This window comes from Litchfieldella qijiaojingensis (assembly GCF_014651875.1).
Lineage (GTDB): Bacteria > Pseudomonadota > Gammaproteobacteria > Pseudomonadales > Halomonadaceae > Litchfieldella > Litchfieldella qijiaojingensis.
The window spans coordinates 57,672-114,674 of sequence record NZ_BMXS01000008.1 but is presented as its reverse complement, the minus strand read 5'-3'; the positions used below and the strand labels follow the sequence as shown (position 1 = coordinate 114,674).

Below are 57,003 nucleotides of genomic sequence, written 5' to 3'. Positions count from 1 at the left end.
ACTACCGGGCCCCCATTCGCTCAGTGGTTCCACCCACTGACTGGGGCGACGTTCGTAATGGAGTGCCGTGTCCAGATAGCTGTCGAAGTCGCGCTTGCGCTGGGTGAGTCCAAAGCCTGCGGGGCTTTCATCCCGCAGTCGGGTAATGCGCAGCTCGCGCGGGTTGGTCAGGGGCCGCCAGATCCATTCACCGGCACTGGTATGCATCAGCAGGCCGTCGGAGTCGTGCGCGCGCGGCCGGAAGTCGTCAGCGGGTCGAGGGCTGGGGCTACCATGGAAGAACATGCTGGTAAGTGGCGCGATGCCTAGTTTGTTGACATCCTCACGGGCGAACAGGCGCGCCTCGACCTCCATGCTCACGCGTTCGCCAGGCGTCACCGTGAAATGATAGGCGCCGCTGAGCGAAGGGCTATCCAGGAGCGCCACCACATGCATGGTGGTAGCATCGGGTTCGGGCTGGAACAGCCAGAATTCGCGAAAGGCAGGAAACTCCTCACCTCTGGGTGATGCGGTATCGATGGCCAGGCCACGCGCCGAGAGCCCATAACGCTGACCCCGGCCCACGATGCGGAAATAGGTAGCACCCAGGAAGACCAGGAATTCGTCGTGATGATCCGTGCGATTGAGTGGATAGTGCACGCGGAAACCGGCGAAGCCGGCACCGCTCAGGTCATGCTCGGCGAGTGAGGCAGCGTCACCATCGTAACTGAAGAAGCGTTTTTGAAAGGGCAGGTGACGGATTTCGCCATCCTCGACAAGATTGATCGTCACCGGTCGATCGTAAAGGAAGCCGGGGTGGAAGAGCTGGACCGAAAACAGGCTTTCGTCACGCCATAAAGCATTTTCCCCGCGAAATCGAATCGTGCGATAGACGTCGTAGTCGATCTCGCGTAAGGCTTCGGGAAGTGTGGGTGGGTTGTCCGCATAGTCCTTGGTGGCCAGGTCACGCGCCCGTTCAGTGACTTCCTCGAACACCGCCGGTATCGTCACGTCGGACTGTGCCCAGAGACTCGGCGCCAGTAATGCCAATGACAGGGCGATGGCCAGTTGCCGCGCCTGACCCATACGCTAGTCCTCCCTGATTTCCTTTCCCTGTCTTGCTGACAATGGAGGCCTGTTAGAAGTTGCAGGAAATATCGCGACAAGAGGTATACGTTTGTCACGTGATGTTCATGCTGGGACCTGTATCCATGTCGTTCCCTGCGCTTGTGCGATGGCCGCTAATCGGCGCGGTACTCAATGGCGTGCTGTTGATACCAGTATGGTTGCGTTTCGGTGAACTGGCACCGCGGTGGATCGCTCTCGAGGCCTGGTTGGCGGTGGCCGGCCTGGCGTTGCTGCCTGCTTCGTGGTGGAGCGTGGTACTGCGCTGGAGTCTGGTCATGATGGCCTTGGTGGCGTTGTTGGCCGGATTGGCCGATGCCGCCACGCATCATGTGCTGGGCCGTTCGCTGAACCTCTACCTCGACGTACCCCTGCTGGGTTCGCTCTATCAACTGCTGGAAAGGAATCTGGGCAGGTGGTTGGCGGCAGGCGTCTGCGTACTGGCATCGGCATTACTGGTGGGACTTGCAGTCTGGTTGGCAAGCCTGCTGCGGCATCTGCCGAGGGTGGAACTTGCCACGCCGGACGGCGCAATCATTGGGCTCGTGTTACTGGCGAGTACGGTGCTCACGGTCGGGGAAGCAACCGATCGGCGCTGGCTCACCATCGCCCGCGCGCCAGTGCTGGACACCCTGACGTTCCAGGCCCGTGTGATCCTCGACACCCACCACGCGCGTCGAGAGTTCTTCGCTAGCTTGCGGCAGTCACCCGGCCCGGTGAGGGCCTTGCCTGCCTTGAATGACACAGATGTGATCCTGGTTTTCATAGAGTCGTATGGGATCTCAGCCGTCGAGGATCCACGCTATGCCAGAATCCTGGTGCCGCGTTTGCTGGAACTGGAGGGTCGTCTGGAGAATGCTGGGCTGGCAATGGTTACCGGCACCCTGGCGTCGCCGATTCGCGGCGGCCAATCGTGGTTGGCCCATGCCACTGTCTTGAGTGGACGCTGGATCGATAATTCGCTCTGGTACCGGCTGATGCTCGACAGCGACCAACCAACCCTGATCGACGACTTTCGTGCTACTGGCCATGCCACGCTGGCGGTGATGCCGGCGATTACCATGGTGTGGCCGGAAGGGCGCGCCTACGGCTTCGACCGTATCCATGCCGCCGCCGATATCGATTATGCCGGACCGGCATTGAACTGGGTGACCATGCCCGACCAGTTCACTTTGCACCACTTCCAGCAGCGCATACGTCCGCAGCTTCCCGAACCGGTCTTCGCCCAGCTCGTCCTGATCAGCAGCCATGCACCCTGGACGCCGATTCTTCCCGTGTTGGAGCATTGGGAGGAGGTGGGTGATGGCAGTGTCTTCAACCGCTGGGAAGGCGCCGGCGAAGCACCGGAAGTCCTCTGGCAGGATCTGGAGCGCGTACGCGAGCACTTCGCGTTGTCGTTGGACTACGCTGTGAATGCGACGCTGAGCTGGGCCGTGGACTTCGTCGACGAGCGGACCCTGCTGATCGTGCTGGGCGACCATCAACCGGCGCCTCTGATTACCGGCGACGATGCCGGTGCCGGCGTGCCGGTGCACGTGATCAGCGGTGATGCTGCCTTGCTCGAACCGTTTCAGGCACGTGGCTTCGTGCAAGGGGCCGCCCCACCGCCGACGCTCGAACCGGCCGGCATGGATCGCTTGCGATACTGGCTGCACGAAGACTTCGGGGATGCTCCCTGAACGTGGAATCAGCTGGCTTTCATCGACCGCGATGCTACCTTGCGTCGCATGATTCTTGGCTGCGAGTAAGGAGGCCCATGCTCACCCCCGTCATCCTGGCTGGCGGCAACGGGACGCGGTTGTGGCCGTTGTCGCGTCAGCAACGTCCCAAGCAGTTCCTGGCTCTGGCCGGCGAGACCAGTCTATTTCAGCAGACCCTGGCCCGTCTGGAGGAGTTGGACACGGCTTCGCCGATCGTCGTCGGTCATCATGACCACCGCTTCCTGATCGCCGAGCAACTGCGCGAACAGGGTATCGAAGGTGCCACCCTGCTGCTCGAACCCGAAGGCCGCAATACCGCCCCGGCCATCGCCGTGGCGGCATTGGTCGCTTGTGCCAATGGCGATGACCCGTTGCTGCTGGTGTTGCCCGCCGATCATCTGATTCGTGATGGTGAGGCCTTGTGTGCCAGTATCGTCCGCGGCGAGGCGCTCGCCGAGCAGGGGCGGCTGGTGACTTTCGGGGTGGTGCCGACACATGCCGAAACCGGCTACGGCTATCTGCAGCGTGGCGAGCCATTGGGCAAGGATGGCTATCGTGTGCGCCGCTTCGTCGAGAAGCCCGATGCCGACATGGCCCGCACCTACTGCGACAGCGGCGAGTTCCTATGGAACAGCGGTATGTTCATGTTTCATGCCTCGCGCTACCTGGAGGAATTGGAGCGCCTTCAGCCCACCATGCTGTCCGCGTGTCGCGCGGCCGTCGCCGGTGTCCGGGCCGATCTCGACTTCCTGCGCCTTGACGCCGAGGCGCTTCTCGCCTGCCCGGCGAACTCCATCGACTACGCGGTGATGGAAGCGACCGACGATGCCGCCATGGTCACGCTCGAGGCAGGCTGGAGTGATGTCGGCTCGTGGTCGACGTTATGGGAGCACCAGACACGCGACGCCCAAGGCAATGCCTGCCATGGCGACGTGCTCGTCGAGGATACTCGCGATAGCCTGATCCACGCCGACTCACGGCTGGTGGCGGCGCTGGGGGTCGAGGAACTGATCATCGTCGAGACTCGGGATGCGCTGCTGGTGGCTGGACGCGAGCGGGTTCAGGAACTCAAGCGCGTGGTCGAACGCTTGCAGACGGCCGGACGGCGCGAGCACGTCGAGCACCCGTGTGTCTACCGCCCCTGGGGGTACTACCAGATCATCGCCTGTGGGCCGCGCTATCAGGTCAAGCGAATACACGTGTCTCCCGGCGCCCGGTTGTCGCGACAGCTTCATCATCATCGCGCCGAACACTGGGTGGTGGTCAGTGGTGCCGCCCGGGTCAGCATCAGTGACGATACCTTCCTGCTCGGCGAGAACCAGTCCACCTATATTCCCGTGGGGCAGGTACACGTGCTGGAGAATCCCGGTCGGATCGCCCTGGAACTAATCGAAGTGCAGTCCGGCACCTACCTGGGCGAAGACGATATCGTGCGGCTCGACGACCAATACGGCCGGGTGTGACTCGTCCAGCCAGGAGGCTGGACGTTCAATACAGCCGAAAGCGCTTGTGGTCGGGGTGTCCGGCGAGTGCCTCGGGGACCTTGCGGTAGCGCTTGTATTCCCATTGATACTGTGTCGGGTCCAGGGCGATGGCTGCCTCTACGCAGGCGTTGACGCCAGTGGCGGATTGGGTCTCATCGCTGTCGTAGACGCGCTCGTCGGCGGCCAGGAAGTGAATCGCGAAGCCACGGCCGCCTGCCAGCCGTCGGGCCACGCCGGTCACCACCCGTGCCTGGGTGCGTGCCACCAGCTTGGGCAACAAGGTGGCAGTGTAGGCGTCGCGGGAGTAGAAGGGTGCGAAAACGCCGCTGCCCCAGTCGGGTTCCTGATCGGGCAGGATACCCACCGCTTCGCTGCGCTTGAGCGCCTTGAGCAGTGCCGCCACGCCACGTGGATTGGTGGGCACCAAGCTGGCTCCCATGCGCTCGCGACCCTGACGAATCACCGGATCCAGGGCGGTGATCTTGGGGGGCTCGTACATGGCGGTGAAAGGAAAGTGGCTGGAGAGCCAGAAGTTCAATACTTCCCAGTTGCCGAAGTGTGGTGCCAATACGATGACACCGCGTCCCTCGGCGCGCGCCTCGTCCAGCAGTTCACGGCCGTGGACCTCCTCGATGGCTCCCTCCACCCGTGCGGGATCGGCCATCCAGGCGAAGCCCAGTTCGAGCATGGTGGCAGTGGAGTGAACCAGGCTTTCACGTGCAAGTCGACGCCGTTCGGTCGCCGAGCGTTCGGGATAGACTTCGGTCAGATTGATCTCGGTGACCTCGCGCTCGCGACGGCTGAAACTGTACACCAGCGGGCCACCCAAGCGGGCTAGCCGCCATAGGGTCGACAGGCGTTGGCCGGACAGCGCACGCCATAGCCTGGCGATGGCGCTGGCTTGCCACGAGGCGGGGGTGACGTTGTCGCTCATGAGCGGGTCTTCCTTGAGGAATACGGTTCGGGCCACATGATACCCACCTGGCCTGCCGATGCCATCAACGGGCCGGGCGACAGATCTCCAGCAGGTTGCCATCCGGGTCGCGCAGATACAGCGACTCGATCGGCCCCAAGGCGCCTTCGCGGGCAACCGGGCCGAGTTCCACGGGTACGGCCAGTGCCTCCAGGTGGCGCTGGATCTCCTCCAGGGGCAACACGCTGCGGAAACAGAGGTCGAGGCTTCCGGGCGTGGGAGTGGCCGCCTTGGGGCTGACGGGGGTATTGATCTGGTGCAAGCGCAACGCCAGGTCGCCGAGCATCAGGTCAACGCGTTCGGCATCGCGGTAGCGGGCTTCCAGGCCCAGCACCCGGGTATAGAAATCCACGGTACGGGGAATATCGGTAACGGTAACGACCAGATGGTCTAGGCCTGACAGCATGGCGTTCTCCCTTGCTGATGCGGTTTCCGCCCGTAATCGGTAGGCTTGGCGGATTATCGTTTTCTCCGAGAGCATACGCTGATGAGCCAGTCGCTGTCCTGCCCGCTGTGCGGTGCCCGCGAACCTGAGCATTATCACCGCGACACGCGTCGCGATTACTGGCAGTGCCGCACTTGCGCACTGGTGTTCGTGCCCCCGGACCAGCGCCTGAGCGCCGAGGATGAACGAGCGGTTTACGACCTGCACGAGAATTCTCCCGACGATTTCGGCTATCGGCGCTTCCTGGAACGGCTGTTCGCGCCTCTGAGCGAACGGCTCGCCCCGGGCGCGCATGGCCTGGATTTCGGCGCCGGGCCAGGGCCGACCCTGTCGCTGATGTTCGAGGAAGCGGGCTACCCCATGGCCATCTATGACCCCTTCTATGCGCCGGATACCGCGATGCTTGAGCGGGATTACGACTTCATCACCGCCACCGAAGTGGTCGAACACCTGTTCGACCCTGGGCACGAACTCGAGCGGTTGATCAGTCTGTTACGACCCGGCGGCTGGCTGGGGCTGATGACCCAGCGCGTGATCTCGCAACAGGCCTTCGTACGCTGGCGCTACACCCATGATCCTACCCATGTGTGCTTCTTCAGCGAGGCGACTTTCCACTGGTTGGGCGATCGTCTGAACATGCATGTCGAGTTCCCTGCACGTGACGTAGTGCTGTTGCAGAAACAATTTTGAACACTGTTCGATAACACCGGTTTATGCCGCAAAAAAATGTACGACAGACGCCGGAAACCCCTTGGCGAATAGCCCAATCAACCTTATATTCGCTGAGCGATTTTCTGGCCATCCGCTATCGGATGGTGTCGCTTCCTGGCGTTTCGCCACCCCCTTACCCACCTTCTCGTACAAGGCATTCGCGTATATGTCACGGCAGTTGCTGGCCATGGCGCTGGCGCCCTTGCTGGGGTTGTTCATCCTCGGCATCGGCAATGGCTTCCTGGCGACCCTGATCACCCTGCGTCTCGACGCGGCGGGCGAATCCGCCGTGGTCATCGGCTGGGTGTCGTCGGCCTATTTCATTGGCCTGGCGCTGGGTGCGATGCTCAACGACCGGATGCTACTGCGCATCGGCCATATCCGCGCCTACGGCTGCTTCGCCTCGCTGGTGGCGGTCACCGTATTGCTCCAGGGGCTATGGCTGAACCCCTGGTCGTGGTTCGTGCTGCGCCTGATCGGTGGTTGGGCCACGGTGGGTGTGTATCTGGTCATCGAGAGTTGGCTGCTGACCTCGTCGGATACCAAGGTGCGCGGGCGGCTGCTGGCGCTGTACATGATCGCGTTGTATGCCGCGGGGGTGATCGGTCAGTTGCTGCTGGGAGTGACCGATGCTGCCGGTGAGACGGCGCCGTTCATGGTGGCGGGCCTGCTGGCCTCGCTGTCGGTGTTGCCGATGGCAATGATTCCGCGGGTCTCGCCACTGATCGAGCATGCCGAGCCCTTGTCGCCGCTGCGCCTGATCACGATCACCCCGACCGGGGTGATGGGCTGTTTCGGTTCGGGGCTGGCGGTGGCCGCGGTGTACAGCCTGTTGCCGCTGTACCTGCAGCGCACCGGCCTGTCGGTCGCCGATGTCGGCCAGATGATGGCGGTGGTGGTGCTGGGCGGCATGCTGCTGCAGTACCCGATAGGGCGCTGGTCGGACAAGCACGACCGCCAGATGGTGCTGATCCTGATCGGCGCCTTCACTACCGCGATCTCCGTGGCCATGCTGTTTCTGCCCACCCAGGCGTGGATGTTGGCCACGGTGTTGTTCTTCCTCGGTGGTGGCGTGTTCGCCCTCTACCCCGTGGCGGTCAGTCATGCTGCCGACCGTGCTCCGGCCGGGGCACTGGTGCGCATGAGTCAGGGCCTGTTGTTGATCAATGCCATTGGCTCGACGGTCAGCCCGCCGCTGATCACCCCGGTGATGACTGCCGTGGGCGATGCCGGTCTGTTCTGGTCGATGGGCGCGCTGGGGCTGGTTCTGGTGGCGTTCTTCTTCTGGCGACGCAGTGTACGGCCGGCGCCGATTCCCGTGGCGCCCTTCGTGGCCAATCCGTCGCAGACCGTGGTGGGTGCCGAGTTGAACGTGACCGAAGAGCTGGTGCAGGGCGCTATCGAGCACGAGTATGTCGAGGACCTCTCCGACGTGGTGCCCGACGTGGAAGTGGCCGAGCCGGTGGTAGGTCCTCCGCGCGAGGACCAGGTGCATATCGACTACTACGACGGGAATGCCGAGGGCGAAGAGTCGCGTACCGAGGAGTGTCAAACGGATAGAAGCTGACCTCTCGGCCGCTGGTACTGGACGTCGACGCCCGGCAGGTGCACCTTATGTCCGACGCTTTTCGATACTCGCTGAAACGGGAGAGATGCGATGGACAAGAAGGCGATCGGCGTAGTGGGGGCCGGTACCATGGGACAGGGCATCGCCCAGGTGCTGGTTTCCAGTGGCCGTCAGGTCATGCTCTATGACGTTGCCGAGGCGCAACTCGAGCGCGCCGAAGACAAGATTGGCAAGGGGCTTGCGCGCCTGGTCGAGAAGGACAAACTCAGCGAGGACGAGTGTAGCGCGGCTCTGGCTCGGCTCGGCAAGACCACCTCGCTGGAGACATTGGGCGACTGCGAGGTGATCATCGAAGCGGTGCCCGAACAGCCGGAGCTCAAGGAGACGCTGTTCCGCGACCTTTCCGCACTGAACCAGGACACCATTCTGGCCTCGAACACCTCTTCGCTATCGTTGACTCGCCTGGCCGCGGTCAGCGAACGTCCAGAACGGGTGGTGGGCATGCACTTTTTCAACCCGGTGCCGATTCTCAAGTTGGTCGAAGTTATCCGCGCCGAGCAGACCTCGGATGCCACCGTGGCCAAGGTCGAAGCGCTGGCCGAGGAACTGGGCAAGACCGCCGTGGCCATCGCCGATTCTCCGGGCTTTGCCGTCAACCGCCTGTTGGTGCCGATGATCAATGAAGCGGCCTTCCTGCTCCAGGAAGGAGTCGCCAGTGCCGAGGATATCGATCAGGCGATGAAGCTCGGCGCCGCTCACCCCTTGGGCCCGCTGGCGCTGGCCGACCTGATTGGCCTGGACGTTTGCCTGTCGATCATGGAAGTACTGCAGGACGGCTTCGGCGATCCCAAGTATCGCCCCTGTCCTTTGCTCAAGCGCATGGTGGATGCCGGCTATCTGGGGAGGAAGAGTGGGCGCGGCTTCCATATTTACGAATAGGTTGCCGCGGCCTGGGAAATCTCTGGTGGGAACTCAGCTTCGCTGCGCGCTGGAGCCGGCGCCGCCTGGGGATACCGGCCTGACGGCCGGATCGCGCAGGAAACCTGCGCTCCCACGAGGTGTCATGGGCCCTGCAGGGGGTGGTGGGAGCGCAGCTTCGCTGCGCGATGAGGCTGGGCAACCAGCCAACATGACCAAAGAGAGGATTGCCGCCCAACCAAGCGATCGATAGGTTGTGTCAGGACTGTCCATTCCATCTCAGGAGGAGCCACCATGAGCGACAAACTGATCGAAACCCGGGGTAGCGCCGGTGTCATGCGCTTGACCCTGAATCGCCCCAAGGCACTCAATGCGTTGAATACCGGCCTGCTGGTCGAACTGGATGCGGTGTTGGCCGAACTGGAAGGGCGTAGCGACTTACGCGCGGTATTGATCACCGGTGCCGGCGAGAAGTCCTTCGTCGCCGGTGCTGACATCGCCGAGATGCGCGACAAGACGCCGGAACAGGCCCGTCAGTTCGCCAGCCAGGCCTTGGCCACCTTCAAGCGTCTGGAACGTTTACCGGTGCCGGTGGTGGCACTGGTCAATGGCTTCTGTCTGGGTGGTGGCTGTGAACTGGCCCTGGCCTGTGACTGGGCGGTTGCTAGTGACAATGCCGTCTTCGGTCAGCCTGAGGTCGGGCTCGGCGTGATCCCCGGCTTCGGTGGCACACAGCGTCTGCCGCGCCGTGTTGGACCCGCCATGGCACTCGACCTGATCACCACTGGCCGCAAGATCGACGCCAACGAGGCCCTGCGTATTGGCCTGGTCAACCGTGTGGTACCTCAAAACGAGCTCGAATCGGTGGCCGAAGAACTGACCCAGCAGCTCGCCGGCAATGGTCCCAACGCCGTGCGCGCTGCCAAGCAAGCCATCCACTACGGCCAGAATCAAGACCTCGACAGTGCCCTGGCGCTGGAAACCAGCTTGTTTGCGCTGGGCTTCGCTGGCGACGAGCAGTGCGAGGGAATGAGCGCTTTCCTCGAAAAGCGCAAGGCGAACTTCTAAGCCGCTGGCAAGGAGGCACCGGCAGTGATGGTAGCGTCACTGCCGGTGTCGCTTGCGGCAAGATGGCCGACGACCACCATTACGATCGCTATTGGCAAGCTGACCGAACAGGGACTGGTGGCGTTCAACCACCGTATTGTCGCGATAGGGCTGGGACCTTGTTCAGGCAGCGTCAGATGGCGCGCTTAGATTCCCGGGAGGGTTTTTGGAATTCCGGGCGCGATGAGCATCCCAATCTGGGTTACAAGCCACGCTACAAGGAGGGCTATTTCCCGGCTCCGCCCATGGACAGCCTCCAGAATCTGCGCACGAAGATGATGCGCGTGATGCGTGAAATCGGGGTTCCGGCCGAAGTACACCATCATGAAGTCGGTACTGGTGGCCAGGGTGAGATCGATATCCGCTACGACACACTTGTGCGGACGGCCGACAACATCATGAAATACAAATATGTTGTCAAGAACGTCGCACGCCAATACGACAAGGCTGCGACGTTCATGCCCAAGCCTATCTATATGGATAACGGATCGGGGATGCATGTCCACCAGAGCCTATGGAAGGGAGGAATGAATCTCTTCTATTCACGCGGCGAATACGCCGACCTCAGCGAGTTGGGTCGATACTATATCGGCGGATTGCTCGAGCATGCCGCCAGTCTCATGGCGCTATGCGCGCCGAGCTCGAACTCTTATCGGCGGCTGGTGCCCGGCTGCGCGGCGCCTGATGCAAGTCATCGCCTCCGGTCGTGTCGACCTCGGCCCGATGGTCACTCACCGTTACCACTTGGAAGACATCGGCAGCGCCTACGACCTGTTCTCGCACCAGCGCGACGGTGTGCTCAAGGTCGCCATCCAGGCAGGTTGATGGCTTGGGCCCTTGTGCCAACCAGTGTGGACGAAGGCAACTCCGTCCATACTGATCAAGCATGTTGATGGCTGTCGCCCAAGCAGGTGCTCAGACCGCTTTCTCGTATATGACGGGAAGGATTCGTCGAACGTATCACACTGGCGCGGGCAGGTTTGTTCATCCAGAGGCTTGACCATGCGCCAGTTTTGGATAGCGTTCTGCCTCGCGACAATCCTTGTCCTAAACCAGACGGTGGCGGCTGAGCAGGAGCAGCAGGCGGAAGCCGCGGAGAGCAAGGCGGAGGAGTTGGAGCAGAACGTCGTGGACGATGCGGCACCGACTCCCGCCGAGATCATCACAGGGCCTGAAGCGCAGGCGGTCGATCCGCAGGGTGAAGCGCCATTGGACAATGCGATCACCTGTTTGGCACGCACCATCTATTGGGAAGCCAGGGGGGAGGAGGTTGCCGATATGGAAGCCGTTGCCAATGTCGTCATGAACCGACTAGGTAACGAGATATTTCCAGATACGGTTTGTGGCGTTGTCATGCAGGGCTCCGAGGAGGGGACGTGCCAGTTCTCGTGGTGGTGCGATGGCCGTCCGGATATCGCAGAGGAAGAGGAGTCCTACGTGATTGCCAAGGAGATTGCACGGAAAGCGCTCAACGGGCAACTGACGGACCGCACCGATGGCGCATTGTATTTCCATCATCGCGACGTCACCCCCGACTGGGCGGCGGAATACCTCAAGACAGCCGAGGCAGGCGAGTTCCTCTTCTATAAACCTGACGAGAGCGTGGAAGAGCGCTGACGCCGCTATCCCACTGGCTGCTCCCGCATATTGTCGGAAATATTCTATCGCTGCACCACAGCGGAAACGCTCCCTTAAGGCTCTCTTAAGGTAGGCATGGCACTCATGGGACTCATTCACAAGCCGGCGGAAATCCTTCGGCCGGACTCAGGATCAGTGAGGTATGCCATGCCGACTACGGTACACAGACCCCTGTCGCTTGAATCCCAGCAGCAGAGTCTCCCCATCAGTACTCCCTCTGGGATTCCTGCACTTGACATGGACAGCCCTGCTCGGGCCCTGTTGACCGATTTCACGGTGGTCCGCGCACAGACCGTAACGGAGGAAACACCTACCTCCGTGGCACGGGCAATCATGCAATGTAACGGCGTGAGGTTATTGCTGGTCGTGGATGCAGCAGGGCTTTGCAGCGGTATTATCAATGCCCGGGAGCTACTCGGCGGGCGTCGTATCACGCAGGCCATGCAGCGCTTCGACATTCCTCGCCAGGAGGTCACTGTTGGCATGGTGCTGACGCCATACCGAGACCTGCGCACGTTGTCGCTCTCGTACTTGGATGTTCTGACTGTCGGTGATTTGGTCGAAGCCCTCATGGCGTTTGGTGATCAGCACCTATTGATAACGGATCACGATCAACATCAACAGAAGCATATTCGAGGGGTAGTCTCGGCTTCCGACGTAGGCCGCGCCTTGTCGATGGACCTGAGACAGCAGCTTCCCGAGGCACGCAACTTCATCGATATTTGCCGTGTGATACTGGGGCGCGAACTATAACGATGTTCTCTCTTGGTAAGCGGTTCATTCGCCGCTTACTTTCTTCTCCACTTGATCTGAAACTCTATCTCCTCTTCATCGTCGGACCGTTCGTGTTCGACGGTGAATTCAGCACGGACAGGGATATAGATACGTTCACCGGCAATCTGTATCTCGAAGCGCTTCCCTTCCTCGATAGCGTCCGCCAGGCGTCTGAGCTTTGCCACGAAGTCAGCTTTCGGGTATCCCTTCTCGATGTCTCGCTCTTGCTTGGTTGCCATGATGTTCTCTCCTTGATTCCAGGTGTTGAGATGAAACGCAGCCCGCTATGGTGGTTTCCAGTGTAGCGGAAGCAAATCCTATGTGAGGCCGGCAGGTTGTGGCGCGCCATGACTGTCCCATATTGGCGTCCGACAACCAGGTGGAGTAGCATTCCTGCCCAATTGCCTGTTCATTCGATGGGAGTTTTAGCATCCTTCAGGGTGCGTTCGTGATGCTTCTACTTCGTGTACTGCGCCGCCGCCAATCCCGCAAACAGATCTCACAGCGGCTGGATATCAACATGCGTGCGCGTCTACGCCGCGCCTTTTATTGGCTGCTGGTGCTCATCGTCCTGCATACCCTCGCGATGGTGACCCTCGAAGCCATGGGCTGGGGGGACGCACTTTGGCTTACGCTAACCACCATGACCACGGTTGGCTACGGCGATCATTCGGCGGTCACGCCGCTTGGCCGTGCCGCTACGGTGGCGTTGCTCTACGTTGTCGGTATTACCCTGCTGGCCCAGTTGGCCAGCGACTACATCGACTACCGCCTCAAACGCAAAGAATCCATGATCAAGGGCCGCTGGAGGTGGCAGATGAAAGGTCATGTACTGATCGTCAACAGTCCCAACAACAACCCTGCTGTCTACTTCGAACGGCTGGTGACGCAACTGCGTGCCACCGAGCAGCTCGAAGACACGCCGGTGCAAATCCTGACCGATGCGTTTCCGGAGGGGCTACCCGAGAATCTACGCGAAATGGGCGTGGTCCATTACCATGGCGAACCCTCCGACCCGCAAGCGCTCAAGGCTGTCATGCCGGAGCATGCCAGGGCGATCATCGTTCTGGCTCGGGACGAGTATAGCCGGATATCCGATAGCATCACGCTGGATGTGCTGACGCAACTGCGAGACTTGTGCCATGGGGCCATGCCTTACACCGTCGCCGAGTGCGTCCATGAGGACAGTCGCAACCGGTTCGAGCAGGCCGGTGCCAGCACCAGCCTGCGTCCTATCCGTGCCTATCCGGAAATGCTGGTTCGCTCCTTGGTGGCGCCGGGAGCGGAAAAGATTCTGGAAAATCTGTTCACCCACTGCGACGACCATGCCATGCGCTATCCCGTGAAATTGGAGGGTGCCATATGGTCCGATGTGACCTGCAGGCTCATGGCGGCTGGCATGGGCACTCTCATGGCTTATGTGGCAGATGAAGACGGGCAGGTAATCTGTCACCCGGCCCATGACCATCGGTTCAACGCCAGCGCGCTGATCCTGATGGTACGGGAAGAGTATGTGCCTACCACCCAGGACATCGAGCGCTGTGTTCATCAGGCCAATGCAGCGACATCCGTGTAGCGGTCATCGCTGCCAATAGTATCGCGAGTGCTTTGTCATGACCGGCTTTTTTCACAGAGTGTTGAAAGAAATAAGCCTGGATCGTTTTCCGGTTTGAAAGGCGGGGGCTCTTTTTTCACGTTTGTAGCGGGAGTGCATCTTTATGGAAACGCTGATTTATGTCGCGAGCGATGAGAGGTTGGCTGCCGCCGGAGCGCAAGATCCGGAGTTTACGCGGTGTTAAATGAGGATTCTGAGCACCGCCGGCAGTCAAGATATCGAGCGCAGCAATAAATCAGTGTTTCCTTATGTCAATATGATGTGACTCGTATAGGAAAAAAGAGGGGACAAGGGGGCTTGTCGATCGAATGGTGAAGATTGATTTTCCTCAGGCTTTATTGGGCCGATATGTGGTAAAGAAGAATAAAGATTGCTTAAATAAGTCATTGATGTGGTGTGTGGTTTTTCGATAAATAATATGTAAATCAGTCTGTTGTGATTTTTTTGTTATTCTGTGAATATCTTATTTGGTTCTATGTTGTCAGAACCTGTCTAACATACTGTTAGGCGGTTTACGTCGGCGTGTCTTAAAAAAAGAGGGCAGAACCATGAAACGTTGTAGTTTGACACAGGGTTTGACGAAAACCATTGTTCTGGCGGCATGCTTTGGAGCAACTGTCTCCGCAGCGGTTGCCGAGCCGGTCAAGGTTGAAGCCGTGGTAATGCCAAAAGAAGAGATACGCCATGATTTTGGCGATGGCAGCGGTCGGTTTGTCCAGATGGTCATGCGTGAGGGCGAAGCGACGGGAAGTGGCCCGCTCGCGGAAACGACTGTCACGGAATACGGCATGCATGACGTCGTACCCGGCATGGACGGTGATGCGAGCGGTTATCTGGTGTTTACCGCCTCAGGCGATGATATCGCCTATGTGAAGTGGCTTTTGCGTGCCGTATTCGCCCCAGGCCCGGATGGCAACCCAATGTTGATCAACAATGGGTTGTGGGAAGTGATTGGCGGCACCGGAAAATTCGAGGGACTCGAGGGGGCTGGCAAGCTTCATCTCGAATTCCCATCAAAGACCGATCGCAACTTCGTCCTGGAAGGGGAAATGGTGTCGGCTGCGGAATAAGCCAAATAGCCAGTGCCACATCGTGGGCACCTCACCTCCTGATCAGTTCATGGAAAGGCAAGTGCTTGAATGATGACACGATGATCCAGCGTTGGTTTTCAGGCTAGTGAGATTGCTCGCTGCCGGGCACATTGAATTTTCGTCGGTGTGCGCCGGGAGTGATGCCTACCTGGCGCTTGAAAAGTCGCCGGAAGAAGGCTGGATCTTCGTAGCCTACTTCCCAGGCGATCTCGTCGATGGGATGGGGGGTACGCTCGAGCAGGCGCTTCGCCTCGTTCAGGCGCAGGGCTTGCACGTATTGAATCGGGGTATAGCCAGTTGCCTTCGTGAACCGCCGCTTGAAACTACGCTCTGAGGTCTCACAGTACTCAGCCATCTTCTCCACTGGCGAGTGGCAGTCGAGGTGTTGTGCGATCCAGCGCTGGGCACGCGCTATCACTGCATCGCCGTGATCGAACGGTGGGGTGAAAACGGCATACGCCGCCATGCCGTCGGTATGCAGGTCGAAGGCGAAGAACTTGGCAACGGCCTGAGCCGCCGCCGTTCCCAGGTGCCGGGCGATTAGATAAAGCGCTAGGTCGTGCCACGACGAGGATGCACCGGACATCACCAGTTCATGCCGTTCGCCCTCGATGATCAGCGCTTTTTCCAAGCGAAGGGTGACCGCGGGGAAATTGCGTCGGAAAGTATCGGCATAGGCCCAGTGCATGGTGGCCGTGCGCCCGTCGAGCAGGCCGGTCTCTGCCATCAGCAGGGTTCCGGAACATGCCGAACACAGCTCCGCTCCCTCTTCGTGCATCGCAATGAGCCAGTCCACGAGTTCGGGATGTCGGCCGGTTTGCCAGTTGCCGTCCGCCACCATTATCGACGGCATGATGACCATGTCCGTATGTTCCACGTCATCGAGAGGCCGTACCCGTGGCAGCGTCAGACCACCGTTCAAGGACACGGGGCCGTTGCCCGAGGCCACGATATCGACCGTGAACGGCGGATGCCGACGGAGCGACTCGTCGAACCATCCCAAGACTCCGAAGCAGTCGAAGACATCATGCAGTCCCGCCAGCGTGCCGACGATGATGTCCGGTGTCGCCACCAGGCTGACATGCTTGGCAGAGGGTATGTCACTCATACCTGGCAAAGTGGCAGATACGGACCGGTTCTGCCACTTCCCCCTCTCACATTCCGACCTGTCCGGCGCGACCCTGACCTTGGAGGCAACCTCCCTCCGAAACAGTCGACAGAGGAGGACGCGATATGAGCCTGAATCAAGACAAGCACGAACAATTCGTCGACCATGCCCTGGGCGATCTCAAGGGCGGCATGCTGATGCTGATGACCTACCTGGGAGACCGGCTCGGATTGTTTCGTGCGCTCGCCGAGCGGTCGATGACCAGTCAGGAACTCGCCGATGCGACTCACTTGCAGGAGCGTTATGTGCGCGAGTGGTTGTCTGCGGTGACCTGTGGCGGCTATGTCGATTACGATCCTGCCAGTCAAACCTTTACCCTGCCCCCGGAACATGCGCCGGTGCTGGTGGACGGGCGCAGTTCGGTCTTCTTGGGCGGCCTGTATCAGGAGATGCTGGCGTTGTGGCAAGTCCTGCCTGGTTTGATGGAGAAGTTCCGCAATGGTGGCGGATTGGCGATCGATAGCTATGGCCGAGAGTGGTGGGATGGCATGGAGCGGTTCACCGCCACTTGGTTCGAGAACTTCCTGTTGCAGGAATGGGTACCCAAGGCAAACGGTCTGAAAGCACGGCTGGAGAATGGTGCACATGTCGCCGACATTGGCTGTGGCCGGGGTCAGGCCCTGGTCAAACTTGCCCAGGCCTTCCCCAACATGACCGCCGTTGGCTACGACCTTTCCGACACCAACCTGGAGGGTGCCAAACGCCTGGCCGAACGGGCTGGCGTCGCTGACCGCATTCACTTCCGCAAGCGCGACGTCCACGATGGCCTGTCGGAGCCTTATGACATCGCGTTCACCTTCGACGCCGTGCATGACTTCAAGGATCCACAACAGGCTTTTGAGGCGATTTACCGAAGCCTGCGTGATGACGGCGCCTGGCTGTTGCTGGAGTTCCGCGTGGGTGACCACCTGGAAGACAACATCGGTCCCATCGGCGCGATGTTCTACGCCTGGAGCGTGACCTATTGCATGACGACGTCGCTGGGCATGCGGGGCGTTGGGCTCGGCACCTGTGGCCTGCCGGAATCGCGGGTGCGCAAGATGGCCGACAAGGCCGGCTTCGCTCGAGTCGAGGTTGTCCCATTCGACAACCCCTTCAACAAGGTCTACGTGGCCGAGAAGACGGCAGCGTGACGGCGGTGGAGGCGGGGCCACCCGCCTCCTTCGTTCCCATTCCTGCCATGACGCTGCTATGCCTCGTCGCGGTGTTTGGTCTGGCGAAGCCGCTCAATCGCCAGTTCTATCAACGAACTTCAAGTCCAGGATACTAGTGGGGAACAGGACACTAGGGCGGCAGTACCATAGTTTGCTATGGTCGGGATTAGAGGTGGCGGCCAACATTAGGAGGCTTATCGTGACTCCTGATCCCCATTCGGAAAACGTACCCGACACCATGGCGGCCATGCTGCTGACCGGGCATGGTGGCATCGACAAGCTGGTCTACCGCCAAGATGTGCCCACCCCCAAGCCCGCCAGAGGCGAGGTACTGGTGAAGGTCACGGCGACGGCGAAGAACAATACCGACCGCAAGGCGCGTGAGGGCCTTTACCCCACGGAGGATAAAGGCGATGTGACGTCATTCCAGATCGGCGGCTCGCCAACCTTGACCTTCCCGCGCATCCAAGGTGCCGATGTGGCCGGGCGTGTGGTTGCCGTCGGTGAAGGTGTGGACGCCGAGCGTATCGGGCAGCGTGGATTGCTGGACTTCAATCTCTATGCTGATGAGCGCCGCGACATCAATCTGACCCCGGATTACTACGGGCACGGCGCCGACGGCGGCTTTGCCGAGTACATCGCCGTGCCGTCGGATCAGTTTCATGCAGTGGGAAACCCCGAATTTGCCGATGCACAGCTCGCCGCCATGGGCATGTGCTCCTACCAGACGGCCCTGCACATGCTGAATTCAGCCAGCGTGAAAGCCGGTGAACGCGTGCTGGTCACTGGCGCCAGCGGGGGAGTGGGCACGGCGCTGATTCAGTTATGCCGCATCATGGGGGCGATTCCCTATGCCCTCAGCCAGCAGGACAAGTCTGATGCGCTGCTCAAGCTTGGCGCGGAGGCCGTGCTGGACCGCTCGAACATGCAGAATTTCACTGACAAGGTACGTGCAGTGACTCAGGATCACCCCATCGATGCGGTGATGGACCTGGTCGGCGGCGAGATGACCAACTGCTTCATCGACACCATGATCTTCGATATGAAGCGCCGCACCAGCTACCCGCGTCTGAGCATTGCCGGGGCGAGTGGTGGCAATGTCAGCGAGATCATGTGGACCCGAATCTACTTGTACCAGGTACAGATCTTCGGTGTCTCACACGGCACTCGCGAAGAGGCCGAGCAACTGGTGGAGTGGATCCGTTCCAGTCAGCTGAAGCCGGTATTGCACGCAGCGTTCAAGCTATCCGACCTGCATGAAGCCGAGACCTACTTCGTCAATCGCAGCAGCAACTATCTGGGCAAGATCGTGATCGTCCCGGACTCGCAGTGGCAAGAGCATGGTGCGCCCTATGCGTTGGGGAAAACCTCATGAGTGTCGTGATATTGCTCGTACTCCATGACGGTGGTGCGATCTTGCCCAAAGGACACATCGATAAATGATCGGGGATTGCGATATGCCAATGAAGAGGTGTTTGGGAATTCTTCTTCCCGAGGATGGACCACCCGATTACGAGTGGTATGAGCTTGATGAGAGTTCAGCCTTTCGAAAGGGCAATCTTCCCCTGATCGAAGTTGGGAAAGTCATGAGCGATGGCCATCATGAGCCAGCTGCTCTATTGGCTCTAGGCGCAACGGATCGACTATCACGGGTTGCTGAACCGCTAGTGAGGGATGGTGCTCAAGCCCTGGTCTGGGCGTGTACCAGTGGGAGTTTCATTGGCGGGTTGGAATGGGCCAAAGCCCAAGCCAACGAGCTCGAAAAAGATCTTGGGGTACCGGTCACCAGCACAGCGCTTGCCTTCCATGATGCCTTATCGGCGCTCGGCTATCGGCACGTGGATATACTAAGTCCCTATCCGGAAGATGTGACCAAGCAACTGGTCGGTTTTTTGTATGAAAGTAATGTGCTGGTAGAGAATGTCAAGGCGCTTGATTGCACTTATGCCGCGGATTCTCATCAATTGGATATAGTAGAGGAGGTACGTGCTTTCTGTGCCGAACATGGAAGTTCGGGTAACCCTTTGCTTATTCCCGATACGGCGATCAATACCCTGGAATTGGTCGAGACGATGAATCGTCAGGCAGGCAGGGGCGTGCTCACGGCCAACCAGGTAAGCTTATGGGCAGGGTTGAAGCTTATGAAATGGCCAAGGCAGCCGGCAACATACCTGAACTGCCTTGCCGGTTCGTCACGATGATGCCAATGGGATAGCGTCATCTGCGAAAAAAAGTCGCTGAATGGCAAGCGCTTATTTGAGTGTGGCGTGCTCCCCTGTGCCTTCGGGGATTTTTATTGTTGTGAGTTTTTCGTTGTAAATTTTATAAGCCCAAGCTGGCATCGGAAAACATGCTACCAACGTGCCGTAGCATCGGCCTGGAGAAGCTCGGTTACAACCCTACTTTCGTAGAGTACTTGCTTGGCACAAGCATACACCGCTGCTCCTCGATGCCCATGCTGAGCAGCAGTGGATCCGCCTCTTGGCGGGCCTGAAAGGTTGCTTTGCTGTCCAGACCTCGCCAGCCCTGTTGGATAAGCACTTGAGCCGTAGCGCCGCCCAAGCTGGTGCCGGGACCGAGGATCACGATGCGGTCCGGCGCGAACTCGCGCACCGCGACGCGTAGCGCGGTGGTGAAATCAAAGGGAGCCACCAACTGTTCTCCCAAGGTGTAATCCCACAGTGCCTCGGGGTCGGTACTCCAAGGCGTCCAGATATGGCCGCGTCCGTCGATCAGTGGCACTTTCGGTGTGGCGAAGGGCGCGAGTGGTAGTCGCTGACGCGCGACGTCGCGCACCGCTCGTTGCATCGGGGTGTGGAAGGCGGCGTGTTGATGCAGCCGCATGGGAAAGCGCTCGCGTGGTGGTAACGCCGCCATGAGTCTTGCCAGGCCTGTCTCGTTGCCGCCGAACACCAACATGCCACCCAGATCGATGGAGAGATAGAGTTCGGCACCGTCTTCGCCGTGAATTCGCTCTATCAATGTCAACATTTCGCGGCGCTGGGCCCACTGTGGCCGCCACTGCTCGTCCACCCAGGGGTAAAGCACTTGCCCGCCGGCCAGGGTGTCCTGCATCAGTTTGCCCATGGCGGCGATCAACTCGAACGCGTCGTCGTGGCCAAGGGCGCCCCCAGCCGCCAATGCGATATACCAGCCCATCGAATTGCCAGTGATTGCGGCGATCTCGTAGCGTTCAGAGTCGATGGCCTGTAGATCGGCCAGCGCGCAAGCGTATATCAACGGTGAGGCGTGTTCTCCTCGTCCATGCAGATTGGCTCGAAAGGGAATGTCCGCATCCAGTTCGCTGAGTGTCGGCAGTCCCGCGTCGCGGCGTCTTGCATCGAAACGCGAAAGCCACGTCGCGTTGGCGGCGTTGCGGGTCAAGGTACCCCATTCCGCCTGGTTGTAGGTGCCGCGTCCGGGACAGACGATCAGCAGTTGCTCGCGGGCCGAGTCGCTGCTCTTGTCATTGTTGGTGGCGGTGGTGGCCTGACTCATGCCTTGTCGCTCCCTGCCATTGTCTTGTTACTTCTCGCCGCAGCCAGCTTGCCGATTCGTTTTCTGGACATACCCACTGAGCGGTGGGCGTATTCGACAATGGCCGCCACCGAGGGCAGCGTCACCGTTGCCGCCCGGCCCAGCGGAATGAAGCTGTCCTCGGCGGTAAGCCGCTGCAGCCGCTCGCCTGCCACGCCACGTTCGACCAAGGCGGTGATCAGTTCCTCGCTGACGGAGCCGCTACGGCGACATTCATCCACCACTAGGATCTGCGCGCAGTCGCACACCCGTCGGTACACGGCGTCGTGGTCGATGGAAGTTAGCCAGCGCAGGTCGATGATGCGCAGGTCGATTCCCTCGGCTTCCAGCTGGGCGGCGGCCTGGCGAGAGAGAAAGACCCCGTTGCCGTAAGTGAGGATGGCGAGTTCGCGCCCTTCGCCCCACTGGCCGAGTTCGCCCACCGGCAAGTGGTATTCCGGCCCCGGGTCGGCGAAGCACCACTGCTGGTCATCCGCCCCAAGCAGGTCGCGGTTGTGGTAGAGCGCGATGGGTTCGAGCAACACCACCACGCGCTGCTCCTCGTCGGCCAAGCGCACCGCCTCCTGCAGCAGGCCCACCGCGTCGGCGGCGTTAGACGGACAGGCCACCAGCAGGCCGGGGATATCGCGCAGCACGGCGATGGCATTGTCGTTGTGGAAGTGGCCGCCGAAGCCCTTCTGGTAACCGAGCCCGGCGATGCGCACGACCATGGGATTGGTGAGTTGGCCATTGGAGAAGAAGCTGAGCGTGGCGGCCTCGCCGCGCAATTGATCCTCGGCGTTGTGCAGGTAGGCGAGGAACTGGATTTCCAGGATCGGTATCAGGCCGTTCTGGGCCAGGCCGATGCCGAGCCCCAGAATGCTCTGCTCGTCGAGCAGGGTGTCGATCACCCGGTGCGGCCCGAACTTGGCCTGCAGCCGTTGGGTGACACCGTAGACACCTCCTTTGCGGCCGATGTCCTCACCGGCCATCACCAGATGCGGATAGCAGCTCATCAAGCGCTGCAGGGCTTGGTTGAGCAGTTTGGCCATGGGCGCGGGGGTGGTGTCCACCTCGCCTTGCCATGGGCGTCGACGACTTGGGCGGGGCGGTGGCACGATGCTGGCCATGACCTGTTCGGGGGTTGCCAGCTTGGGACGGCGAATTGCCTCTTCGGCCACCCGGGCCACGCGCTCGCCAATCGCATGGTAGAGCTTGGCGATGGCATCGTTGTCGAGTACGCCGTGGCGACGCAGCAGGCCGGCGCTGAAGAGCAGCGGGTCGTGTGCCTCGTCGGCCTTGATCTGCTGTGGCGTGAGGTAGGCCTGTTGGGCATCGGAGCCGGCATGGCCGAACAGCCGCACGCAGCGCATATGCAGGAACACGGGCTGCTTGCGGGAGCGCGCGATACGGGCGGCCTCGCGAGCAGCCCGCCATGTGTCGAGCAGGTCGAGGCCATCGCAGCTCAGGTAGTGGAAGCCTGGCCGTGAGCGCATGCTGGCCTCGATCCAGCCGCGTGGGGTGGGAGTGGAAATGCCGATGCCGTTGTCTTCGCATACCATCACCAGTGGCATTGGCGAGCCCTGGTAAGCCGCCCAGCCAGCGGCATTGAGCGCCCCCTGCGCGGTGGAGTGGTTGAAGGAGGCGTCGCCGAAGCTGCACAGCACCACGCTGTGGGCGGGCCACTCGCCGCCGCCCAGACGCAGACGCCGCCAGAGCCCCAGGCCATAGGCCGCGCCCATCGCCTTGGGCAGGTGCGAGGCGATGGTACTGGTCTGAGGCGGGATGTTGAGCGCTTTCGAACCCAGTACCTTGTGCCGGCCGCCGGAGATTGGATCTTCCGCTGAAGCGGCGAAGCTCAGCAGCAGGTCCCACAACGGTGTCTGGCCCGGTACGGCACGGCTGCGCTGGATCAGGAAAGCGGCGTCGCGATAGTGCAGGAAGGCCGGATCCGTCGGTCGCAGGGCGCGGGCGATGGCGGCGTTGCCCTCGTGGCCGGCACTGCCGATGGTATAGAAGGCCTCGCCCCGAGCCTGTAGACGTCGGGCGTGCAGGTCCAGATGACGGCTCATCAACTGGGACTCGAACAGTTCGACCAGGCCGGTCGCATCGAGCCCGACTGCGTCAAGCGTCCAGGCGTGTGCAGGCTCGGGCCAGTCATCTTCGCCTAGGGCGGCGAGGAAACGCGCTTCCTGGGGCAAGGGTTCTAGCGACATGGCGGCTCCGGGCAATGTTCTAGTGTTGCCTAGAGCGTAGCGTGTCTGTTTGCTAAAGGGAGAATAAAGGGCTGCCATTCATTTGGCGTCAACCCTGTGCCGCCATGGAGCGGCTGGCCGAGGCCATGAACGATAGCGGTGTTCGCTGCCAGGTTCGGGCGCGGCTGCGTACCATCGAATACACCTTGGGGCTGGTAGCCGCCGGTGTTGGGGCTTCCCTGGTTCCTGCCTGGCCGGACATCCTTGCCCGCACGGACGTTCAGTGCCGTTCGCTGGAGGGACTGGACATCCATCAGACCATCGGCATTGCCTATCCGGCGCGAGGCGCCACGCCAGCGCTGGAGCCGCTACTGGAGCTCGCAAGGGAGATCAACACCAGGGGAGAGAATGATTGGCATGGCGTCCAGAGCGTCTCCCGACAACACTGTGGGGTAGCACTGCGCTTTGAGCGTTGGAGATTCGGGAGACAGCTCCATGCGATTCATCCCTATTGCTGCGTCGCTGGTGGCTGGCTATGCCGTGGCCGCGATCGTCGTGTCCCTGCCCATGATGGCCCAGGCTGACTCGGGTGTCCCGCTTCATGAGGGCATGGGCGAGTACGGTCGCTCCGTCACCACCGAGTCGGCGCGGGCCCAAGCCCATTTCGACCAGGGCCTGCGCTTGGCCTATGGATTTGCCAGAGAGGAGGCCGCCCGTTCGTTTCAGGCGGCTCAGACGCATGATCCGGCCTGTGCCATGTGCTATTGGGGCGAGGCCTGGGTGCTGGGACCGTATCTGAACAATCCGCATGGCGTGGGGGATCCGAACGATGCCTATGCCGCGGCCAGCAAAGCGCTCGAGAGGGTAGATGCCGCAGCGCCTTGGGAACGCGCACTGATCGAGGCCATGAGCGTGCGTTATCCCGCGCCCGGAGGCGATACCGATCGGGACGAAGCCACCCGGCGCTACGCCGAGGTGATGGCCGAGGCGGCAGCGGAGCATCCCAACGATCCCGACGTGCGCACCTTGTATGCTGAAGCGCTGATGATGTTGCGCCCCTGGGATCTCTACCGCGCGGATGGCGAGCCGTATCCGCAGACCCACACCCTCATCGAGGAGCTTGAGGCGGTACTTGCCGAGGATCTCGGTCATCCTGGTGCCTGCCATCACTATATCCATGCCGTGGAGGCCTACCGGCCGGCACGTGCCGAGGCTTGTGCCGATGTGCTGGCGGATACGATCCCGGGAGTGAGTCATATCCAGCACATGCCTTCACACATTTACATGAACATCGGTCGTTACGGCGATGCCGTGCGTGTCAACCAGAATGCCCGTATGGTCGATCAGTCGGCACGCTTCGGCGAGGGTGTGAGTGTCTATGCTTCGCACAACACCCTGATGTTGCTGTTTGCCGCCTGGATGGACGGGCAGAGCGGTGTGGCGCTGTCGGCCGCGCGTGACATCGCCCGTGAAAGGCCCAGCGAGGCTTTCCAGGTCCCTTTGCAGCTCGTCCGTTTCGGCCGCTGGGACGAACTGCTCGAACGGAAGACGGTGTCCGAGGCGTCGTTCCAGACTGGGATGTGGCACTTCGCACAAGGCCTGGCGCAACTGCGCACCACGAATGCCTCGGTGGCCAGGGAGAACTTGGAGAGTCTACGAGGCATCCGTGAGTCTTCCTCCGAAGATACGGCCTACCGGCGCCATGTATTGTTGGGCATCGCGGAGCATATCCTGGCCGGTGAGATTGCCGCTGAGGAGGGGCGTTTCGATGCCGCCCGGGAGCAACTGCGCGAGGCCATTACCCTGGAAGATGGACTGCCTTATAGCGAGCCCGAACCCTGGCCGCTCCCCGCGCGCCATTTCCTGGGCGCGATCCTGCTCGATGCCGGCAAGGCACGGGAAGCGGAAACCGTCTACCGCGAAGCGCTGGAGATCCACCCGGACAACGGCTGGTCGCTCAAGGGGCTGGCTCAGAGCCTCGCCGCCCAAGGCCGGGAGGCGGATGCCGCCCGGATCGAGCGCGAGTTCGAGCAAGCCTGGCAGCGGGCCGACGTGTGGCTGCCGGCGTCCCGCTTCTGAGCGCCCCGCGGGCGGCGAGTCGAGGCTATGATTCCACACGCACCAGGTTGATGAGGCTGCCGTGGCGGATCATGTCGATCTGACGTGTCGACAGGCCGTGGTGCATGACGTAGCGCTGGTTCCTGGTCTTGTTGTGCAGGGTGATCTCGCTGCCACTGTCGAGCATGTCGACGATATCATTGAGGGCCAGTTCGTCGCCCTGCTCAATGGCATCAAGGTCATTCGGGTTGGCAAAGGTCAGCGGTACGACGCCGAAATTGGCGAGGTTCTGCCAGTGGATACGTCCGTAGGAAATGGCGCATACCGCACGCAGCCCCAGATAGCGTGGCGCGATGGCGGCGTGTTCGCGACTGGAGCCCTGACCGTAGTTCCTGCCGGCGACGATGAAGAATCCATCGCCGCCCAGTGCCTTGGCATGTTGACTAAAATCCTTGTCGATGGCGCGGAACACATGCTCGGCGATGGCCGGGATGTTGCTGCGCAGCGGCAGTACCTCGGCGCCGGCCGGCATGATTTCATCGGTGGAGACATCATCCGCCACCTTCAACAGCACCGGGCCGCTGAACCTGGCCGGAATAGGATCGAATTCTGGCAGGCTCTTGACGTTGGGACCCTTGATCAGCTCCACCAGGCCGCTGTCACCGGCCGGGGCATCGAGCATCTCACGGTTGATTGACATCGTTTCGGGCTCCTGGAAGCGCGGGTAGTCCATGTCCAGGTCGCGGGGGTCGGTGATCTTACCGGTGAGGGCGGATGCCGTGGCGGTTTCCGGGCTGCACAGGAACACCCGGTCTTCCGGGGTGCCGGAGCGACCGGGAAAGTTGCGCGGCACGGTACGCAGGCTGTTGCGGCCGGTGGCTGGGGCCTGGCCCATGCCGATGCAGCCGTTGCAGCCGGCCTGGTGCAGCCGGGCACCGGCGCGGATCAGTCGCGACAGGTAGCTCTCGTTGGAAAGGTTCTCGAGGATCTGCCGCGATGTGGGGTTGACGTCGAACGACACCCCTAGCTGCACGTGGCGGCCTTCGACCATCATCGCCGGCACGGCGAAATCACGGAATCCGGGGTTGGCCGAGGAACCGATGTAGGCCTGATAGATCTCCTCGCCGGCCACTTCGCGAACTGGCTTGACGTTGCCTGGGCTGCTGGGTAGGGCGATCAGCGGTTCGAGTGCGGAAAGATCGAGGCTGACGTATTCGTCGTAGTTAGCGCCATCGTCGGCGAGCAGTTCGCTCCAGTCGTCGCCGCGCTCCTGTCGTTCCAGAAAGCGCCGCACCTCGCCGTCGGAGGGAAACACCGTGGTGGTGGCACCCATCTCGGTGCCCATGTTGGCGATCACGTGGCGGTCCATGGCGCTCAGCGCGTCGAGACCGGGGCCATGGTATTCGAAGACCTTACCAACGCCACCCTTGACACCGAAACGACGTAGCATCTCCAGTATCACGTCCTTGGCGCTGACCCAATCGGGCAATTTGCCGGTCAACTCGACACCCACTATTCGAGGCATGTTCAGATATAGCGGCTTGCCGGCCATGGCCAGGGCAACTTCCAGGCCGCCAGCGCCGGTGGCGAACATGCCCAGTGCACCGGCAGCCGGCGTGTGGCTGTCCGAACCAACCAGGGTCTTGCCGGGGATACCGAAGCGTTCCTGATGGACCGGATGACTGACTCCATTGCCCGCCGGACTGAACCATATTCCGAACTTGCGGCAGGCACTGTGCAGGAACAGGTGGTCGTCGGGATTCTTGAAATCTTCCTGGAACAGGTTGTGATCCACGTATTGGGCCGAGAGCTCGGTTTGCACGCGACCGAGTTGCATGGCCTCGAACTCTTGCATGACCAGTGTGCCGGTGGCGTCCTGGGTCAGGGTCTGGTCGATCGACAGCCCGATTTCCTCGCCTGGCGTCATGTGCCCGGACACCAGGTGGGATTCGATCAATTTCTGGGTCACATTGAGGCGGGTCATGAAGTACTCCTGTCTCGATGTATGCTTCAGTCTAGCAGTCGATTATCGGCCACCGGTTAAGTGGAAATTGCTCGATGGACGCTCCCTGCCCGGAATATCGACTAATCTTTCAGGGAGGCCTGGCTCAGTCGAACCACTCGTTGCGGCGATGACGGTACACTGGAGGGAACCATGGCGACTCGCCCCCTGATCATCCTGCATGGCTGGAACGATAGCGGTGAATCCTTCGACCGACTGGCGGAGCACCTGAGCAGGAAACTACCCTCCGCCGAAGTCCAGTTGGTTTCCATTGGCGACTATCTATCCAAGAGCGATGACCTCCGCTTCGATGACCTGCAGGCCGCGCTGGAGCGTGCCTGGACAAAACGCGGACTGCCACGCGATGCCGGTAGTGCGGACGTTATCGTACACTCCACCGGTGGCCTGGTGATCCGTGACTGGCTGCAGCGGCATTTCAAGGCCGATATGTCGCCGATCAAGCATCTGGTGATGCTGGCGCCAGCCAATTTCGGCTCGCCGCTGGCCCATGTGGGCCGCTCGATACTGGGCCGTGTCGCCAACGGTTTTTTCAGCCGCCAGGAAGGTCAGGCGGTTTTCGATACTGGGGCGATGCTGCTGCAGGGGCTCGAACTGGCCAGCCCCTTTTCCTGGGAACTGGCCATGCGTGATCGCTTCTCCGACGATACCGGCATGTTCGCGGTCGGTCGTACCCTGTGCACCGTGCTGGTCGGCAATACGGGCTACAACGGCATTCGTTCGGTGGCCAACGAGGTGGGGGGCGATGGCACCGTGAGGATCTCCACCGCGAACCTGAACTGTGCCTACGTTCATATCGATTTCTCCGAGCAGGAGCGCGAGGGGCAAAGGAGAACGGTACCGACCCTGGCGGCTCGGCATCATTCATCCGGGCGTACGGCATTTCGAGTGATGAATCGGATCGATCATTCGGCCATCAAGCTGAATGTGTCCGCCGGCAATTTCAGTCAGGCGCAGAAGGAGGTGCTGGAACTCATCGTTCGCGCCTTGACGGTCGAGGATGCGGAGTTCGAGGCGTTTTGCCACGAATGTGAACAAGCCAACGCTGCGTTGACCAAGGGGCTCGGTAACAGCAGGGGAAAACCCGGATATCAGAATACGCTGGTCCGGGTGCGGGACCAGTTCGCCATGCCCGTCACCGATTACATGATCGAGTTCTACGATCCGCGCGGCGGCCGGCGTGATGGTGGGCGGCTGGCGCGAGCGATCCACGAGGAGGCGATTCAAGGCGTCCATTGCTACCAGGCCGATTCCTCGTTTCGCAGCTTGTATATCGATACCTGGAAGTTGCTGACCGAGGTTGCCAGGGCCGATACCCAACTGGGATTCTCGATTACTGCCAGCCCCATGCTGGGGGAAGACGAGAGCATGGTGGTCGGTTTCAACACTTTCGCCGACGAGGATATCGAAGACTTGTGTCTGGACGAGGAACAACTGGCCGAGTTCTTTCAGCCGCACCGCACCTTGCTGGTGGACATCGAATTGCAGCGTACCCAGGTACCCATCGTGTTTGAGTTGCGCGATCCCAAATAACAGAACGTAAAAAGAGTAGCGGAACGATAAGCGACGGCGACGAACGTCGCGAGGAGAGTGGGTCCATGAGCGTAACACTGACCCAGGCCCTGCGCCGCGAGTACGAGGAGTTGTTCGAAAGCTGCCTGATTCGCTCGGAACATCAAGCCAGCGTCGAACGGGTCGTCGACCATTTGTGCGAGCAACGCTCCCGCTACCAGAGTGTCGGCGAGCAGCAGGGGATTCCTTGGGGATTCGTGGCGGTCGTGCACAACATGGAGTCGAGCGGTGACTTCTCGCGCCATCTGCACAATGGCGATACGTTGGAACGACGCACCGTGCATGTACCGAAAGGGCGGCCGAAACAGGGGAGCCCGCCCTTCACCTGGGAAGAGAGCGCCGGCGACGCGCTGTCGCTCAAGCGCCTGGGAGCGGAAATCGACTGGAGCCTGGCCGGCACGCTCTATCAGCTCGAGCGCTACAATGGTTGGGGCTATCGGCTCTTCCATCCGCATGTGCTCTCGCCCTACCTGTGGAGCTTTTCCAACCATTACCAGCGTGGCAAATACGTTGCTGACGGTACCTGGTCCGATACGGCGGTGTCGAAACAATGTGGAGGCGCGGTGCTGTTACGACGCCTGGCGGAGAAGGGCGAGATCGATTTCCAGGATCGCCCATCGCCACGAACCAAGCGCAAGCCGCTGATCTGCAGTTATTCGATGAGCAGGTCTCGCAGCGCGGCGGTCGTCGCGAGCGTGGAAGCCTTGCAGCGCTGGCTGAATACCTTCCCGGGGCTTTTCGTCAAGGTGGATGGTATTCCCGGCGAGCGGACTTCGGAAGCTTACCGCAAGGTGACCGGTAACTATCTTCCGGGTGACCCCCGTACCTAGGGCCGTTGACAATTATTAATGGAGGGCAATCTGATTTAGCATGGTCGGATTTGGATGAATGATGACCCGGCTAATTTCAGCACCGTGCCGACTCTACGCTGATGACACCGTCGGCATCAGTCACGCGCTTCCTCTGGCCGCGACGGGGGATGGCTGCTATACCATCAAATAATGGGGTGCGAGCATCAGGATATTCAGCAATTTGCCCGCCCGGCCATTGATTCAATGTTTCCCTTAAAAGCGTCGCTGGGCGACGAACGGGATTATGACATCTCAGCTGACCGCCACACCTGGCCACATCGTGGCGATCGGCGGTGCCGAGGATAAGACATCCGATCTCGAAATCCTGAAACAGGTTTTCGCTCTCGCCCCCGTGGGCAGTCACGAGGTCGCCGTCATCGCCACGGCCAGCAGCATTCCCGATCAGGTGCTTCCCGACTACGAAGCCGCCTTTACACGCCTGGGCGCCAGCCGTGTCCATGCGCTTAACATCCAGGATCGCAAGCAAGCCGCCGACGCCAGAAATGTCAGTCTGATCGAGCAAAGCGGCGTGATTTTCTTCACCGGCGGTGACCAGCTGCGCCTGACCAATGTGCTGGGCGGTTCGGCGACGCTGAATGCTATTCGCGAACGCCTGCTGGCCAGCGCCGTCGTGGCCGGCACCAGTGCCGGCGCGGCGGCTTTGCCGGGGACCATGATCTACAATGGCAACGCTGCGGATGCCCTGCGCAAGGGTGCCGTCAACATGACCTCCGGCCTTGGCTTCGTCGATGGGCTCATCATCGACAGTCACTTTCTCGAACGCGGGCGTTTCACTCGCCTGATGGAGGTCGGGGCGAGCAACCCGGAGCACCTGGGCGTGGGGCTTGGCGAGGATGCCGCCGTGATCATTCACCCGAACCGGATTCTCGAAGCCATCGGGCCGGGGCATGTCATCCTCATCGACAGCCGCGACCTGGCGAGCTCGAATATCACCGAGCTGTCGATGGGGGGGGCGGTGGCCATCGAGAACATGATCCTCCATGCGATGGTCAGCGGCCATGGGTTCGATGTCGATGCACGACGCTATCTCGTCACCGACGAACTCAGTGCCTTGCTGGAGGATAGCCGATGAACATTCTCGAACACCGGGCCCTGCGAGGCCCGAACTACTATAGCCGCTACCCGACCTTCTTCATGCGCCTGGACATCGGCGAGCTCGAGGAGCGGCCAAGCGATACCGTCAACGGCATCGTCGAGCGTATCACCGGGCTCATCCCGACCCTGCAGGAGCATCGCTGCTCGGTCGGCCGCCCCGGCGGCTTTCTGGAGCGGCTGGCGCGTGGCACCTGGGCCGGCCACGTCGTGGAACATGTCGCGATCGAGTTGCAGAACCTGATCGGCTTCTCGGTCGGCTACGGCAAGACCATCGACACCTACGAGACCGGTGTCTACAACGTGGTCTACCGCTATCGAGACGAGGCCTGTGGCCTGGCGGCCGGCGTTGAAGCCGTCGATTTCGTCACCCGGCTGTTCAACGGGGATGAGATCGACATGCCGGCGATCATCGCCCGCCTCAAGGAGGTGCGCGACGCCCACATGCTGGGCCCCTCCACCGCGTCGATCGTCGACGCGGCCAAGCGCCGCGGCATCCCCTTCGCCCGCCTGAGTGAGGAGAGCAGCTACGTGCAACTGGGGCACGGCCACCTCCAGCAGCGTATCCAGGCGACGGTGACGTGGCGCACCAGCCTGCTTGGCCACGGCATCGCCGACGACAAGGACTGGACCAAGCAGATTCTCGGCGATGCCGGCATCCCGATACCGATCGGACAGATTTGTGGATCGCTCGATGAGGCGCTCGAGGCCGCGCGCAGCATCGGTTATCCGGTGGTGGCGAAGCCGCTGAGCGGCAACCATGGCCGCGGTGTGAGCACCAACCTCCATGATGAGCAGGCTCTGCGCGACGCCTACGAGACCGCCTCCCGGCAGCATTCGTCGGTCATCGTCGAGCAGCACATCCAGGGCGAGGACCATCGCCTGCTGGTGATCGACGGCAAGCTCGTGGCCGCGGCCCGGCGGCGCCCGGCCCATGTGGTCGGTGACGGAGAATCCACGTTGCAGGAACTGGTGGACCAGGCAAACCAGGACCCCCGTCGCGGCGTCGGCCACGAGAACCTGCTCACCCGGATTCACCTGGATGAGCAGTCGCAGCGGCTGATCGACCAGCAGAACCTGACCCTGCAGAGCGTGATCGCCAAGGACGAGATCGTGTACCTGAAGTCCACGGCGAACCTGAGCTCCGGGGGCACGGCCACGGATGTGACCGACGACGTCCACCCGGAGGTGCATTATGCAGCGGAACGGATCGCGCGGCTGATCGGGCTCGACATCATCGGCATCGACCTCCTCGCCGAGACCCTGACCCGACCGCTGGAAGAACAGGCTGCGGCGGTGGTCGAGGTCAATGCCGGGCCGGGGTTTCGCATGCATCTGTCCCCGACCCACGGGCAGGGGCGTGATGTCGGCCACCACGTCATCGACATGCTGTTCCCCGAGGGTAGCGATGGCCGCATTCCCATCACCGCGGTTACCGGCACCAACGGCAAGACGACGACGGTGCGACTGCTCTCGCACCTGCTGCGCCACGCCGGGCGGAAGGTCGGCATGGCCTGTACCGGCACCATCGAGATCGACAACCACGTGATCATGCGCGGCGACTACAGCGGCCCGCAGGCGGCCGCCATCGTGCTTCGCGAGCCCACCGTCGAGCATGCCGTGCTCGAGGTGGCCCGGGGGGGCATCATGCGTCGTGGCCTGGGCTTCGACGAGTGCGACGTGGGCGTGCTGCTCAATATCGCCAGCGATCACCTGGGCGAATACGACCTCTATACGCTCGACGATCTGGCGCGCTGCAAGACGGTGGTCATCGACGCCGTGCGCGAAGGGGGGACCGCCGTGCTCAATGCCGACGACCCCCACGTGCTGGAGGGCCAGGAATGGGCGCGCGGCAACATCATCTTCTTCACCCTGGACCCCGACTCGCGCGCCATCCGTCAACATGTTCGTGAACACGGCGTGGCCTTCACCATCCACAAGGAGCGCATCGTGATGCGCCAGGGCCGCGTCGAGGCCGAGATCATTCCCGTCGTCGATGTGCCCATCACCTTCGAGGGGCATGCCCGCTTCAACGTCGCCAATGCCCTGGCCGCCAGCGCCGCCGGCTACGCGCTGGGGCTCAGCATCGCCGATATCCAGACGGGGCTGCAGACCTTTCATCCCACGCCTGGCCAGAATCCCGGGCGCACCAATCTCGTGGCGGCCGACGGTGTCCAGGTGCTCATTGACTACGGCCACAATGTGCCGGCGCTCGAGGCGCTCGACGAGCTCGTCAGCAGCCTCCCGGCGCGTCGCCGCATCAGCGTGGCGAGTGCCCCCGGCAATCGTCGCGACGAGGACCTCATGGCCCTGGGCGCGCAACTCGCCAGGATGCACGATGTCATGTTCATCTGTGAAACCCATCTGCGCGGACGTGCCGCCGGCGAGGCCGCCGGGTTACTGCGCGGTGGCGCGGCGGCGGCGGAAGATGCCTGCGAACTCGAGATCGTCCTCGACGAGCACATGGCTATCGAAAGGGCCTTCGATGAAGCCCAGGAGGGCGACTTGCTGGTATTGCTGATCGATGACATCGACAGCGCCATCGAACGCCTCAGGGGGCGCCGCTTCCCGTCCGCCACGCCGGTTGACGGGAGCTGAGCGCCACTCGGATCCACGCCTCTGGCTCAACTGGTGACCGTCCATGATGGCCTGCAATGATCAAGATGCCCGGCTGGTGACCCTGTTGCGGGTCGGCCGTCTTTACGCGCCGGAGCCGCGCGAGGAAGTCGACATGCTGATCGCGGACGGACGCATCGCGGCGCTGGGACGCGACCTCGCCGTGCCGGAAGGTTGGCCCGTGCGTCTGGTGGAGGCTCGCGATCTCACCGCTGTACCCGCCTTCATCGATCAGCATGTCCACGTCACCGGCGGTGGCGGCGAGGGGGGCTGCGTCACGCGCTGCCCGGAGATCACCGCCGCCGAGATCGCCGCCATGGGCATCGGCACCGTGGTGGGTGTGCTCGGCACCGACAGCATCAGCCGCTCGCCGGCGGACCTGCTGGCCAAGGTGCGCGGCCTGCGTGCCGAAGGCATTGCGGCCTACATGTACACCGGCGCCTACCGCGTGCCGCCGCCGACCCTCACCGGCGACGTCCAGCGCGACCTGGCTTGGATTCCCGAGGTCATCGGCCTGGGCGAGCTGGCGATCTCGGATCACCGCTCCAGCCAGCCGCGTCAGGACGAGATCGAGCGGTTGGTCAGCGAGGTGCGCGCCGGCGCCATGCTGGCCGGCAAGCGCGGCATCTGTCACTTCCATGTCGGCGACGGCGACCGCGGCCTGGAACCGCTGCGCCGGCTGCTGTCCGAGACTGAGATTCCCGCCGACCAGGTGATCCCCACCCACGTCAATCGCCATCGCGAGTTACTCGACGAGGCGGCGGACTACGCGCGCACCTTCGGCGCCAGCATCGACCTGACTGCCTTCGAGGATCCCGGCGAGGAGGGGCTCTCCGCCTTCGACGCGGTGGCCGTGTTGCTCGAGCGCGGCGTACCGCGGGAGCGCATCACCATCAGCTCCGACTGCAACGGCAGCCTGCCCGAGTTCGACGCCCAGGGCGGCTACGTGGGCATGCGCGTGGCACGCAACACCACCCTGATCGCCGACTGGCAGCGCCTGGTGCGCGAGGAAATTCTGCCACTCGAGCATGCCCTGGACCTGATCGCCGGCAACGTCGCCCGAGTGCTCGGGCTGCAGGCCCACAAGGGGCGGCTGGCCGTGGGCTTTGATGCCGACGTGACCCTGCTCGACAGCGAACTTCAGCCCCGGAGGACATTCGTGGCGGGCCGCTGCGTCTACAGCGAGGGGTAGAACGGGTGCCAATCGGAGAGATATCCAGCCAAGACCGGGCCTAGCGCATATAGACAGTGTGCCAGCGATCGAAGGTGTCGGGCAGATCACAGGCGCTGTCGAAGCGTGTCAGGCCTTGGCTTGCTGGCGAATCGGAACCCGGCTCAGGTTGTTGTTTTCGTCGGCGATCTTGGCGAGCAGCCGGCTTAGCACCTGGCGCTCGCTTTCTTCCAGCGGTGCGAGGATGTCTTCTTGGGTGTCGGCGACCGCCGACTCGGCGGCATTGCGCAGTCGTTTGCCTTCCTCGGTGAGGGTCACCAGCATTGAGCGCCGGTCTTCGGGGTTGCGGTGACGAGTGACCAGGCCACGCTCCTCGAGCTTCTTGACTACCACCGCCACGGTGTTGCGGTCCAGTGCGGTGAAGCCGCCCAGGGTGATCTGGTCGAGCGCGCCTTTCTCCTCCAGCGCCGACAGGATCACGTATTGGAGTTGGGTCAGATTGTAGGCTTCGCACTTCTTGAGAAAGATCGCCACGCTGATCTGATGGCAGCGTCGCAGCAGATTGCCGGGTAGCGAGTTGGCCTGGGTCAGGGGCGAGCCGGTCATGGTGTCGTATATCCTGGGTCGTATTGGTTAACGAGCCGCCGCCAAGCCTTGGCGACGGCTTCCCTGACCGATGTTGGCAGTATCGACGGCCTGTCAGTTCGCATGGGGGTGATGCTCGGGCAGCGCATCGACGATGGCCGGCAGTTCGAGGCAGTGGTCATGGATCGCCTGTAGAGTGGGATAGGGCGACATGTCCACGTCGAAGCGCCGGTTATTGGCTACTTGGGCGAACAGGCAGATATCGGCCAGGCCGGGTGTGTCACCATAGCAGAACCGGCCACGCCGGGCATCCGAGGCCAGCTGTTTCTCCAGCGATGCGAAGCCTTCGTCGACCCAGTGGCGGAACCACTCGGCGACGCCCTCTTCGCTGACGCCGAGCTGTTGGTCGAGGTACTGCAGTACGCGCAGGTTGTTGAGCGGGTGGATGTCGCAGGACACGGCGTGGGCCAGGCCACGCACCCAGGCGCGGTCTAGGGCCGATTCGGGCAGCAGCGCCGGTTCGGGGTGCTGCCCGTCGAGGTAGTCGATGATCGCCAGCGACTGGTTGAGTATGGTGCCGTCCTCGAGCTGCAGGGCCGGTACCAGGCCCTGCGGGTTGAGTTCGAGGAAGGCCTCGGCGCGATGTTCCTTCTTCCGCAGCACGTAGGAGACGTGCTCGTAGGCTAGCCCCTTGAGGTTCAGGGCCGCACGGACCCTGACCGAGGCGGAGCTGCGAAAGAAGTTGTGCAGGACCAGGTTCATAGGCCCTCCCGCGGCGCCACGATACGGATTGAATGGCTGCCGACGCCGTCGATGCCGCCAGTGACCTGGTCGCCGATCTGCAGTGGGCCGACGCCGGCCGGGGTGCCGGTGTAGATCAGGTCGCCCGGACGAATGCGCATGGTATGCGAGAGGATCGAGACGATCTCCTGCACGTCCCAGATCAGGTCGGCGATGTCCTGGTCCTGCTTGATCTCGTCGTTGACGGCGAGCCAGATGCGCCCCTTGCTCGGATGGCCGATCTCGCTGGCCTTGCGCAGCGGAGAGATCACCGCGGACTCATCGAACGCTTTGCCCCAGTCCCAAGGACGCCCCTTCTCGCGGGCCTCTAGTTGCAGGTCGCGGCGAGTCAGGTCGTTACCGGCAGCGTAGCCGTAGATGTAATCGTTGGCTTGCTCGACCGGGATCTGGAAGCCTGCCTTGCCGATGGCGACGACCAGTTCCATTTCATAATGGAAATTCTGGGTTTCCGGGGGATAGGGCACATCGCTGCCATCGGGTACGATGGCGTCGGCCGGCTTGGTGAAGAAGAACGGGAATTCGCGGCTCGGGTCGCGGCCCATCTCGCGGGCGTGGGCTTCGTAGTTACGGCCCACGCAGAAGATGCGGCGAACCGGGAAGCGTTTGTCGTCGCCCTCGATGGCGACGCTGGTGATGGGTTGCGGATCGAAAACGTAGTCGGTCATGGTGATAACTCCTGATTATCAGTCACTTTCTCGGGAGCAGGCCTTCGCGAAGGCGCTGTGAACCCTTCCTTGGGCGCTACATTCGCTTCGACCTGCCCCCGGGTGATGCTCTAGTAGTGTTAAAGGCGTTCTTAATGATCGCCGCGGGCTTCGCGCCAGATGCCCAGCTTCTGCTGCGCGACGCGGTCGGAATAGCTGAACAGCACGGCGTCCTCGCCGGGCTCGTGGACCACCGGGTACCAGCTGGGTACCACGAAGATGTCCTTGGGTTTCCAGTGAAAGGTGGTGTTGCCGATGGTGGTGGTGCCGCTGCCTTCGATGACGCTGAACACGGTGGCGTCGGTGGAGCGATAGGGCGCGGTCTTGAAACCCTTGGGCAAGAGCTGCACGAAGGGCGAGATGGTTGGCATCGCCCAGCCACCGTCCACGGGGTTGACGTAGCGCATCTTGAGCCCGTGGCACGGGTCCCACTCGTCGCGGCGGCGCATGGTCTCGAGTGCCTCGCGGGTGCGGGCATAGGGGTAGTTGAAGATCGGCGAGGCCAGCCCCTTCCGCTCGAAGTCCACCGGCAGCATGTTGGCGCCGTAGCGGGCCAGGGAGTCGCCGGTGGGCTTGGTGATCTCCTGCATGTCCTCGCCGAGGCCCTCGGCGAAGGAGGCGTCGAAGAACGACAGCATGGGGATGTCGAGGCCGTCCATCCAGATCATCGGCGTGTCGGAGTCATTGCCGTGATCGTGCCAGGCCTGGGGTGGGGTGATCACGAAGTCGCCGACTTCCATGAGGGTGCGCTCGCCGTTGACCGCGGTACAGGCGCCGCCGCCGTCCATCACGAAGCGCAGTGCCGACTGGCTGTGGCGGTGGGCCGGGGCCACCTCACCGGGCAGCACCAGTTGCAGGCCGGCGTACAGTGAGGTGGTGATACGGCTCTGGCCGCGCAGGCCCGGGTTCTGGAGGATCAGCACCCGGCGCTCGGCCTCCTTGGCGGTGATCAGGCCGCCGGCCTCCATCAGCAGCTCGCGAGCCGGGGCGAACTCCCACAGATGGGGAATGCAGTCGCTCTTCGGGGTCGGGGTGACGATGCCGCTGAGCACGTTCCACAGCGCGCTGTAGTTTTGCTTGTCGATCTTCTGGTAATAGGCCTCGCGCTCGGGCGAGCTCTGGGGCTTTTCGATCAGTGACATGGATTGTCCTCTTGTGCACCTGCTGGGTGTGGCACTGTTCAAGGTCTCGCGAGCTAGGCCAGACAACACCCGCCTGACCGACGCGCCGCAGACCTTGAGGCTCTTATTGGGTGACGTTGCTCAGGCCGCTGCCGCCATACAGCCACTCAATACGGTCGTAGAAGTCGTCGGGTGTCATGGCCCGCATGGTGGCGTTGCGCATGGCTGCCTTGCCGCCATCGGGGTGGTAGATGTACTCGCCCATCAGGCGTGAATAGGTCTGGACCCGTGCGGTGCGCGCGAAGCGGTCGTTGCGATAGGCCTCGAAGGCATCAAAGAGATCTTGCTTGTTGCCCAGGTGATAGGAGAGACAGACCGCATCTTCCATGGCCATGCAGGCGCCCTGAGCCATGTATTGCAGCATCGGATGGGCCGCATCACCGAGCAGCACAACGCGGCCGTCGATCCAGTGGTCATCGGGATCGCGGTCGCACAGCACCCACATCTTCCAGTTCTTGCCATGCTCGATGATCTGGCGCGGCCGTTCGGCGATATGCGCGAAGCCCCGGTTCACCTCTTCCTTGGTCACCGGCTTGCCGGCCACCGGTTCAGGGGCGTCGTTGTGGTAGGTCACCACCAGGTTGTAGACCTCGCCGCCCTTGAGCGGGTAGTGGACGATGTGGCACTTGGGGCCGGCCCACAGGGTGGCGGCGTTCCAACGCAACTCCTCAGGCATCTGCTCGGTGGGAATCACCGAGCGGTAGGTGGTGTGGCCGGAAACACGCGGTGCGCCGTCGCCGACCACCTTCTGGCGGATGTTCGACCACAGCCCTTCGGCGCAGATCAGACAGCGCCCGCCGATGGCTTCGTCACCCTTGAGCGTGACCGTTACGCCGTCATCGTCCTGCGAGTAGTCGACGACTTCCGCGCTGGTGCGCAATTCAACCAGATCGTTGGCCTCACAGGCATCGAGCAGCACCCGGTGCAGGTCGGCACGATGCACCACCGCGTAGGGGTTGTTGAAACGCTCGCGGAATTTCTCGTCCAGGGGGATGGCAGCGATCTGCCGGTCTTCCATGGCGTCCATGAGCAGCAGATTGTCGATGTAGACCGCCTTGGCACGGGCTTCGTCGCCGACACCGAGGTAGTCGAAGGCATGGAAGGCGTTGGGGCCGATCTGGATGCCAGCACCGATCTCGCCGAGTTCGGGTGCCTTCTCAAGCACCAGGGAAGGCAGGCCCTGGCGCGCCAGGCCGAGGGCGGCGGCCAGGCCGCCGATGCCGCCGCCGGCGATGATGATGGTGTCTTGGTTCATGTTGCACCTCTTCGTATTCGTTGGCAGTGATGCGTGGCGGGACGCCTAGCGGAAGACGGCGACCAGCGAGGGATTGAAGATGATCAGCAGGATCACCAGGCAGGCCGCCAGGATGAACGGCGCGATCCACAGCGTGATGCGTGGCAGGCTGACGTTGCTGATCGCCGAGGCGACATAGAGCCCGGCGCCTACCGGGGGCGTGAGCAGGCCCAGGGTCAGCGTCATGCAGGTGACGATACCGAAGTGGATGGGATCGATGCCGTAGCTGCCCTGGGCGACCGGCAGCAGGATCGGCACCAGAATGATCAGCGCGGCGATGCCGTCGAGCACCATNATGCCGTCGAGCACCATGCCCACCACCATCAGCATGGCGAATACCAGCAGCATGAAGATCAGCGGGCTCTCGGTGGCGCCCTGCATCAGCGCCGCAACCTGTTGCGGAATCTGGTTGTAGACCAGCACCCAGCCGAAGGCCTTGGCCGCGGCGATCAGGAACAGCACGATGGCGGTGTTGCGCGCCGTGCGCTGCAGCACGCCGGGCAGTCGCGTCCAGTTGAGTTCCCGGAACACCAGGCCGCCGATGATCAGCGCCATCAGCGTGGCCGCGGCCGCGGACTCAGTGGGGGTGACGATGCCGAAGGCGATACCGCCGACGATCACTAGGGGAATGCTCAGCGTTAGCAGGGCGCTTTTGGTGGCCTGCCAGCGGGCAATCCTGGCCTCGCCATTGCCCTGGCCGGTTCTGGCCTTCCTGGCGATCAGCGCGATCAGGCCGCTGATCAGCACGAACAGGGCCAAGCCCGGCAGAATCCCGCCCAGGAACATGGCGCCGATCGATACCTGGGCGATCACGCCGTAGATGATGAAGATCATCGAGGGCGGAATGATCGGTCCCAGCAGGCCGGCGCCCGCCGTCAGGGCGGCAGCGAACCCCTTGTCGTAACCGTCGCGCTCCAGCTCCGGCGTCATCACGCGGCTCATGATGGCGATCTGGGCGGTGGCCGAGCCCATGATCGAGGCCAGCATCAGGTTCGAGGTCAGCGAGACGTAGGCGATGCTGTGCGGAATCCACGAGAACCAGGCGCGCGCGGCCTGGATGATGCGCTTGGTGATACCGCCCTCGTTCATGATCTCGCCAAGCAGGATGAACAGCGGGATCGCCAGCAGATCGAAGACTTCCAGGGAGCCGAACAGTACCTGGGGCAGGGTCTCGAGCACCCGATAGTTGCCGCTGCTGACCACGAAGGCGAACGTCGAGGCGAGCAGCACGAAGGCGATCGGCATGCCGAGCAGCATCATCAGGATGAAGATGGAGAGGGTCATGGCTCACTCCTCCTCGTCGTCGCTGGCCAGGGCGAAGACGGTGCGCGAACGGTCCGGCAGCCTGGCCAGGATGTGGAAGATCGAGGTGGCACAGAAGATCGGCACGATCAGATAGAAGTGCCACTTGGGCCAGTCCAGGGTGATGGCGATGTCGAAGGCCACCGAGGGCGAGCGAATCCAGCCGATGGAGTGCCACAGCAATACCGCCAGGATGGCCAGGCACAGCAGCTCGGTGAGCCAGTAGCAAAGGCGTTGCACGCCGGTGTGCAGGATCCCGACCAGCATGGTTAGGCGCACGTGCTGGTCATGGTGGATCGCCAGCGAGATTGCCAGGAAGGCCATCCAGATCAGGATGTAGACGGCCAGTTCCTCGGCGAAGAAAAGCGGACTATTGAAGGCATAGCGGGTGATCACGTTGATCATCAGCAGCAGGCTGAAGGCCACGATCAGCCCGCTGCATAGGCCCTGTTCGAGAGCCGCCAGCAGGCGGCTTGCCCGGTTCAAGCGCCCTGCCGGGCGCGCCAGATATCCAGTCGTCATGGTTTGCATGCCCGTCACCTCGTCAGCGGGGGGATGGCGTCCTCGGGGAGGCTCACTGGCCTGCCTGACGCTCGGTCACTTCCTGCTGGAAAGCATTGATCACCGGATGGCCGCCGAAGCGTTCGGCGAAAGCCTGGTTGGCCTCTTCGAACACGGCTTGCGCATCTTCGAGGGAGAAGACATCGATGGTGTCCTCGAGGTACGCGAGGTTGTCCGCTTCGGCTTCGATCTGCGCCTGAGTGCCCCAGGCCAGGGCTTCCTGCATGGCCTCATCGAGGAGTTCGCGCTCCTCGTCGGAGAGTGACGACCAGGTGGCCTGGCTGATCACCGACACTGCCGGGAAGGCCATGTGATTGGTGAAGGTGAGGTACTCGGCGACTTCGTAGAAGCCGGAGCCAACCAGGGCGTCGAGGTCGATGTCGATGCCGTCGAGCATGCGGTTCTGCAGTCCCTGATAGACATCGGGCAGATGAACCGGGGTCGGCGTGGCACCGACGGCACGCCACCAGGTCTGCATGGTGGTGATGGGGATGATGCGGATCTTCTGGTTGGCCACGTCCTCGAGGCTTTCGACCCGAGTGTCGCGCATCAGGATGTGGCGCATGCCGGCGAAGGTGTAGCCGAAGGCATGCAGGCCCTTGCCCTCGAGGTCGGCGAGCATCTGCTGGGCCGCCGGGGTTTCTGTGGCCTCAGCAGCGTCGGCGACGCTATCGAACAGGAAGGGGGTGAACCAGCCGTTGAGTGAGGGTTCACGCTGACTGGTAATCGCTGCGGTCATGATGCCCATGTCGAGCAGGCCGGTTCCCAGCTGCGAGAACATCGCCGGCTCGTCGCCGAGCTGCCCGGCGGGAAAGATCGAGACGCTCAGCTCGCCGTCGCTGCGCTCGGCTACGGTTTCGGCGAACTGCTCAGCAGTTTGCGTCCAGATGTGCTGTGGAGGCGTGATCAAGCCCATCCGCAGTTCCTTGGCCAGGGTCGGAGTGCTGATGGCAAGCAAGGAGGCACCGAGAATGGCGGCGGAAATCGTCGTGCGAGTGAACTGACGTGCGGCGGTTGTCATTGTCGTCACCTCTGAAGGCGGGTCAGGGTTTTTGTGGATCAAGCCTGTTGGTGTGACTGCGGCTTGTTTGATCAGTATTGTGATCATCACTATTGTGATCAATTCGACGAAAGTGTAATTCAAGCACGACGCATAAAAGCCAAGGGGAGTTTATCTGGCCGGGTCGATCAATCCGCCCAACGAGGCATTACGACGGAACCAGCCAGCGATGCTGGCGCGCGGCAGGCGGGTGGGCAGCACTTCGTGAGGCACCGTCTCGGAGAGAAAACAGGCGAAGGTGCCTGCGCGGGGCAGGATGCGTGCCACTTCGCGCTCAGGGTCGCTGATGTCGAACAGGGCCATTTCGCCGCCGCCATTGGCAGGCCAGTCGGGGTTGAGGTAGAGCACCGTGGAAACCACACGGTTGGCGCGTCCCTGGAAGCTGTCGACGTGTTTCTTGTAGAAGGCGCCGGACGGGTAGTGGGCGAAGTGCGCCTCGAATTCGAACAGCCCGAGATACAGCGCTTGGTTGAGTTCGTGCTGTAGTGTGCCCATGGTGGCGAGGTACTGGCGCTGGGGGAGGGTTTCTCGGTCTAGCCAGTGGATGGCGTCGCCACGGATATCGCGCCGCAGACTGTGCTGCTTGCCGCGGCCGATGCCGGCAGCGTCCAGCGCATCGTGCGCGGCAAGTGTCATCAGCTCATCGTACAGTGCTTGGCACAGTTCGGCATCGATGAAGCTCTCGCCAACGAACCAGCCGCATTCCACCAGGGCATCGACCAGCGGGGCCAGCTTGTCATTGTCTAGGGGGGCAGCCAGTGCACTGTTGACGGGCGTCATGATGTCAGGTGGGCTCATGAGGGGACGGAGAGGGCTCCAGTGCCTCGGTCATCGTCCTGCGGGGAGGGAAATAGCATAGTCGGCTACCGGCGGGGGCACTGTCGAGACTGATCTGACAGCCAAAGCCCTCGGCCATCAGCTCCACCAGCATCATCGCCGACAGCCCCCAGATCACGTGCTCGCCGGCGCGGTAGCTGGGTACGTAGCAGGGGCGATCGTCGACCGTGATGACATCGGTATGGCTGCGGCAGTCGTCGAGGAAGACTTGCAGCGGTACCTCGAAGATGGCGTCGAGTTCGCTCGGGTCGGGGCGCAGCGGCAGGTTGGGCGGAATCAGGCCGACATAGGGCGTGACCGCGATGCCGTGCAGCGAAATCAGGTCGCCGAGCCGGCCGAGCAGCTCGACTCGCTCGGGGGGCAGAGCGATCTCCTCCTCCGCCTCGCGCAGGGCGGTGGCCAGTAGGTCGCGGTCGCCGGGCTCGCGCTTGCCGCCGGGGAAGGCGACCTGGCCGCTGTGCTGCTTGAGGTGATCGGCACGGCGGGTGAACAGCAGCGTGGGCTCGGCGCGCGCGACGATTGGCAGCAAAACCGCGGCCTGGGGCAGTTGGGTGACAAGTCGGCGGGGCGTGTGCGCTTGCAGGCGCTCGCGAAGATTCTCTAACATGGAACTTCCACTGGGTTTCATCTCTTGTACCCAGCCCGCCGAGGAGCGTCAAGCGCCGATGCTCCCGGCTGCCGGTCAGGCCCGTGTAAGGAGTCCCATGAATTTTTGCAGCCACTGTGGACACAGCGTCCACTTCGCGATTCCCGATGGCGACGACCGTCCGCGCTACATTTGCGAGGCCTGCGGCACCATCCATTACCAGAACCCGCGCATCGTCGCCGGTACCCTACCGGTCAAGGGTACCAAGATCCTGCTGTGCAAGCGCGCCATCGCGCCGCGCAAGGGCTACTGGACCCTGCCGGCCGGCTTCATGGAGAACGCCGAGACCACTCTGGAGGCCGCAGCCCGCGAGACGCTAGAAGAGGCCTGTGCCGAGGTGTCGCTCCATGGGCTCTATACCTTGATCAACCTCCCACATATCAACCAAGTCTACATGATCTTCCTTGCCGATTTGTGGGGTAGTTTCGACGCTGGCCCCGAAAGCCTCGAAGTGGCGCTGTTCGAGGAGCATGAGATCCCCTGGGACGAACTGGCCTTTCCCACCATCGAGCGCACCCTGCACCACTTCTATGCCGATCGTGAGCAGGGCGCCTTCCCACTACATATCAGCGATATCACGCCGGAAGATCGGGAGCGTTATTTCGGCAGCGCTTAATCCCTATCAATGTTGAACGCAGACCACGCCTGGCGTGTCGGCATGACTTCCAGGCGGTTGATGTTGATATGGTCGGGCAGGGTGGCGACGTAGTAGATCTGCTCGGCGATATCTTCCGCCTGCAGCGGGGTGGTACCGCGATACAGCTTGTCGGAGGCGGCCTGATCGCCCTTGGTGCGGACCAGGGTGAATTCGGTTTCCGCCATGCCGGGAGCGATGTCGGTCACCCGCACGCCGGTGCCCAGCAGGTCGCAGCGCAGGTTGTAGGTGAACTGCTCGACGAAGGCCTTGGTCGCACCGTACACATGGCCGCCGGGATAGGGCCAATGTCCGGCCACCGAGCCCAGGTTGATGATGCTGGCGCCTGCGCCGGTTTCGATAAGCAGCGGCAGGGCGGCATGGGTAACATTGACCAGGCCGGTGATGTTGGTGTCGATCATGGTGTGCCAATCCTTGAGATCGACCTTCTGCGCCGGCTCCGGGGCCAGTGCCAGACCGGCATTGTTGACCAAGCAGGTGAGCGGGCGAAAGTTGCTTGGCAGGCTGGCGACGGCATCTGCCACCGCCTCGGCATCGCGTACGTCCAGAGTAATGGTCAGCACGTCTACCTGTTTGCCGAGCTCCTGCTTCAGGGCATCTAGCCGCTCCGTGCGGCGCCCGGTCAAGATCAACGACCAGCCGGCGGCGGCGAAGCGGCGGGCGCTGGCGCGTCCAAAGCCTGACGTGGCTCCCGTGATCATGGCAATGGGCATCGTGTCTCTCCTTTGTGGTCGTTTCCGTTGTGACCTTGGGAAACACTGCATAAATGTCTGCGCTACTCAATCGCTGCGTTGCGCGGTGCGCGGAATCCTCACATATACCCCATATGCTCCGGTTCCTGTGCTCCGGGCGCCTTGCGCTTGAGCATGCTCGCCGATTTATTCAGCGCTTCCCTTGCATGACGTACCGGTAAGTGTACAGGTACGGCGTCGCTGCGCGATGGACTTACCCACGCTCAGATCTCTTCCAGCGTCCATACGTCGTAGGCCGGTTCCTCGTAGGGGTGGGCTGCCTTCAGGGCCGCGACGGCGTCGCGGATCAACGAGTCCTTGCATACCAACTCCACCTTGAGTTCCTCGACCTGCTCCAGGTCGCCGACCTGGCCGATATGCGGGTTGGCGCCGTCGAGGGGGCGAAACTGCCCGGTACCCAGGGTCTGGAAACAACAGGCTTCGTAGTCGCCGATGCGTCCGGCGCCTGTGGCGAAGATGGCTTCCTTGACGCTTTCAGCATCTTTTATGGGAACGAAGAAGGCCAGTTTGTACATATTAAGCGCTCCTGTGCGATAACCCCTGGCTTTGTCAGAAGGCTGCCGTTCGCGGCGACGTTTCGGATACAGCCCGGGGATGTTTGCCATAGTGATAGGGATCTATCGTGTCAGTATGGTTTCTTTGCGTGCAACAAGAAGCGGAGAGGAGGCCGAGATGGAGCGTCATCTGCGGAAGTTGCTGTCGGCATTGGGGCTGACGCCGTTGGGAAAGCTGCGGCCCTTGGCCGGTGGCGATATTGCCGCCGTCTACCGTCTCGACACTGACCTGGGGATGGTGGTGATCAAGCATGACGACCCCGAGCGCTTGGCTGGCGAGGCCGATGGCTTGCGGGCGTTGCGCAATGCCCGCACTCGCTTGGTGGTGCCGGAAGTGTTGGGTGAGGCGGATGGTTGGCTAGTGATGGAAGCGCTGGCCAGCGCGCTGTCGTCTACCCCGAATGAGGTGGTGTTGGGCGAGGGACTTCGCGAACTGCATTCGGTGACGGCGGACACCCATGGCTGGTATCGCGACAACGCCTGTGGGCGCACGCCGCAACCCAATGCGCCACTCGCCGACGGCCGCGCCTTCCAGCGCGAGCGGCGTCTGCTGCCCATGGCCGCCGCCTGTCATGAACGAGGGCTGATGAATACCCGGCTGCGCGAACGCCTTGAGGTGGTGGCGACCTCGCTCGAGGAGTGGTTGCCGGATGCCCCGGCGAGTCTGGTGCATGGCGACCTGTGGTTGGGCAACGTGCTGCATACCGCGCGTGGTCCGGCGGTCATCGATCCGGCGGTGTACCGACATTATCCTGAGGTCGACCTGGCCATGCTCACCCTGTTCGGCTCCCCCTCCCAGGCGTTTTTCGACGCCTACTGGAATGGCCCCCGCCCTGATGACTGGCCGCGGCGCCAGGCGCTGTTCCAGTTGTATCCGCTGCTCAATCACTTGCTGCTGTTCGGCGGTGTCTATCGCAGCGCTGTCGAGCGCACCTTGGATCGTCTCGAAGCTTATCGAGGCGCCTGACTATCCTACCGCATCATCCTGGCAAGCCATATTTCTTGACCTCAACCAAAGCTGAGGAATTAACTTTCTGCCTCGGTCCTCAACGTCAAGGTTACTTGGCCGCAAGCAGGTATTTGTTGTGTAAAGAAAAAGAAAGGTAACTATGCAAAGGTAGTATACATACATGAATGTAGCTATAATCGCTGCGTTCTCGCGATCTAGAAAGGAATTCCGATGTCGCACAAGCACGAAAAGGCTTTTGCCGGTTGGTGGCCTGCTTCACTGAAGCGCCGCGCCGCGCTGTCACTCTTGACCGTCATGGTGCTGGGCGGTCAGGCGCATGCGGCAGATTTGCTGACTATCACTCGCGATGCATTGGAAAACGATGCCGATCTTGCAGCAGCTCGAGCGCGTCTATCCAGTACGGAAGCTGGTCGGGATGTCGTCGGAGGTGGTCTGTTGCCGCAGATCAACGCTTCGGCCGAGGCGGCTTATAACCGGACCTATGACACCCAGGACTCCACTTTGCAGTCCATAACCCGTGGCACGCAGGACGACGCTTTTAGCAGTGCCGGTGCCAGCCTGGAGGCCAGCCAGGCGCTATACGATGCTGCCACTAGTCGTGAGGTGACACAGGCTGAACGTCAAATCGAGCAGGAAGCTTTCAACTTGGCAGCCAGCGAGCAGCAATTGCTGCTTGATGTGGCCAACGCCTATTTCGAGATTCTGCGTGCCAATGATGTTCTGGCCGCGCGTGAGGCGCAGGAGCGAGCCATCGAGCGCCAGTTGGAACAGGTCCGTGAGCAGTTCGAGGTTGGCTTGGTTGCCATCACCGATGTCGAGGACGCCATGGCCAGCTTCGATGAGGCCCGGGCCGAGCGTATCGTGGCACAGAGCGATTTGCAGGTCAGCTTCGAGGCACTCGAAAGGCTCACCGGCAAGCGCTACGAGAGTATCGATAGTCTGAGCGGGGACATGCCGATCGACATTCCTACACCTACCGGGCGTGATGAGTGGGTGGAGCTGGCGCTGGCCAATAGCCCCGTGCTCAAGAGTGCTCAGGCAGGTGTCGAGGTATCGCGCAGCGGGCTCGACGTGGCACGTGCGGCCAGGCTGCCGATCGTCGAAGCCTTTGCCAACTATGATTACTCAGATAGCGACAACGAGCTGGTCAGTGGCCATGACTCGTCCAGCCAGGTCGGGCTGAGAGCCAGCATGCCGCTCTATACCGGCGGTACCACCAGTGCCCAGATTCGCCAGAACACCTTCGAACTCGAAGCCAGCCAGTACGATGCCGAGGCCCAGCGCCGTAATACCATTCAGCAGGTGCGATCGCTTTTCACGCGCGTACAGAACGATGTAGCGACCGTCGAGGCGCGCCGACAGGCGGTCGTGTCCAACCGCAGTGCCCTGGAAGCGACGCGTTCCGGATACGAGGTCGGAACGCGCAATATCGTCGATGTGCTGAATGCCGAGCAAAACCTCTACGATGCCGTCGCAGCGTTCGCCGAGGCGCGTTACGACTTCGTGCTGGACCGCTTGGAGTTGTTCCAGCAGGCGGGAACGCTGGATGCCGAGGATATCGAGGAACTGAATGCGCAGTTGAAAGCCGGCGAGCCCGTTTCTCTGGAATTCGAGCGTGGCAGCGTCGCCTACCGCGATGCATTGGACATTGGCGCACCGCCGCGTCGTTGATCGAACGGGATGTTTCCGTCTTGTCTGCCAAGATCCTGATTGACCAGGCAGCGAAGCAAAAGACAGGCATGGAGCGCAGTGCCGTTCCATGCGGCCAATAGGGACTGAAATAGATGTTGACCATGAAAAGTGAGCGTATATGGATGACGCCGTTGCTGTTGAGCTTTGGCCTGTTATTGGCCGGTTGTGGAGGCGAGCAGGAAGCGTCGCCGTCCGAGCAGCAGCAGGCGCCACCACCCGTGCCGGCCCAGGTGATGGAGATGGCGCCACGGGACATCTCGCTCGACAAATCCTATCCCGCCATGCTGCGCAGCGATAATGAAGTCACGGTGGTGGCTCGCGTTAACGGTACTCTCGAGGAGCGTCTCTTCGAGCCTGGCGACCTGGTCGAGAAAGGAGAAAGCCTCTATACCATTGAACCTCTGGTGTACCAGGCGGAAGTACGCCGGCGCGAAGCCGATCTACAGAGTGCCGAGGCCGAGCTGAGTCGGGCCCAGCGAGATGCCAACCGTTACGAGCGGCTACTGGGGCAGAACTCCGTCAGCCGACAGCAATACGATCAGGCCCAGTCCGAATTGCTGGTCGCGCGCGCCAATGTGGCACAGGCCCAGGCAGCGCTCGACAGCGCCCGAATCGACCTCGACTACACCAGCGTCGAGGCACCGGTGGCGGGCATGATCGGTCTCAGTGAGGTCAATGTCGGCAATCTGGTCGATGCCGGTACGGAGCTGGTTACCATCACTCCGCTGGATCCGCTCGAAGTACGTTTTCAGTTGCCTCAAGCGGATGCGTTGAAGCTCCGCCGTCAACGTCAGCAAAATAGCGGCAACATTACCGCCGAACTGGTGTTCCCAGCTTCCAACAGCAGCCAGCCCCAGAGGCTGCAGGGGCAACTCGAGTTCTTGGGAGTGCGAGTCAGTGAGCGCACCAGTACCGTGGAAGCCAGCGCTACCTTCGACAATCCGGATGGCCTCTTCTTGCCTGGCCAGTTCGTGCGCGTGAAGCTTACGGGACTTCAGCGGTTCGATGTGCTGGCGGTGCCGGAAATTGCAGTGACCGAAGGGTTGATGGGCCCCCAGGTTTTCGTACTCGATGAAGAAAACAAGGTCCGTGCCCGTACTGTGGAGCCGTTGGAGACCGCCGGCTCTTGGCTGATCATCGCTTCCGGGATCGAGACCGGTGATCGTGTGGTGGCCGGTGATCCTGCCGGTCTACAGCCAGGCAGGGTTATCGAGCCGCAGCCTTTCGATGGCGAGGCACATAAGGTGGCCGAAACCGAGACACCTCAGGAGACCGGTGCCGGCTCCGAAGGAGATCTGCAAACGGACGAGGCAGACGGGGCCTGATCGATGGTTATTTCCAATTTCTTTATCAAGCGGCCAATATTCGCCACCGTCATTTCGATCATCGTGGTACTGGTCGGCTTGATGGCGATGCGCATCCTGCCTATCGAGCAATATCCCGAGGTGGTGCCGCCGACAGTCACGGTGGAGGCCACCTTCCCGGGGGCCGACGCCGAGACGATATCGCAGACGGTGGCAGCTCCTTTGGCCGAGGCGATCAACGGGGTCGAGAACATGCTCTACATGACTTCGACCAGTTCGGACAGCGGCACGATGAATATGGGGATCGCCTTCAGTATCGATTCCGATGGCGATACCAATACCATCAACGTCAACAACCGGGTGCAGCAGACCTTGTCGTCATTGCCGGAAGCCGTGCAAGCCCAGGGTGTGACCGTCGAATTGAGTTCCAGCAGCATTCTGATGTTTGCCGCGTTGATCTCGCCCACTGGCGAGTACGACAACATCTATATGCAGAACTATGCCACGCTCAATATTCTCGATGAGCTGCGTCAAGTTCCTGGCGTGGGCAATGCGCAGGTGTTGGGCGGTGGCGAATTCGCCATGCGCATCTGGCTCAATCCGGACAAGCTGGCGCAATACGACCTGACGCCCGCCGAAGTGGCCAATACGATACGTTCGCAGAACACCGAGATACCGGCAGGCGGTCTGGCTCAGGTGCCTAACGGTAACCCACGAGCTTACAGCTATACCGTTACGGCACCCGGGCGTCTGACGAGTGCGGAAGAGTTCCGCAACATCATTCTGCGCACCAATCCCGATGGCTCGGCGTTGCGTTTGGATGATGTCTCGCGTGTCGAATTGGGAGCGTCGAGTTACGGGGTAGAGGCACGTCTCAATGGCAGTGCCATGGCACCGATTCTCATCAACCAGCAACCGGGAGCCAATGCCCTGTCAACCGCCGAGGCGGTCAGGGACACCATGGGGCAGCTGTCGGAGCGTTTCCCGGCGGGGCTGGACTATGTGGTGCCCTATGACACCACGCTGTTCATCGGGGCGTCGGTGGATACCGTCGCCGAAATCTTCATCGAAGCGTTCCTGATCGTTGCGGTGATCGTCTTCGTGTTCCTGCAGAATTGGCGCACGACACTGATCGCCATGTCGGTAGTGCCGGTCTCGGTGGTGGGGACCTTTGCCGGTCTCTATCTATTTGGCTTCTCGATTAACCTGCTGACGCTGTTTGCCATGATACTGGCCATCGGTATCGTGGTGGATGATGCGATCCTGGTGGTCGAGAACGTCGAGCGTCTTCTCGAGGAAGACGATGAGATTTCGATACCCAAGGCCGCGATGCAGGCCATGAAGGAGGTCGGTGGACCAGTCATTGCCACCTCCTTCATTATGGCGGCGGTGTTCGTGCCCGTGGCCTTCCTGGGCGGTTTCACCGGACAGGTCTACCAGCAGTTCGCCCTGACCATCGCGGTATCGGTGGCGATTTCGGCAGTGGTAGCTCTGACTTTCACGCCGGCGATGTGTGCGCTTTTCGTCAAGCACAAGAAACAGGTCTACGACTCGAAGTTGCTGCGTGCTGTGCAGACGCCTTTGCGGCTGTTCGATCGTGGCTTCGCTGGGGTGACTAGTCTCTATCTCTGGGTCGTGCGTGTGATGGTCAGATATTGGGGGCTGACTCTGATCCTGACAGTAGCCACCCTTGGTGCTTCCTACTGGATGTATCAGAATACGCCTTCGACCCTGGTGCCCGAAACCGATCAAGGGATCGTGATTGCCAGCATCTCATTACCGGATGCGGCTTCACTGGCACGCACCGAAGCCTACATGGAAAAGCTCAGTCACGAGATCGAGCAGACCCCGGGCGTGGCCTATTCCACCGCCGTAGCTGGCTACGACATGCTGACCAGCTCGGTCAATACCGCGCGTGGTGTGATATTCATCAGCATGGTTCCGTGGGAGGAGCGCGAACTCACGGTCGAGGAATTGATCGGTAAGGTCATGCAGGCCGGCGCCATGATCGAGGGCGGATCGGCGATGGCCTTCAATATGCCGCCGATCATCGGGCTGTCGACGACCGGCGGTTTTACCGGTTATTTGCAATCCTATACCGGGGCGAGCCCTCAGGAACTCCAGCAGTCCGCCTTTCAGGTCATGCAGGCGGCCAACCAGCGTCCCGAACTGAGTCAGGTCTTCACCACCTTTAGTGCCAACGTGCCGTCGTATCGTGCCAGCATCGATCAGGAGAAAGCGCTTAGTTACGGTGTGTCGCTCGATGATCTGAACACGACGCTGTCGAATACCCTGGGGCAGGGTTTCGTCAATTACTTCACCTATCGTAACCGCAACTTCCAGGTCTTTCTGCAGAACGAGTCGGAGTTTCGCCAGACACCGGAAGACCTGAATGGAATCTTCGTCCGCGGTGGTCAGGGCGAACGTATTCCACTATCGGAATTCGTCACCCTGGAGCGTCAGGCGGTTCCTGCGGTCATGACGCGCTTCAACGTCTATCCCGCTGCTCAGTTCCAGGGCCAGGCGGCGCCCGGCTACAGCTCGGGCCAGGCGATCGCCGCCATGCAGGAAGTCGTCAATGAGACCCTGGGCTCCGGCTGGGGCATGGGCTGGACCGGGACCTCCTATCAAGAGGTGAGTGCGGGTAATGCGGCCACTATTGCCATCGTTTTCGGCATCGTCATGATCTTCCTGATTTTGGCCGCGCAATACGAGAGTTGGGCATTGCCGCTGGCGGTGATCACCGCGGTACCCTTCGCCTTCCTGGGAGCCATCGGCGGCATCGTGTTGCGAGGGCTGGAGACCAGTGTCTATGTGGAGATCGGCATGCTGGTGGTGGTGGGCCTGGCGGCCAAGAATGCCATTCTGATCGTCGAGTTCGCCGAGTTGCAGCGTCGCGAGATGGGCAAGTCGATTCGCGACGCCGCGGTGATTGCCTCGGAACTGCGTTTCCGGCCGATCGTCATGACCTCGCTGGCGTTCATCTTCGGAACCTTGCCGCTGGCTCTGGCGACCGGTGCCAGTGACACCAGTAGTCACCATATCGGCACCACAGTGGCCATGGGCATGGTGTCGGTGGCTATCCTGTCCAGTTTCTTCGTGCCGTCCTTCTACGTGATGATCGCGCGCGTCCAGCAATGGTTGGCTGACAAGCGCGGCAAGGTGACCGAACCTTCCACCTGACGCGTGGATAGTCGCGCCTACAGGGCCGCTTCCGGTATAGGGGGCGGCCTTTTTGTGTCAGGAACTTGCTGGTGGTGCATGAGCAGGACCTACTACACTGGAAAGGTGCAAGAGGCTTGTCGCCGGCTGCCGTCAACGCTTGACATGCCGCGCAGTATGTCGGCCCGACGTTTGGTGAACAGTGAGGAGGGCCAGCTATGGAATTGCTGATCCAAACCGCTTTGAGCTTTCCCGCCGTCATTCTCGTGGCCTTGTTGAGCTTGATGGCCATCTATTGGTTGCTAGTGGCCATTGGCCTGGCACCGATCGAGTTTCTCGAGCATGACAGCTTGCGTGAAGACCACCTGGCCAGTGCCTTGGTATCGTTGGGCTTTGCGGGTGTACCGGTATCGGTGGCACTGACCCTGCTATTGGGTTTCGGTACCTTGGCCGCCATGGCCATCGAGCTGCTGGTGCTGCGCTTCCTGCCATTGGGGATGCTACGGCTGCCATTGGGGTTGGTGGTGTTGTGGGGGGCCCTGGCCTTGGCCGCTCCGCTCAGTGTAGCCCTGTGCCGAAAGTTGCAGCCGCGCTTGCATCGCTTTCGCTCTGCCTGCCAGTGCTCGCTGCTGGGAGAATCGGTGATTGTCAAGGCAGAGGGGCAGGAGGGCGACCTGTATCGCGCTACCCTGGAAGAGGATCCGGCCGTCGAGGTCGTCCTGCATGCCAAGCGTGGTGCCATTCCCAGCCCCGGTGAGCGCTGGGTACTGGTCAAATACCTGGCTGATGAACAAGCTTACCGCGCTGTGCCCCGATCCAAGTATCTGGATGCCCGAACCCGACTCCGCAGGCTGCGTACGCTGCAGCGTCATGGCAAGCATGCCATGCATTGAAAGAGTCTCAGGGAGTCAGCAGGCGTCTCAGCCAATGCCAACCGCGTATCCAGAAGGGAGCTTCCTCGCGTGTAACTGGCCGGAATGCGGCGTGGGGCTTGCTCAGGAAGGCGCGTATTGGCTCGACTTGGGTCGCGCGGTCAAGCATCGGGGCGTGGCCGCATCCCGGTACTTCGAAACTGACCAGGCTTGGTTGCTCTTCGTGCATGCGCTGGACCACCGCCTGGCTAAGTAGCGGAGAGTCCGCGCCACGAATGACCATCAATGGACAGCGGATGGCCCGCCAGTCGGCCCAGGTATCGCGAGGTGTGTCGTGAACGAATTGCTCGACGATGCGTGGGTCATAGTGGAAGGTCCAGTTACCGTCGGGCAGGCGGCGTGCGCTGTTCAGTGCCAGTTCCCGCCAGGCCTCGTCGCTATCGATGCCGAACCCCGTGTAGTGGCGTTTCAGTTCCTGTAACAGGTCACTGAAGGTCGAAAAGCGGTGGGGCATCGTGAAATAGCTACTCAGGCTGATCAGCCCTTCCTGTTCAAGCTCTGGCCCCACGTCATTGATGATCAGCCGTTCGATGCGAGCATGATGCTCATCGTGGGCAGCCAGTAGTATACCCAACAGACCGCCCATCGAGGTTCCCAACCAGGGGACTCGCTCCAGGTCGAAGTGGTCGAGCAGTGCTGCCGCCACCGTCATGTAATGGCTGTAGAGATAGTCGTGGGCGGGAAACAGCGACCAACTCGACAGTCCGCGACCAGGAGTGTCGGGTGCCAGGATCCGCCAGCTTGGTCCCAGTTCCCGCGCCAGGGCGGCGAAATCCCCGCCGTGACGTGCCAGGCCATGCCAGGCAAGCAGGGTTCGAGGAGCATTGGGGTGCCAGATGCGCACCGCTACTTCCAGTTCGCGCACGCGAACGAGTTCCAGGTTGTCCATAAGATCGTTCTCCTGCTGCACACGCCATGAGTGTAGCGGGTTTTTGTTGCGTTGCAGCAAGAATGATTGCGTTAGTGACTTGGGCGCGATCAGCGTCGCATCAAGTCGAACAGGGCGTCGACCAGTTCGCGGCCGTCCTCACTGATGGAGAAGCTGTCGGTGTTACGGTGCCAGTCATGTATCAGGCCGCCCAGGGTCGAATGCAACAACCGGGCGGCGATCTCGGGAGTCAAGCCTGGCTTGAGCAGGCCGTGTTCGTGGGCCAGCCGAAAGTGCTCGCGCAATTCTTCGTCGCACTCGCGTGCGAGCTGGTCTTGCATTTCCAGAGGGTTGATATCGCTGAAGAACTCACAGCGATGCAATACAATGGAGTGAATGCGCCGGTAGTGGGGTTGCTCCAGCCTGGCCAGCGCCTTGTGACACGTCAGTCGGATGGCTTCCAAGGGGGATTCGGTAAGGGCCGGGTCGTTGATCTCCTCGACCAATTCCTCGAAGGGCATGCGGACCCGATCCAGCAAGGCCATGAAAAGATCGGCCTTATTCTTGAAGTGCCAGTATACCGCTCCACGCGTCATGCCGGCATGGCGGGCGATCTCTTCCAAGGAGGTACGTGCCACGCCTTTTTCGTAAAAGACTTCTTCGGCGGCATCCAGCAGTGCTTCGCGGGTCGCAGCGGCTTCCGCCTTGGTTTTTCTGGCCATAGGGACAAGGACCTCGAGTCGCCATTCGTTCGTTGCCGCCCATTCTATCGTATAACCCCAGATACTTACATTCGTGGTTGTATAATTAAGCTGTTGCCTATGAGAGAAGGGGCCATCATCGGAGCAAGGCTCGTCATCGCGCTGATGGAAAGGTATAAAGGAAACAGTGTTCCTGTCAGGATACCGCTCCATGGCTCGTGCTCCTTTCGAACTTGCTGGTACCCGTGTGGCCCCGGGCTCGCGCGCTCAGATTGACGTGCCTGTCGCCAAGCTCTACACCCATGCACCACTGCATATTCCGGTGGAAGTGGTGCATGGGCGCCAGAGTGGCCCCGTGATGCTGGTTTGCGGAGCCATCCATGGCGACGAGATCAACGGTGTGGAGATCGTGCGCCGTCTCCTGCGTTCCAAGGCGATCCAGCCCTTGCGTGGAACACTGATTGCCGTGCCTATCGTCAATGTCTTCGGCTTCGTGCAGCACACTCGCTATCTTCCTGACCGGCGTGATCTCAACCGCTGCTTTCCGGGCAGCGAATCGGGCTCGCTAGGTTCGCGGGTGGCGGCGCTGTTTCGCGAACAGATTGTCGACCAGGCCACCCATATCATCGATCTGCATACCGGGGCGATTCATCGCACCAACTTGCCGCAGATTCGAGCTCAGCTGATTCCCGACAGTGAAACCGACGCTATGGCCATGGCATTCGGAGTGCCGGTGATCCTCAATGCGGAGTTGCGCGAAGGCAGTATCCGCCACTATGCCCAAGGTCGTGGCGTGCCAGTACTAACCTATGAGGCTGGCGAGGCGCTGCGTTTCGACGAGTGGGCGATCGCACCGGGTGTACGGGGAGTGCTGCGGGTGATGCGCGCAATCGGTATGCTAGCCAGTAAGCGTCGCCGACGTACTCCACGGCCAGCTGAAGTTGCTGAAGGCTCAAGCTGGGCGAGAGCCCCCATCGACGGCATTCTGCGTCCCAAGGTTCGCTTGGGGGCAAGAGTGGCCAAGGGAGAGGTGCTGGGCGTGGTGGCCGACCCCTTCGGCAATGCCGAAGGAGAGGTAAAGGCCAACGCCGATGGCATCGTCATCGGCATGAGTAACCTGCCGCTCGCCAATGAAGGTGAAGCCCTGTTTCATGTGGCGCGCTTCGAGGCTATCGAGGAAGCCGAGAATGCCGTGGAGTCATTCCAGTCACGGTTCGATACCGGCTTCGAGCCGGCTTGATGATTTCCGGAAGCTGCGTTTGGCGGCAAAGGGGCCTAAGATGATCAATCCGCCGTTCGTGTACTACCTACCTACCATTGAGAGGCTCCCATGCAGTGGCCGTTTTCCCGGCGCGCCAACGCGCTGACCAGTTCCGCCATCCGTGAAATCCTGAAGGTGACAGAACAGCCGGATATGATTTCATTCGCTGGCGGCTTGCCCTCGGCGGCCACGTTTCCTGTGGAGGCGATGCAGGTGGCGACCAGGAAGGTGCTTGGAGAGCAGGCGGAGAGCGCACTGCAATATGGTCCGAGCGAAGGTCTTGGCAAACTGCGTGAGTGGATTGCCAAGGAGTATTCCCGTGACGGCGCCGAGGTACGGCCTTCCCAGGTACTGTTGACCACCGGGTCACAGCAGGCATTGGATCTGGTCGCCAAGGCATTGATCGACCCTGGTAGTCGCGTGTTGGTGGAAACACCGACCTATCTAGGCGCGCTGCAGGCATTCTCGCTGTTCGAGCCGGAATACATTTCGGTCGCCAGCGACGAGCAGGGATTGCGACCCGAGACACTGACTCCGGAGGTCATTGACGGCGCGCGTTTCCTCTACGCCTTGCCCAACTTCCAGAACCCGACCGGCCGACGGCTGCCGCTCTCACGTCG

Annotated in this window: 51 protein-coding genes and 1 pseudogene (2 of these 52 running past the window's edge); 30 read left to right on the top strand and 22 right to left on the bottom strand. The window is 61.6% G+C overall.

Annotated features, from left to right (window positions below; all coding sequences use genetic code 11):
* On the bottom strand, positions 1-1,065 hold the 5' portion of the coding sequence (locus IE093_RS09820; protein WP_189468638.1) for an OpgD/OpgG family glucan biosynthesis protein. It extends 486 nt beyond the left edge of the window; the window shows 1,065 of its 1,551 coding nt (coding positions 1-1,065); it begins with the start codon at positions 1,063-1,065; its stop codon lies beyond the left edge, outside the window.
* A gap of 125 nt (positions 1,066-1,190) precedes the next feature.
* On the opposite strand from IE093_RS09820, the gene IE093_RS09815 reads away from it, so the two are divergent.
* Both IE093_RS09815 and IE093_RS09810 read left to right on the top strand, forming a co-directional pair.
* Entirely contained in the window at positions 1,191-2,783 is a 1,593-nt protein-coding gene (locus IE093_RS09815; protein ID WP_189468636.1) for an alkaline phosphatase family protein, read from the top strand.
* A gap of 77 nt (positions 2,784-2,860) precedes the next feature.
* Positions 2,861-4,267 (top strand): mannose-1-phosphate guanylyltransferase/mannose-6-phosphate isomerase, encoded by a 1,407-nt coding sequence (locus tag IE093_RS09810; protein ID WP_189468634.1) that lies wholly within the window; start codon positions 2,861-2,863, stop codon positions 4,265-4,267.
* Positions 4,268-4,292: 25 nt separating this feature from the next.
* Here IE093_RS09810 and IE093_RS09805 read toward each other — a convergent pair whose 3' ends face one another.
* Both IE093_RS09805 and IE093_RS09800 read right to left on the bottom strand, forming a co-directional pair.
* Positions 4,293-5,222, bottom strand: a complete 930-nt coding sequence (locus IE093_RS09805; protein ID WP_189468632.1) for a lysophospholipid acyltransferase family protein — start codon at positions 5,220-5,222, stop codon at positions 4,293-4,295.
* Between the two features lie 64 nt (positions 5,223-5,286).
* A complete protein-coding gene (locus IE093_RS09800; RefSeq protein ID WP_189468629.1) occupies positions 5,287-5,667 on the bottom strand; it encodes a VOC family protein in 381 nt (126 codons plus the stop codon).
* Positions 5,668-5,748: 81 nt separating this feature from the next.
* Here IE093_RS09800 and IE093_RS09795 point away from each other — a divergent pair, with 81 nt between their 5' ends.
* The 8 genes and pseudogenes from IE093_RS09795 to IE093_RS09765 all read left to right on the top strand — a co-directional run bounded on the left by IE093_RS09795 (position 5,749) and on the right by IE093_RS09765 (position 12,400).
* Positions 5,749-6,396 (top strand): class I SAM-dependent methyltransferase, encoded by a 648-nt coding sequence (locus IE093_RS09795; protein ID WP_189468627.1) that lies wholly within the window; start codon positions 5,749-5,751, stop codon positions 6,394-6,396.
* Positions 6,397-6,583: 187 nt separating this feature from the next.
* Positions 6,584-7,984 (top strand): MFS transporter, encoded by a 1,401-nt coding sequence (locus tag IE093_RS09790; RefSeq protein ID WP_189468625.1) that lies wholly within the window; start codon positions 6,584-6,586, stop codon positions 7,982-7,984.
* A 90-nt stretch (positions 7,985-8,074) separates the two neighbouring features.
* Positions 8,075-8,923: a 3-hydroxybutyryl-CoA dehydrogenase gene (locus tag IE093_RS09785; protein WP_189468623.1), complete on the top strand. Its 849-nt coding sequence runs from the start codon at positions 8,075-8,077 to the stop codon at positions 8,921-8,923.
* Between the two features lie 273 nt (positions 8,924-9,196).
* Positions 9,197-9,970 (top strand): enoyl-CoA hydratase-related protein, encoded by a 774-nt coding sequence (locus IE093_RS09780; RefSeq protein WP_189468621.1) that lies wholly within the window; start codon positions 9,197-9,199, stop codon positions 9,968-9,970.
* Between the two features lie 62 nt (positions 9,971-10,032).
* A pseudogene (locus IE093_RS22890) lies at positions 10,033-10,635 on the top strand (hypothetical protein); the annotation flags it as partial.
* Positions 10,636-10,693: 58 nt separating this feature from the next.
* Positions 10,694-10,834 (top strand): hypothetical protein, encoded by a 141-nt coding sequence (locus IE093_RS22465; RefSeq protein WP_229803445.1) that lies wholly within the window; start codon positions 10,694-10,696, stop codon positions 10,832-10,834.
* Positions 10,835-11,011: 177 nt separating this feature from the next.
* Entirely contained in the window at positions 11,012-11,626 is a 615-nt protein-coding gene (locus IE093_RS09770; protein ID WP_189468618.1) for a cell wall hydrolase, read from the top strand.
* Between the two features lie 339 nt (positions 11,627-11,965).
* Entirely contained in the window at positions 11,966-12,400 is a 435-nt protein-coding gene (locus tag IE093_RS09765; RefSeq protein WP_229803443.1) for a CBS domain-containing protein, read from the top strand.
* A 35-nt stretch (positions 12,401-12,435) separates the two neighbouring features.
* Here the strand turns inward: IE093_RS09765 and IE093_RS09760 are convergent, their stop codons facing one another.
* Positions 12,436-12,660, bottom strand: coding sequence for an amphi-Trp domain-containing protein (locus IE093_RS09760; RefSeq protein WP_189468613.1), 225 nt, complete (start codon positions 12,658-12,660; stop codon positions 12,436-12,438).
* A gap of 212 nt (positions 12,661-12,872) precedes the next feature.
* Here IE093_RS09760 and IE093_RS09755 point away from each other — a divergent pair, with 212 nt between their 5' ends.
* Together IE093_RS09755 and IE093_RS09750 are read left to right on the top strand one after the other, a co-directional pair.
* Positions 12,873-13,997, top strand: a complete 1,125-nt coding sequence (locus IE093_RS09755; protein WP_189468745.1) for an ion channel — start codon at positions 12,873-12,875, stop codon at positions 13,995-13,997.
* 587 nt (positions 13,998-14,584) lie between these two features.
* Positions 14,585-15,106, top strand: coding sequence for a hypothetical protein (locus IE093_RS09750; protein ID WP_229803442.1), 522 nt, complete (start codon positions 14,585-14,587; stop codon positions 15,104-15,106).
* A gap of 103 nt (positions 15,107-15,209) precedes the next feature.
* Here IE093_RS09750 and IE093_RS09745 read toward each other — a convergent pair whose 3' ends face one another.
* Positions 15,210-16,235: a GlxA family transcriptional regulator gene (locus IE093_RS09745; protein ID WP_189468611.1), complete on the bottom strand. Its 1,026-nt coding sequence runs from the start codon at positions 16,233-16,235 to the stop codon at positions 15,210-15,212.
* A gap of 125 nt (positions 16,236-16,360) precedes the next feature.
* On the opposite strand from IE093_RS09745, the gene IE093_RS09740 reads away from it, so the two are divergent.
* From IE093_RS09740 to IE093_RS09730, 3 genes are all read left to right on the top strand, one after another.
* Positions 16,361-17,428, top strand: coding sequence for an SAM-dependent methyltransferase (locus tag IE093_RS09740; RefSeq protein WP_189468609.1), 1,068 nt, complete (start codon positions 16,361-16,363; stop codon positions 17,426-17,428).
* A gap of 259 nt (positions 17,429-17,687) precedes the next feature.
* Positions 17,688-18,824, top strand: coding sequence for an alcohol dehydrogenase catalytic domain-containing protein (locus tag IE093_RS09735; RefSeq protein ID WP_189468740.1), 1,137 nt, complete (start codon positions 17,688-17,690; stop codon positions 18,822-18,824).
* A gap of 64 nt (positions 18,825-18,888) precedes the next feature.
* On the top strand, positions 18,889-19,650 hold the full coding sequence (locus IE093_RS09730) for an aspartate racemase/maleate isomerase family protein (RefSeq protein WP_189468607.1): 762 nt from the start codon (positions 18,889-18,891) through the stop codon (positions 19,648-19,650).
* 190 nt (positions 19,651-19,840) lie between these two features.
* Here the strand turns inward: IE093_RS09730 and IE093_RS09725 are convergent, their stop codons facing one another.
* Both IE093_RS09725 and IE093_RS09720 read right to left on the bottom strand, forming a co-directional pair.
* Positions 19,841-20,947: an ACP S-malonyltransferase gene (locus IE093_RS09725; protein WP_189468605.1), complete on the bottom strand. Its 1,107-nt coding sequence runs from the start codon at positions 20,945-20,947 to the stop codon at positions 19,841-19,843.
* Positions 20,944-23,181 carry a thiamine pyrophosphate-dependent enzyme gene (locus IE093_RS09720; RefSeq protein WP_189468603.1) on the bottom strand — a complete coding sequence of 746 codons (2,238 nt, stop codon included), beginning with the start codon at positions 23,179-23,181 and terminating at the stop codon, positions 20,944-20,946. Before IE093_RS09720 ends, IE093_RS09725 begins: the two co-directional genes overlap by 4 nt.
* Before the next feature lie 71 nt (positions 23,182-23,252).
* On the opposite strand from IE093_RS09720, the gene IE093_RS09715 reads away from it, so the two are divergent.
* Positions 23,253-23,744 (top strand): LysR substrate-binding domain-containing protein, encoded by a 492-nt coding sequence (locus tag IE093_RS09715; protein WP_308427197.1) that lies wholly within the window; start codon positions 23,253-23,255, stop codon positions 23,742-23,744.
* Positions 23,656-25,239 carry a tetratricopeptide repeat protein gene (locus tag IE093_RS09710; protein WP_189468599.1) on the top strand — a complete coding sequence of 528 codons (1,584 nt, stop codon included), beginning with the start codon at positions 23,656-23,658 and terminating at the stop codon, positions 25,237-25,239. The genes IE093_RS09715 and IE093_RS09710 overlap by 89 nt, the downstream gene beginning before the upstream one ends.
* A gap of 25 nt (positions 25,240-25,264) precedes the next feature.
* Here IE093_RS09710 and IE093_RS09705 read toward each other — a convergent pair whose 3' ends face one another.
* Entirely contained in the window at positions 25,265-27,202 is a 1,938-nt protein-coding gene (locus IE093_RS09705) for an aconitate hydratase (protein ID WP_189468596.1), read from the bottom strand.
* Positions 27,203-27,373: 171 nt separating this feature from the next.
* On the opposite strand from IE093_RS09705, the gene IE093_RS09700 reads away from it, so the two are divergent.
* From IE093_RS09700 to iadA, 5 genes are all read left to right on the top strand, one after another.
* A complete protein-coding gene (locus tag IE093_RS09700) occupies positions 27,374-28,771 on the top strand; it encodes an esterase/lipase family protein (protein WP_189468594.1) in 1,398 nt (465 codons plus the stop codon).
* Positions 28,772-28,836: 65 nt separating this feature from the next.
* On the top strand, positions 28,837-29,640 hold the full coding sequence (locus IE093_RS09695) for a hypothetical protein (RefSeq protein WP_189468592.1): 804 nt from the start codon (positions 28,837-28,839) through the stop codon (positions 29,638-29,640).
* Positions 29,641-29,905: 265 nt separating this feature from the next.
* The gene (locus IE093_RS09690; protein ID WP_189468590.1) at positions 29,906-30,754 is read left to right on the top strand and encodes a cyanophycinase; all 849 of its coding nucleotides are present in this window, start codon (positions 29,906-29,908) and stop codon (positions 30,752-30,754) included.
* Positions 30,751-33,372 (top strand): cyanophycin synthetase, encoded by a 2,622-nt coding sequence (cphA, locus tag IE093_RS09685; protein WP_189468588.1) that lies wholly within the window; start codon positions 30,751-30,753, stop codon positions 33,370-33,372. The genes IE093_RS09690 and cphA overlap by 4 nt, the downstream gene beginning before the upstream one ends.
* A 43-nt stretch (positions 33,373-33,415) precedes the next feature.
* The gene (gene iadA, locus IE093_RS09680) at positions 33,416-34,582 is read left to right on the top strand and encodes a beta-aspartyl-peptidase (RefSeq protein ID WP_189468586.1); all 1,167 of its coding nucleotides are present in this window, start codon (positions 33,416-33,418) and stop codon (positions 34,580-34,582) included.
* 108 nt (positions 34,583-34,690) lie between these two features.
* Here the strand turns inward: iadA and IE093_RS09675 are convergent, their stop codons facing one another.
* From IE093_RS09675 to IE093_RS09630, 10 genes are all read right to left on the bottom strand, one after another.
* Complete coding sequence (locus tag IE093_RS09675) at positions 34,691-35,167, bottom strand: MarR family winged helix-turn-helix transcriptional regulator (RefSeq protein WP_189468584.1); 477 nt, start codon at positions 35,165-35,167, stop codon at positions 34,691-34,693.
* Between the two features lie 93 nt (positions 35,168-35,260).
* Positions 35,261-35,908, bottom strand: coding sequence for a maleylacetoacetate isomerase (maiA, locus tag IE093_RS09670; protein WP_189468582.1), 648 nt, complete (start codon positions 35,906-35,908; stop codon positions 35,261-35,263).
* Positions 35,905-36,612, bottom strand: a complete 708-nt coding sequence (locus tag IE093_RS09665; protein ID WP_189468580.1) for a fumarylacetoacetate hydrolase family protein — start codon at positions 36,610-36,612, stop codon at positions 35,905-35,907. The genes maiA and IE093_RS09665 overlap by 4 nt, the downstream gene beginning before the upstream one ends.
* A 131-nt stretch (positions 36,613-36,743) precedes the next feature.
* On the bottom strand, positions 36,744-37,793 hold the full coding sequence (gene gtdA / locus IE093_RS09660; RefSeq protein ID WP_189468578.1) for a gentisate 1,2-dioxygenase: 1,050 nt from the start codon (positions 37,791-37,793) through the stop codon (positions 36,744-36,746).
* Between the two features lie 103 nt (positions 37,794-37,896).
* Positions 37,897-39,087, bottom strand: a complete 1,191-nt coding sequence (locus IE093_RS09655) for a 3-hydroxybenzoate 6-monooxygenase (RefSeq protein ID WP_189468576.1) — start codon at positions 39,085-39,087, stop codon at positions 37,897-37,899.
* Between the two features lie 45 nt (positions 39,088-39,132).
* The gene (locus IE093_RS09650; protein WP_189468574.1) at positions 39,133-40,410 is read right to left on the bottom strand and encodes a TRAP transporter large permease; all 1,278 of its coding nucleotides are present in this window, start codon (positions 40,408-40,410) and stop codon (positions 39,133-39,135) included.
* Positions 40,411-40,413: 3 nt separating this feature from the next.
* Complete coding sequence (locus IE093_RS09645) at positions 40,414-40,959, bottom strand: TRAP transporter small permease (protein ID WP_189468572.1); 546 nt, start codon at positions 40,957-40,959, stop codon at positions 40,414-40,416.
* Between the two features lie 43 nt (positions 40,960-41,002).
* Positions 41,003-42,010 (bottom strand): TRAP transporter substrate-binding protein, encoded by a 1,008-nt coding sequence (locus IE093_RS09640; RefSeq protein WP_229803438.1) that lies wholly within the window; start codon positions 42,008-42,010, stop codon positions 41,003-41,005.
* Positions 42,011-42,160: 150 nt separating this feature from the next.
* Positions 42,161-42,829, bottom strand: a complete 669-nt coding sequence (locus IE093_RS09635; RefSeq protein WP_189468570.1) for a 2OG-Fe(II) oxygenase — start codon at positions 42,827-42,829, stop codon at positions 42,161-42,163.
* Between the two features lie 4 nt (positions 42,830-42,833).
* Positions 42,834-43,493: a CoA pyrophosphatase gene (locus IE093_RS09630; RefSeq protein WP_189468568.1), complete on the bottom strand. Its 660-nt coding sequence runs from the start codon at positions 43,491-43,493 to the stop codon at positions 42,834-42,836.
* 97 nt (positions 43,494-43,590) lie between these two features.
* On the opposite strand from IE093_RS09630, the gene IE093_RS09625 reads away from it, so the two are divergent.
* Complete coding sequence (locus IE093_RS09625; protein ID WP_189468566.1) at positions 43,591-44,148, top strand: NUDIX hydrolase; 558 nt, start codon at positions 43,591-43,593, stop codon at positions 44,146-44,148.
* Here the strand turns inward: IE093_RS09625 and IE093_RS09620 are convergent.
* A complete protein-coding gene (locus IE093_RS09620; RefSeq protein WP_189468564.1) occupies positions 44,145-44,900 on the bottom strand; it encodes an SDR family NAD(P)-dependent oxidoreductase in 756 nt (251 codons plus the stop codon). The genes IE093_RS09625 and IE093_RS09620 overlap by 4 nt on opposite strands.
* A 242-nt stretch (positions 44,901-45,142) precedes the next feature.
* A complete protein-coding gene (locus IE093_RS09615) occupies positions 45,143-45,454 on the bottom strand; it encodes a YqfO family protein (protein ID WP_189468562.1) in 312 nt (103 codons plus the stop codon).
* Positions 45,455-45,611: 157 nt separating this feature from the next.
* Between IE093_RS09615 and IE093_RS09610 the strand changes: the two genes are divergently transcribed.
* The 5 genes from IE093_RS09610 (at position 45,612) to IE093_RS09590 (ending at position 53,514) form a co-directional block, all read left to right on the top strand.
* Positions 45,612-46,460 carry a fructosamine kinase family protein gene (locus IE093_RS09610; protein ID WP_189468560.1) on the top strand — a complete coding sequence of 283 codons (849 nt, stop codon included), beginning with the start codon at positions 45,612-45,614 and terminating at the stop codon, positions 46,458-46,460.
* A 213-nt stretch (positions 46,461-46,673) separates the two neighbouring features.
* Positions 46,674-48,134, top strand: coding sequence for a TolC family outer membrane protein (locus IE093_RS09605; RefSeq protein WP_189468558.1), 1,461 nt, complete (start codon positions 46,674-46,676; stop codon positions 48,132-48,134).
* A gap of 113 nt (positions 48,135-48,247) precedes the next feature.
* Positions 48,248-49,480: an efflux RND transporter periplasmic adaptor subunit gene (locus tag IE093_RS09600; protein ID WP_422730973.1), complete on the top strand. Its 1,233-nt coding sequence runs from the start codon at positions 48,248-48,250 to the stop codon at positions 49,478-49,480.
* Between the two features lie 3 nt (positions 49,481-49,483).
* Complete coding sequence (locus IE093_RS09595; protein ID WP_189468556.1) at positions 49,484-52,642, top strand: efflux RND transporter permease subunit; 3,159 nt, start codon at positions 49,484-49,486, stop codon at positions 52,640-52,642.
* A gap of 197 nt (positions 52,643-52,839) precedes the next feature.
* Positions 52,840-53,514, top strand: a complete 675-nt coding sequence (locus tag IE093_RS09590) for a hypothetical protein (RefSeq protein WP_189468554.1) — start codon at positions 52,840-52,842, stop codon at positions 53,512-53,514.
* 7 nt (positions 53,515-53,521) lie between these two features.
* On the opposite strand, the gene IE093_RS09585 is transcribed toward IE093_RS09590, so the two are convergent.
* Together IE093_RS09585 and IE093_RS09580 are read right to left on the bottom strand one after the other, a co-directional pair.
* Positions 53,522-54,442: an alpha/beta fold hydrolase gene (locus IE093_RS09585; RefSeq protein WP_189468551.1), complete on the bottom strand. Its 921-nt coding sequence runs from the start codon at positions 54,440-54,442 to the stop codon at positions 53,522-53,524.
* 89 nt (positions 54,443-54,531) lie between these two features.
* Positions 54,532-55,143 (bottom strand): TetR family transcriptional regulator, encoded by a 612-nt coding sequence (locus IE093_RS09580; RefSeq protein WP_189468549.1) that lies wholly within the window; start codon positions 55,141-55,143, stop codon positions 54,532-54,534.
* A gap of 190 nt (positions 55,144-55,333) precedes the next feature.
* Between IE093_RS09580 and IE093_RS09575 the strand changes: the two genes are divergently transcribed.
* Together IE093_RS09575 and IE093_RS09570 are read left to right on the top strand one after the other, a co-directional pair.
* Positions 55,334-56,362, top strand: coding sequence for a succinylglutamate desuccinylase/aspartoacylase family protein (locus IE093_RS09575; RefSeq protein WP_189468547.1), 1,029 nt, complete (start codon positions 55,334-55,336; stop codon positions 56,360-56,362).
* Between the two features lie 90 nt (positions 56,363-56,452).
* Positions 56,453-57,003, top strand: partial view of an aminotransferase-like domain-containing protein gene (locus IE093_RS09570; protein ID WP_189468545.1) — the 5' end (the start) only. Its footprint extends 652 nt past the window's final position; only the first 551 of its 1,203 coding nucleotides appear in the window; it begins with the start codon at positions 56,453-56,455; its stop codon lies off the right edge, out of view.

Coding starts and splice junctions, on each gene's coding strand:
- IE093_RS09815 (WP_189468636.1), top strand. CDS start 1,191: ATGTCGTTCCCTGCGCTTGTGCGATGGCCGCTAATCGGCGCGGTACTC.
- IE093_RS09810 (WP_189468634.1), top strand. CDS start 2,861: ATGCTCACCCCCGTCATCCTGGCTGGCGGCAACGGGACGCGGTTGTGG.
- IE093_RS09805 (WP_189468632.1), bottom strand. CDS start 5,222: ATGAGCGACAACGTCACCCCCGCCTCGTGGCAAGCCAGCGCCATCGCC.
- IE093_RS09800 (WP_189468629.1), bottom strand. CDS start 5,667: ATGCTGTCAGGCCTAGACCATCTGGTCGTTACCGTTACCGATATTCCC.
- IE093_RS09795 (WP_189468627.1), top strand. CDS start 5,749: ATGAGCCAGTCGCTGTCCTGCCCGCTGTGCGGTGCCCGCGAACCTGAG.
- IE093_RS09790 (WP_189468625.1), top strand. CDS start 6,584: ATGTCACGGCAGTTGCTGGCCATGGCGCTGGCGCCCTTGCTGGGGTTG.
- IE093_RS09785 (WP_189468623.1), top strand. CDS start 8,075: ATGGACAAGAAGGCGATCGGCGTAGTGGGGGCCGGTACCATGGGACAG.
- IE093_RS09780 (WP_189468621.1), top strand. CDS start 9,197: ATGAGCGACAAACTGATCGAAACCCGGGGTAGCGCCGGTGTCATGCGC.
- IE093_RS22465 (WP_229803445.1), top strand. CDS start 10,694: ATGCAAGTCATCGCCTCCGGTCGTGTCGACCTCGGCCCGATGGTCACT.
- IE093_RS09770 (WP_189468618.1), top strand. CDS start 11,012: ATGCGCCAGTTTTGGATAGCGTTCTGCCTCGCGACAATCCTTGTCCTA.
- IE093_RS09760 (WP_189468613.1), bottom strand. CDS start 12,660: ATGGCAACCAAGCAAGAGCGAGACATCGAGAAGGGATACCCGAAAGCT.
- IE093_RS09755 (WP_189468745.1), top strand. CDS start 12,873: ATGCTTCTACTTCGTGTACTGCGCCGCCGCCAATCCCGCAAACAGATC.
- IE093_RS09750 (WP_229803442.1), top strand. CDS start 14,585: ATGAAACGTTGTAGTTTGACACAGGGTTTGACGAAAACCATTGTTCTG.
- IE093_RS09745 (WP_189468611.1), bottom strand. CDS start 16,235: ATGAGTGACATACCCTCTGCCAAGCATGTCAGCCTGGTGGCGACACCG.
- IE093_RS09740 (WP_189468609.1), top strand. CDS start 16,361: ATGAGCCTGAATCAAGACAAGCACGAACAATTCGTCGACCATGCCCTG.
- IE093_RS09735 (WP_189468740.1), top strand. CDS start 17,688: ATGGCGGCCATGCTGCTGACCGGGCATGGTGGCATCGACAAGCTGGTC.
- IE093_RS09730 (WP_189468607.1), top strand. CDS start 18,889: ATGATCGGGGATTGCGATATGCCAATGAAGAGGTGTTTGGGAATTCTT.
- IE093_RS09725 (WP_189468605.1), bottom strand. CDS start 20,947: ATGAGTCAGGCCACCACCGCCACCAACAATGACAAGAGCAGCGACTCG.
- IE093_RS09720 (WP_189468603.1), bottom strand. CDS start 23,181: ATGTCGCTAGAACCCTTGCCCCAGGAAGCGCGTTTCCTCGCCGCCCTA.
- IE093_RS09710 (WP_189468599.1), top strand. CDS start 23,656: ATGCGATTCATCCCTATTGCTGCGTCGCTGGTGGCTGGCTATGCCGTG.
- IE093_RS09705 (WP_189468596.1), bottom strand. CDS start 27,202: ATGACCCGCCTCAATGTGACCCAGAAATTGATCGAATCCCACCTGGTG.
- IE093_RS09700 (WP_189468594.1), top strand. CDS start 27,374: ATGGCGACTCGCCCCCTGATCATCCTGCATGGCTGGAACGATAGCGGT.
- IE093_RS09695 (WP_189468592.1), top strand. CDS start 28,837: ATGAGCGTAACACTGACCCAGGCCCTGCGCCGCGAGTACGAGGAGTTG.
- IE093_RS09690 (WP_189468590.1), top strand. CDS start 29,906: ATGACATCTCAGCTGACCGCCACACCTGGCCACATCGTGGCGATCGGC.
- cphA (WP_189468588.1), top strand. CDS start 30,751: ATGAACATTCTCGAACACCGGGCCCTGCGAGGCCCGAACTACTATAGC.
- iadA (WP_189468586.1), top strand. CDS start 33,416: ATGATGGCCTGCAATGATCAAGATGCCCGGCTGGTGACCCTGTTGCGG.
- IE093_RS09675 (WP_189468584.1), bottom strand. CDS start 35,167: ATGACCGGCTCGCCCCTGACCCAGGCCAACTCGCTACCCGGCAATCTG.
- maiA (WP_189468582.1), bottom strand. CDS start 35,908: ATGAACCTGGTCCTGCACAACTTCTTTCGCAGCTCCGCCTCGGTCAGG.
- IE093_RS09665 (WP_189468580.1), bottom strand. CDS start 36,612: ATGACCGACTACGTTTTCGATCCGCAACCCATCACCAGCGTCGCCATC.
- gtdA (WP_189468578.1), bottom strand. CDS start 37,793: ATGTCACTGATCGAAAAGCCCCAGAGCTCGCCCGAGCGCGAGGCCTAT.
- IE093_RS09655 (WP_189468576.1), bottom strand. CDS start 39,087: ATGAACCAAGACACCATCATCATCGCCGGCGGCGGCATCGGCGGCCTG.
- IE093_RS09645 (WP_189468572.1), bottom strand. CDS start 40,959: ATGCAAACCATGACGACTGGATATCTGGCGCGCCCGGCAGGGCGCTTG.
- IE093_RS09640 (WP_229803438.1), bottom strand. CDS start 42,010: ATGACAACCGCCGCACGTCAGTTCACTCGCACGACGATTTCCGCCGCC.
- IE093_RS09635 (WP_189468570.1), bottom strand. CDS start 42,829: ATGACGCCCGTCAACAGTGCACTGGCTGCCCCCCTAGACAATGACAAG.
- IE093_RS09630 (WP_189468568.1), bottom strand. CDS start 43,493: ATGTTAGAGAATCTTCGCGAGCGCCTGCAAGCGCACACGCCCCGCCGA.
- IE093_RS09625 (WP_189468566.1), top strand. CDS start 43,591: ATGAATTTTTGCAGCCACTGTGGACACAGCGTCCACTTCGCGATTCCC.
- IE093_RS09620 (WP_189468564.1), bottom strand. CDS start 44,900: ATGCCCATTGCCATGATCACGGGAGCCACGTCAGGCTTTGGACGCGCC.
- IE093_RS09615 (WP_189468562.1), bottom strand. CDS start 45,454: ATGTACAAACTGGCCTTCTTCGTTCCCATAAAAGATGCTGAAAGCGTC.
- IE093_RS09610 (WP_189468560.1), top strand. CDS start 45,612: ATGGAGCGTCATCTGCGGAAGTTGCTGTCGGCATTGGGGCTGACGCCG.
- IE093_RS09605 (WP_189468558.1), top strand. CDS start 46,674: ATGTCGCACAAGCACGAAAAGGCTTTTGCCGGTTGGTGGCCTGCTTCA.
- IE093_RS09600 (WP_422730973.1), top strand. CDS start 48,248: ATGTTGACCATGAAAAGTGAGCGTATATGGATGACGCCGTTGCTGTTG.
- IE093_RS09595 (WP_189468556.1), top strand. CDS start 49,484: ATGGTTATTTCCAATTTCTTTATCAAGCGGCCAATATTCGCCACCGTC.
- IE093_RS09590 (WP_189468554.1), top strand. CDS start 52,840: ATGGAATTGCTGATCCAAACCGCTTTGAGCTTTCCCGCCGTCATTCTC.
- IE093_RS09585 (WP_189468551.1), bottom strand. CDS start 54,442: ATGGACAACCTGGAACTCGTTCGCGTGCGCGAACTGGAAGTAGCGGTG.
- IE093_RS09580 (WP_189468549.1), bottom strand. CDS start 55,143: ATGGCCAGAAAAACCAAGGCGGAAGCCGCTGCGACCCGCGAAGCACTG.
- IE093_RS09575 (WP_189468547.1), top strand. CDS start 55,334: ATGGCTCGTGCTCCTTTCGAACTTGCTGGTACCCGTGTGGCCCCGGGC.